Raw genomic sequence first — 57,671 nt, 5'->3', positions numbered from 1 at the left:
GTTCGCGCACAAGAGCATCTGCGGGATATCCTTTTTTCCGTGGGCATCACATCTCCGCTGCTGCCGAACAATGAGGTTTATATCGGCGCCGTCCATGAGAAGATGGATGAATCCGGTAAGCTGATTCATGAACCGACGATCCGTTTCCTCGATCTCGTGGTCAACAATTTCATCACATGGATGAATACCCGCAAGTAGATAACAGATCATGGAGCCCTTTGGCAGTTGCCTGCCGAAGGGCTTTTCCTGTATATTCACCTCATAACGCGACAAAATCAACAAAAATGTGAATTGCTTCGGATGGGGGAGATGCTGCGTGTACAAAATCCTGATCGTGGATGATGAACCGATCGTAAGGGAAGGCATTAGAGAGCGGATTCAATGGGCCAAACATGGATATGAATGCATCGGAGCCTGCGAGAACGGACGCGAAGCGCTGGAGGTAATGGCCCAAGAACGGCCGGACGTGGTGCTGACGGACATCTGCATGCCATACATGGACGGGCTGGAGCTGTCCCGTCAAATCGTGGAGAAGTATCCGAAGACGCGGATTATTATTTTGACCGGCTTTGATGATTTCGATTACGCGCAGCAGGCGGTGAAGCTGCAGGTAACAGACTTTATTTTGAAACCGATTACATCCGCAGAACTGCGCGAGCTGCTGGACAAAATCAAACTGGAAATGGACGAGGAGAGCGGCCGCAACGAGCATCTTCTAAGGATGAAGCAGGAGCTGAAGAACAGCATGGCGCTGCTCTCGGAGCGCTTTCTGGAACGCCTGGCTTCATCGCCGATGCGAAGAGCGGATATCGCGGCCAAGCTGGCGTACTTCAATATTCCGCTAAACGGGCCGTTATATATCGCCATGACAGCTGAGATGGACGAGCCGTCGCTGTATGGGGAGACGGCTGATGTGGAGCTGTATGCCTTTGCCCTTTACAACATTGTTCAAGAGATTGCAGGGAGCGCGCAAGAATCGGCGGTTTTTCGTTTCAAAGAACATAAGGTCATGGCAGTGCTGTCAGGATCAAATGCGGAAGAGCTGCATGCACAGGCATATAAGCTGGCCGAAGAACTTCGCAATTCCGTGAAGGAATATATGAAGTTCACGGTAACGGTCGGTATTGGGACCGTATGCAGCGATGTAGCCGAGATCCGGCATTCCTGCCGCGCTTCCGAAGCCGCCCTGGAGTACCGGCTGCTGATGGGGCCTGATCAGGTCGTGAACATTACGGACCTGGAGGTGCGCGGGGGGAAGCCTCTTCAAGACGGCTTCGAAGCTGAGGCGGCGCTTGTGTCGGCGATCCGTGCGGGGACCGCTTCCGAGGTCGACCATTGCATCCAGCGGCTGATCCAGGAAATTGGAAGCGCTTCAATGCCGATTGAATTATGCCATGTGCGGATTCTGCGCGTGATGCTGGCCGTGCTGCAGACCTTGATGGAGATAGGAAGCAACGATCATGATCTGTTCGGGATGGAGAAGAGGCTGCTGTCCGACTTGTATTCCTTCCGATCGCTGGAGCAGATCGAGGTGTGGCTGAAAGGCGTATGCGGGGAGGCGCTGCAAGGCGTGGCGCAGACCCGTAAGGATCTAACCCGCAGTCAAATGATGGAGGCTGTGGATTACATACATTCCCACTATAGCGATCCGGATCTGTCCGTAAAGACGGTCAGCAGCCGCATCTTCATGAGTACCAGCTATTTCAGCGCGCTCTTTAAGGCGCATACCGGCCGGACCTTCGTGGAATACGTGACCGATATCCGGATGGATAAGGCGAAGGAGCTGCTCAAGCATTCGGGAATGAAGACGTACGAGATTGCTGCGAGCACGGGGTACCAGGATCCGCAGTATTTTAGCGTCCTGTTCAAGAAGCATACGGGCGATACGCCGACGGAATATCGAAACCGGATCACGGCTGGGGGAGAGCGGCGATGAGACCGTCCACCCGCATCAAAAGCATTCAGTCCCGCATCGCCGGCTCCTTCGTCATGCTCGTTCTGTTCACGGCGCTGCTGCTGATTTTTATCTCCTACCCGTTGTCGGAATCGGCGGTCCGGGAGACAGCGGAAAATTACACCTCCGAGCTGATTAACCAAGTGAATGCGAATATTGAGACCTATATCACCGGCATGAAGGACATGTCTTTGGCGGCCATGAACAATCCGAATGTACGTGAATATCTCGTTTCCGGCGGCGGGCTTGAGCCGGAAGAGCTGGCCAAGCTGAAGAGGAAGATCTCCGGCTACTTCCACTCCATCCTCGTCTCCCGTAAGGATATCGCCTCCATCCATATCTTCGGATACAACGGGACCTTCATCTCGGACCGCATGGATACGGAGCTGAATCCGAACATCTCGCTGCAGGAACAGGACTGGTACCGGCAGGCGCAAGAGCATAAAGGACAGGCGGTCATCTCCTCCTCGCATGTGCAGCCTGTCGTTAAGGACGAGTACCGATGGGTCGTCTCGCTTAGCCGGGAGCTGAGCGGATCGGATCCGGACAAGGGGATCGGCATTCTTTTGATCGACTTGAACTTCAAAGTCATCAACGACATGCTCAGCAAGCTGGACCTTGGCAACCGGGGGTACGTATTTGTAATCGACAAGGAAGGCCGTATCGTCTACCATCCGCAGCAGCAGCTGCTCTACAGCAATTTGAAGACTGAACGGTTGGAGCAAGTGCTGCAAGATACCCGGGGCGGATTTGTAGTGAAGGAAGACGGAGGCAGTCGGATTTACAGCATCAAAGACACGGATTTCGGGTGGAAAATCGTCGGCGTGTTCTACGAGAATGAGCTTGTTGACAACAAAAGGCAGATGCAGCGCTCATTTGCCATTGCGGGGATGCTCTGCCTCGGCGTCGGGGTGCTGTTATCATTCCTTCTTTCCCGTAACTTGACGCGCCCGATCAAACGCCTGCAGGAAACGATGGCGGAGGTTGAGAAGGGGAATTTCGATATCCGGGTTCCGGTCGGCCATTCCAAGGAAATTTCCAGCTTGGCCCGCAGCTTTAATGTCATGGTGCTCAAGATCAAGGAGCTCATGAACCAGATCGTCGTCGAGCAGGAGGTCAAACGAAAAAGCGAGCTGAATGCGCTGCAAGCGCAGATTAACCCGCATTTTCTGTATAACACGCTGGATTCCATCATTTGGATGGCGGAGAGCAAAAAGCATGACGAGGTGATTCTAATGACATCGGCGCTAGCCAGACTGTTCCGGGCGTCGCTCAGCAAGGGCAGGGAAATGATCCCGATTGCTACGGAGATCGAGCATATTACGAGTTATTTAAACATCCAGCAGATGCGGTATCAGGATAAAATCCGGTTCACGCAGAGTGTTGATCCGAGCCTTTACCCGTACGTGACGCTGAAGGTGCTCCTTCAGCCCCTCGTGGAGAACGCGATTTACCACGGCATCAAGAACAAGCAGGGACCCGGCAGCATCGTCATCAGCGGCGAGCTGCAAGGCGACCGCATTATGCTGCGGGTGGCGGATGACGGGATCGGGATGGCCCCGGACAAGCTTTCCAAGCTGTTGACCGCTCCGGGGAAGGAGCGATCCAAGACGAGCGTAGGCATCGCGAATGTGCATCAGCGGATCCAGCTGTATTTTGGTCCCGAATACGGCTTGTCCTATGAAAGCGAGCCAGGTGCCGGAACGACCGTTACTGTCACCATTCCGGCCATCCGAGTCGAGGAGCTTGCAGGAAGGGGGGAGAAGCTGTCGTGAGATCAACGATTCGTTTGCGATATGTTCTGCTGGCCGCCGTCGCGGCTTTGGTCTTCGGAGTTGCCGTGTATCAGCTGATCGGCGGGGGACGTCAGGCCCCCCCTAAAATAACCGTAGCCGTTAAAGCGATGGACGAAATCGAATTTTGGCGCGTCTTGATAGACGGCGTTCATACGGCTTCGCGGGAGTTCAATGTGGAGGTATCCGTCATTGGTCCGCCGAAGGAGGTCGACGTCGACCGGCAGATCGAGCTGATCGAGGCGGCGATACCGGAGAAACCGGACGCTATCGTCATGGCTGCAGGCGACTATCATCGCCTTGTTCCGGTGGCAGAGAAAATTCACCAGGCGGGGATTCCCTTAGTCATGATCGACTCGGCCGTGCAGGGAAGCTACGCGGAAACCCTGATTGCAACCGATAATTTCGGTGCCGGGCAGAAAGCCGGCAAAGAACTTGCCGCTCTGCTTCCTGGGAATGCGCAAGTTGCGATTGTAAGCTTTGTACAAGGCGCCTCGACTCAAATTGAGAGGGAGCAGGGCGTTCGCAGCATCCTTGAAGGGAGAGCCGGGACGGAGATTGTCGGCACCTATTTCAGCGAAGGCATGGAAGAGCGCGCTTACGAGATCACGATGAAGCTGCTGCAGGAGCGTCCGGACCTGGATGGGATCGTTGGCTTGAACGAACCGTCCACCGTTGGCGCCGGAAGAGCCATTCGTAAGCTGGGTCTCACGGGACAAGTCAAGCTGGTCGGCTTCGACAGCTCAATCAAGGAGGTCAAGCTGCTCGAGGAGGGGGTCATTCAATCGATTATCGTGCAAAAGCCGTTTAACATCGGCTATTTGGGTGTAAAAACCGCCCTTTCCGTACTGGAAGGCGATAAGGTTCCAGACAAGGTGTATACCGACTCGGTCGTCATTCACAAAAGCAATATGTATACCGAAGAAAATCAGAAGCTGCTCTTCCCCTTTGTGGAGGAGTAGCTTTTTCCTTTATCGAGTGGGTTTTTCAATGAGAGAAAAATCATAGATTTTTCAACATCGCGAAGAGAATATTCCATTCCGGCGGGCTGCACTCCACAGGTAGAATGATCGTAAAAGGCTCCACTGCTAGAGAGGTGAATGACTGTGAGCGAAATACTTGTGCATATGGAAGGAATCACCAAGCAATTTCCCGGCGTGATGGCGCTGAACGGATGCCGCTTCGAGCTGAGGAAAGGCGAGGTTCATGCGCTTATGGGCGAAAACGGGGCCGGCAAGTCCACGATGATGAAGATATTGACGGGCGTATACCAGAAGGATGAGGGCAGCATCACGTACAAAGGCAGGACCGTCGAAATCAACCACCCGAAAACGGCTCAGGATGCGGGGATCAGCATGATTCACCAAGAATTGAACCTCGCACCCGATCTGACCGTCGCTCAAAATATTTACATCGGACGGGAGCCGCGGCGGAAGCTCGGGCTGTTCCTCGACGAAAAGGCGCTCAACCGCCAAGTGGAGGCGCTGTTCGAGCGCATGGGACTCGTTATGGACCCTTCCGCGCTGGTGGCGGATTTAACGGTTGCGAGGCAGCAGATGGTCGAAATCGCGAAGGCGTTGTCTTACAACGCCGATGTGCTGGTGATGGATGAGCCGACAGCAGCATTGAGCGAAGCGGAGATCGAGGATTTGTTCCGCATCATCCGGCAGCTTCGCGCCGAAGGAGTTGGAATCGTTTACATCTCGCACCGGATGGATGAAATCAAACGGATTACGGATCGCATCACCGTGATGCGCGACGGTCAATACATCGCCACCGTCCCGACCGCGGAAGTCTCCACGCAGGACATCATCTCCATGATGGTCGGGCGCCAGATTTACGATACGTCCAAGCCCGAGGGCGTCTCCCGTGATCGGGAGACCGTGCTTGAGGTCCAGGGAGTGAGCCGCGGAAGGGTCCTGAGCGACGTCAGCTTCACCTTGAAAAAAGGAGAAATTCTGGGCGTTGCCGGGCTGGTCGGCGCTGGGCGCACTGAATTGGCCCGGGTGATCTTCGGGGCAGACCGGCCGGATGCGGGGGAGATCCGCGTTCACGGACAGCCTGTGCGAATGAAGGGACCGCATGATGCGGTGCGCCACGGCATCGGTTATTTATCCGAGGACCGGAAGCGCTTCGGCTGTATCGTTGATCTGGACGTGAAGAGCAACGTTGCGATCGCTTCCTACCGGCGCTTTCTGAAGCCGGCGGGATGGATGGACACCGGCCGAATCCGGCAAGAAGCGGAGCGGATCGTAGATCGGCTAAGGGTGAAAACGCCGCATGTTGACCAGGAAGTCAAGTTTCTCTCCGGCGGGAATCAACAGAAGGTCGTCATCGGAAAGTGGCTGACCCGTGACTGCGATATTCTCATCTTCGACGAGCCGACGCGCGGCATTGACGTAGGCGCGAAGAGCGAGATCTACAAATTGCTGAACGAGCTGGCTGCTCAAGGCAAATCGATCATCATGATCTCGTCGGAGCTGCCGGAGATTCTTCGGATGAGCCACCGGATCATCGTGATGTGCGAAGGCAGAATAACCGGCGAGCTTGGGCATGAGGAAGCAACGCAGGAGAACATCATGCAATTGGCCACGGCAGCGATGTGAGCGATTTACGGAATCTAACCATACGAAAGGAAAGATACAAGCCATGAATCTACAGCTGAAATCAGGCGCACTGCAGCAGGTGCTCGCTCTTGCAAGCTTGGTTGTGCTTCTCGTCACTTTTTCGATTTCGTCAGGCAACTTTTTTCAATTCTCCAATCTGATCGGCATTCTGTTGTCCACGGCGGTCATCGGCGTTCTGGCCCTTGGCTCGACCTTCGTGATCATAACGGGAGGCATCGACCTGTCTGTTGGCACGGTCATGACCTTAAGTGCGGTCATGACCGGCGTATTCATTACGTTCTGGGGGCTGCCCGTCCCGGTCGGCATTCTCGGCGGCATCCTGACGGGCGCGCTGTGCGGGCTGCTGTCGGGAACGGCGGTTGCTAAGATGAAGATACCGCCGTTCATCGCCACCTTGGCCATGATGATGATCGCGAAAGGGCTGGCATTGATCATCTCGGGCGCGAAGCCAATTTATTTTACCGAAGCGGAAAGCTTTGCGAACATTTCCCAGGGAAGCGTGCTGGGCTCGCTGATTCCGGGCTTCGATATTCCGAATGCGGTGCTTATATTCTTCATTGCCGCGATTCTCGGCTTTCTGATTTTGTCAAAAACCATTATCGGCCGGTACAATGTCGCGCTCGGCAGCAACGAGGAAGCAACGCGGTTGTCGGGGGTCAACGTCGGTTACTGGAAAATTGTCATATACACCCTGACGGGTGCGTTCACTGGACTTGCCGGCGTTATGATGGCTTCCCGGCTGAATTCGGCGAACCCGGCCCTAGGCGCCGGATATGAGCTGGAGGCGATCGCGGCCGTCGTGCTTGGAGGCACCTCGCTCAGCGGAGGAAAGGGCACGATCATGGGTACGGTTATCGGCGCGCTGATCATGAGCGTGCTGACGAACGGATTGCGCATCTTGTCCGTACCGCAGGAGTGGCAGACGGTCGTCGTCGGATTCGTCATTATTTTGGCCGTGTATGCGGATATGCTCCGCAGAAGGAAAGCGTAGGAAGCTTCGTTCGGGAGGAAACTCATGCGGAGGGATCAGCGCCCTCATCCGACGGGCGGATTGCAGCGAATCACATGTTTGTAGACCTTCCTTCAGGAAGTTCTATAGATGGACATTTTCATTCAAAGAACAAGGGGAGATTGAAGATGGGAAAAAAGCTATCGGTATTTGCGCTCGTGCTCATGCTCGCAGCGAGTCTGCTGTCCGCCTGCGGCAATGCAGGCAATGGAGCATCCGGCGGTGACAGTCCAAGCGAAGGGGGCTCGGGCAGCGGAGGTTCAGCCGCAGAAGGAGAAATCTACATTCCGATCATTTCCAAAGGGTTCCAGCACCAGTTCTGGCAAGCCGTAAAGTCAGGGGCTGAGCAAGCCGGCCAAGAGCTTGGCGTGCGCATTACCTTCGAAGGGCCGGAGACGGAATCCCAAGTGGATAAGCAGATTGAGATGCTGCAGGCTGCGCTGGACAAAAAGCCAAGCGCGATCGGATTCGCCGCGCTGGACAGCCAGGCTTCGATCCCACTGCTGAAGAAAGCCCAGGAGAACAACATTCCGGTCATCGCATTTGACTCCGGGGTGGAAAGCGATATTCCGGTGACAACGGCGTCGACCGATAATATGGCAGCATCGGCACTGGCAGCCGATAAAATGGCGGAGCTGATCGGTGGCGAAGGCAAAATCGCCATGGTTGTTCATGATCAGACGAGTGTCACGGGCGTCAGCCGCCGCGACGGCTTCAAGAAGCAGATTGAGGAGAAGTATCCGAATATCCAGATCGTCGATATCCAGTACGGCGGCGGGGACCATCTGAAATCGACGGACCTGGCCAAGGCGATGATGCAGGCGCATCCGGATCTGAAAGGCATATTCGGTGCGAATGAAGGCTCGGCCGTCGGCGTCATTAACGCCGTGACCGAAATGAAGAAGGATGGCCAGATTGTCGTGATCGGCTTTGATTCGGGCAAAGCCCAGATCGATGCGATCAAGAATGGTACGATGGCTGGAGCCATTACGCAAAATCCGGTTGGCATCGGCTATGAAACCGTGAAAGCCGCCGTGGCTGCCATCAAAGGCGAGAAGCTGGAGCCGCAGATTGACACAGGCTTCTACTGGTACGACAAGAACAACATCGACAGCGAGGAGATCAAGGCGGTAATTTACGAATAGGCACCGTAAGCAAACCAGGGTGTCAATCATACAAAAGGGGAGCCCTAGAGGCTCCCCTTGTTCGTGCAGCATCCGCTTTACGCGAATGCCACCTCCGTATTCTGAATCAATTCGTTCAGCCTCCTTTCCGGTGAATTCCGTCCGGCCGGACATCTATATTAAACCATAGCCCTGGAGCAGGTTGTAGTGAATAAATAGGCTTAATTGTTTTTTACCAGCGACCCTAGTCTTGGGGCCCTTTACCAACTTCCGGAAGAGGGATACAATAAGGTACTAATGCTTGGGGAATACAAGCATGAATGAATGCATGAAGCATGGAGGAGTCGGGATGATTAAAATGGTTGAAGGGAGCTTGCTTGAAGCTGCTGAGGATATCCTTGGGCACCAAGTAAATTGTCAAGGGGTTATGGGGTCCGGAATCGCTAAGCTGCTGCGAAACAAGTATCCGAGCTTATTTCCTGCTTATAAAGAATTTTGCCAAAACCACGATCCACATGATGTATTAGGCAAGTGCCTGATCGTCAAAACCGATAACAAATCCGTTGCCAATCTGTTTGGTCAGCTCAATTATGGAAGACAAAAAGTGAGGTACACGGATTATGAAGCTTTGAAGGAGTCCCTAGCCGCACTTAAGACGGAAGCACAAAAAGACGGTCTTAGCGTAGCTTTACCGTTCAACATTGGCTGCGGCCTGGCAAATGGGGATTGGAGCGTTGTATATGGAATCATTGAGGATGTTTTTCATGATTACGAGGTAACTTTGTACAAGTTAGAATGAATGATTTGTTCGCTAGGGCCAGCCGGAACGTCAGAAGTTTTTTAAGAATGGACGAAAAAAAGGGCAGTCCGTTGCTGCCCTAGAGATCGAGTTTAATAATCCGACCAAGAATCAAGTATACCATTATAGAAGTGCAAGTAAGTGTCGCCATAAATCCATTGATCCATAGTTAAATAGCTGCCCGTGTACGAACTATGATCATCGGGGGCCCCCCAGGATAGCAGCACCTGTTCCTGATTCATGCCTATAGCTATCTTTTGCTGAACGATCCGATTCCAGGTAGCAGAGTCCCACTTAGGGAATACGCTCTTGGGATTAACGGTGTAGAAACCTTGTTGTATTACCGTGCTGGGGTCATCATAAAAGGGAAGCTTAAAAGTAACATTAGCGCCGTTTGATCTCTTTGCAGTTACAATGAGCTTATTTCCCTTCATCTTCACAGATTTAAAGTAGACCTTTTCAATATTTAAAAGAGGATTGGATGAAGGTAATAGGTTTTTATTTGCCCAGTAATACTTGCCGGAATAAAAGCCGTTAACATTTTCATAATAAAAATAGGTACAGAATGTATCAGGTGTAGAACCACTTACCAGCTCTTCAACGACTACTCCATTATTCAGCAATATTTTAAAACTCGTTGTTTGTTTGCTGATTACTGCCATCTCAATGACCCGCCCAACCTTTTCTCCTTCATAGATGTATACCTTTTTCCCCATATAGGTCTTAAGATAGTCATCGGATACCCTTTTGATCTGGGACATTAATTTCTCTGATTTGGCTTTACCTTCTTTGTTGCTCCACAGAAAAATAGTATGAGATTCGTAAAACTCCTTACCGGACAGACCTGATATCTTATAAAAGTAGTCTAATTTTATATAAGTGGTCCCGTCTAATAAAACGGAATTACTTTCATTAATTTTGTATGTACCCTTATTTGACTTTACTGTGATTGGTTTAGAGTAGTCGATTGAAATGTTTTTAAGTTTGGATAATAATTTCACAGGAACATACGTACCCGGATTTTTTATTTTATCGATGGAATAGGCTTTTTCACGCGTTATAAGAATTTCGCCGTCTAAGAAAATGGCCTTTTCTTCTGATAAATAAGCATTGCCAGGTACAACGTTTGACGTTGCGTTTGATTCAGGTGATAAGAATATGGAAAAGAATGAGGTAAACAAAAAAATGATAAGCACTTTTGCTTTTAGTAGTTTTTTCATACGGCCTCCAAGATTATAGTCATTATGGTCTATGAGTAAAGTACCATAAATGGTTAACGGTTAGTAGGAAATAAAAGTAAAGTGAGTACCGCTTGTCCATTCTTTCCCGGTCTTTAGCCAGAATCGAGCGTACATCAACCAATACGTATATACCAAAGGATGATAGATCAATGGAATGCGTCATATTCGTTGGGACGAAGAACTGCCGAGGAACTGATTCAACGCGATTCGCTCGGAGTTTCACACGCGCATACAGCTTATAGCCGTTCAAGCTTTCCCTCGCTCCAAACCCGCTCCCAGATGGCATCTACCGTCTGTTCAATGGTCAAATCCGACGTATCGAGCCATAAACCGATTTTTGGCGTTTCCTCACGCAGCCGCCGGTCCAGCTCTTCGGCTTCCCAAATGCCGTATCCTTTCTTATTCCGCTGCGCTTCCCTCTGAAGGAGGACTTCGGGGTTAGGCGTCAAAACGACGATATATACCGGGACGCCCTTTAAGTGGTTGCCCATAGTCTGCAAGTGAGGCCCGATGATGATATCCTGAAGCACGACCTGGAACCCGGCAGCGACATAGGCGGCCGCGGCGGAAGCGGAAAGACGATACCGCAGCTCAAGCTGGGCTAACGCTTCCTCTGAGGCGACAGGTAGCAGTTCTTCCCTTCCTTTGACAATCATCCTTCGAAAGGTATCTCCCCGTAAATGAACGGCACGATCAAATTTTTCCGCCAATAGCTGGGCGATGGTGGATTTGCCGGAAGCCATGGCCCCTGTCACTATGATGACGCCAGGATTTTGTATATCAGACATTCGTAAAACCTCCTTATTGATGCATTGGATTCGCATTCGATAAATCAATTCTAATTTTTGGTCATTTTGGTCCGCCAAAGAAAAGGTTGTTTGTGCCCTCGCGTGTCGACTTGATGCATTTCTGTCTTCAACGATAGCATAGAAACCGCATCGGAGGAGGGGAGAGCATCGTTCAAAACATTTTTTACCGACGATTATTAATAGATAAAAGGGAGCTAAATCTTCACAACTAAACTAGTCGTTATTACGATAAACAAGTGCTTGAAATATGAATATGGATTGAGATTGTGAAGCAGGGTATATGGCGTTTCATGTTCCGGCATAACTGCATATTAAACACGGGTACTGGGGGAATCACCCAGTACCCGTGTTTTGTTCAAGTGACTCTAGAGCATGCTTTACCGGGTGATGCTCCGCATCCTTCTGTCCCATTCCTCGATGATGCGGGACTTGTCGAGCCCGCTTCCGATTAGCGTGAGATACCCCCGCTGCAGCGGCAGGGAGCTGGATTTGTGCTCCAGCCTGCCCGCCGCCCACTGCACCAGCATAGAGCCTGAATCCAGGCGGACATAGCCTTTGGCCCGAAGGAGACCCGTTACGCCCTGGAAGAAGGCCTCTAGCTCCTGTTTTCCGGCGGTTAACGAGTCCGGCGACAAAAACGAGTCCGGAAAGGACAAGGTTAACGAATCCAGGCCGGCGTACGAGGTCGGCTCGTTGGGATCCCGATGAGTATGGATAGGGTGTCTGATGCTGCCGTCTTCATGTTGATGCCAGTGTCTTCCTTGGAGCCGATCCTGTGGAGCCGATGGCTCCGGCGCTAATCCAGCCGCATTTTCCGCCAAGCCGGGCGGAACTGCATGCGTACTGTTTGGAGCCGCAGTAGTTCCAGGCTCAGCGGTTTCCATATGGACAGGGGAGAAGCTTGTTCCGGCGGCGCTGCCGGACGCCATCCCGCCTTGGTTTCGAGGGGGGAGCGAGATGACTCCGAAAACTTCGGCTTCGTTAATGTGGGCATAGTCTGTCAGACGTAGCTTGGCGGTGCCGTTGATGTTCCGAACCGCCGCCGTCACTTTTCTCAGCATCTTGGCATCGCAATCGCCTGCCTTGTTCAGCAGAATGGTATCGGCGAAAGCGATCTGCCCCCGGAGCGTACGCACCAGACTGCGATCCGACGCGAAGAAGCTGTTGTATTCGAGCATTTTGCCGGCATCGACGACGGCCACCTTGCGCGCTATAGATATGCGTTCAGCCAATGATGGTTCGGCCAAATCTTCAAGAATTAGCTGCGGGTTCGCTACGCCGGTTGTTTCGATCAGGATGAGATCGGGACGCCGCTTGAGCTGCACATCCATCGCCAGTTCGAGCTCGCCGCGCTTCGTGCAGCAGATGCAGCCATCGAGCAGCTTCTCCACCGGAACGTCGGGCATGTCACCGGAAATAACCGCTCCGTCTACGTCCATTTCGCCCATTTCATTCATGATAACGGCCGTGTTCCACCGCTGAGTCTTTGCGTAGGCGAGCAGTCTGAGGAGCAGGGTTGTTTTGCCGCTGCCAAGAAAGCCGCTGATGATGATGACAGGTGTCTTGTTCATCTTCTTCACCTCCGGTTAGGGTTGAGCTGCCGGATACAGCTCATCAAACGCAGCTACAGAGTCAGGATTGGTAAAAATATACGGCGAAGCCGGCTCTTCAATCGCCTCGATCGATTCGGCTTGAATCAGCAGGCGCTCCTCGCCTTCGATTTTCACGGTCTGGACCGTGCCTTCAATCGATACCCAGGTATCATTCTCGAAACGGGATGCTTGCTCTCCGCTCACGAGAATGCCGAACGGAACGGCATCGGCCGTGCAGCACATCAGCAAGAACCGGCTGACGGCAAACATGTTCTTATCCATGCTGTCATCCCTGAACACAAAGCCTTGGACCGAGATGGGCTTGCCGGCAAAGACAGGCTTATACATCTCGATCGCGCCGACGGTCTCGGAAAATATTTCGGGCCTTACCGTGACGGAGGGCATGGCGTACAGCCGCTTGGCCAGCTCCGCAAACTCCACGCTATACTTATCCCTCGGTGCGAACGGATCGACCGGGCTGCTTTCATTTGTGGTTGGGTTCGGTGCGCGGGCGCTGCCAGCGGCATCGGAATCTCCGGGTACATTCTCAGAACCGGTCCGCACATCCGGATTCGGATAGGTGTACACCATGCCCTTCTTGGCTGCCATGCTGCTCGCGAGAGGCTGATCGGGCACCAGCAATCCGAAGAGCAGGGGTAAGGCGAACAATCCGTAGACCGTTAAATTTCGGACAACGCCTCGGGGATGAGGGTGCTCGCAATCGCATACGTCGCCGGAGTCGCCCATTACGGCATGATATACCATGCCGAAGGCAATGAACAAAAGCGGTACCGGACAGAGCAGCAGAAGCGTCTGCATCTGCGGAGCCAGGTAGTATTCAAGGAGATTCGATTCATTTAAGTGCATGACATAAATAGCAAGAGCAGCCAGCAGCAGCGCACGAACAACATAATGAAACCGCGCACCTGCCGATGAATGGTTCATGGAAAGAGCTCACCTCCTTCTTGTTCACGGATTATCCGCCAAGCAGTATGTTCGCGATCAGGGAACCGACAAACACGAGCGTGACGATGACGACACTTAGCGCAATGACGAATCTCGTCTTAAATGCGGCGGATAGCATGAGCAGCGTTTTGAAATCGAGCATCGGGCCAAGCACGAGAAAGGACACGAGAGGGCCCACGGTAAAGGTATGCGTAAAAGCCGAAGCGACGAATGCATCCGACGTTGAGCAGAGCGAAAGGACAAACGCCAGACCCATCATGAACAGATAGGAGGACATCGGACCGCTCGCAAGAGAGAGCAGCTCCTCCCGCGGAATAAATGCTTGAATGCAGGCCGTGACAAACGCACCGAGCACTAAATATTTGCCCATATCCACCATTTCGTCACCAGCATGAACAAAAAGGCTGCGCCAAGTTTTGCTGTGTGCGTGGGATGGCCGGCTTCCGGCGGCTTCGACCTCGGCGGTGAAATCATGGAAGGAGCGCTTTAGCGGGTTATTCTTCACGAAAGCAAATACGAGCAAGCCGATCGTAACGGCAATCATGAAGGCCAGTCCCATTCGTCCGATCGTGATCTCGGGATGCGAACGGAATGCCATCATCGTTGCGGCAAGCACCACCGGATTCAGAATCGGGCCGCTGAGAAGAAAGGTGATCCCGACATAAGCCGGCATGCCTTTTAACATGAGCCGGCGCACAACAGGGATCATGCCGCACTCGCAGACGGGAAGGATCATCCCGAGCAGGGATGCGAACAGGACGCCGGGAACTGGATGCTTCGGCGTTAGGCGGCGAACCCATTCTTCCTTGACAAAGATTTGCAGCAGCGAAGAAATCAGCACCCCGAGCAGCACGAACGGCAGGGCCTCAAGGAAAATGCCGATGAATACAGTTTTAAGCTGCTGCACTTCGGTGCTGCCAAGCAGGGCGAGCCCGCTCCGGGGCATCGTCATGAGAGCCGGGAACAGAAAGAGCAGCGGCAGGAAGAACGGCAGCCATTTGAAAAAAGCCGGAATTTTCATGAAGGCCTCCTGACGAAAAAAATCATCTACGAGGACATTCTATGCTTGGACGAAAGACAACTTTCCAATTTAATCAAAAGAATTACGAATAACTCTTTCCAACCGAAGCTATGGCGCATTCCCGCAAGCTCATGGTATAGTAGTAGTACGTAGACTATGCGTTACTGGCGTAGCTTGGGGTACCAAGAGGGAGCGCATAGTTTCATATGCCGTACGCCTGGGCAAGAGGTAAGGAGACGATCATGTCGCCTTGCCTCTTTATGTTTTTATTGACTAACAATGGCGAAGGAGCGGGTTGAACATGAGTACAGAAACGTTGATTTTGGATGGGAAAGCGGTATCGGATGATCTAAAGGTTAAGCTGGCCGTCAAGGTCGAGCAGCTTAAAGCCAAGGGAGTCACTCCTTGCTTGGCTACGATCCTCGTCGGGGATGATCCGGCTTCGGCAACCTATGTGCGAATGAAGGGGAATGCATGCCAGCGCCTGGGGATCGAATCCCGGAAAATCGAGCTGAAGGCGTCGACGACGACCGAGGAGCTCATCGCGGCCATTCGGCAGCTGAATGAGGACTCGGCAGTGCATGGCATTCTGCTCCAGCATCCGGTTCCGCATCATATTGATGAAAGAGCGGCATTCGATGCGATCGCGATCGAAAAGGATGTGGACGGCGTGACCACGCTCGGCTTCTCGCAAAATGCGTTCGGTTTCGCGGACTATCCGTCCTGCACCCCGGCAGCGATTATCGCGATCATGGATTATTACAAGCTTCCGATCGAAGGCAAGCATGCCGTGGTTATCGGCCGCAGCCCGATTCTCGGCAAGCCGGTCTCGATGATGCTGCTAAACCGCAACGCTACGGTGACGATCTGCCACTCCAAAACGAACAATCTAGGCGACATCGTCGCGCAAGGGGATATTGTCGTTGCTGCGGTCGGCAAGCCAAAGTTCATTCAAGGCGAGTGGATCAAGCCGGGGGCGGTAGTGCTTGACGCCGGCTACAACAAAGGCAATGTCGGAGATGTCGATTATGAGGCGTGTGCGGAGCGCGCGTCGGCCATCACGCCGGTTCCGGCAGGCGTCGGGCCGGTAACGATTGCCACGCTGCTGAAGCATACGGTTGAGGCAGCCGAAAGAACACTGAAGTCCTAACCGTGGATAATGTAATGCAAATGAACCGGGTCCTTTTAAAGGCTCGGTTTTCTTTTGAATAGGATGCCGAGAGAAGACTTCCCGTTCCGGCTATATGCGGAGAGCCCTTGTGCGGATTGTCTTTCACCAAGGTTGGGTCACCTAGGATAAGTTAAAAAGCATGATGGATTCGTGTTGTTGGAAGATCATGAGGTATAAATTGTTGCTTGCTCTGAAATGCTTTTCATCATTTACAATACACCCATCAGCTATGAAAAGAGGGGCGAGGGCTATTGAATAAAAAATTAATTTTCTTTGACATCGACGGAACGCTGCTCGATCACGACAAGCGGATCCCGGAGTCGACGCTGGAGTCCATTGAACAATTAAAAGACAACGGGCATGAAGTCGCGATTGCGACCGGTCGAGCTCCCTATCATTTCAAGGAAATCCGCGAGCAGCTCGGCATCGATTCCTATGTGTCCTTGAACGGGCAATATGTCGTTCACCAGGGCAAGCCGATCTACGGGAACCCGCTGCCTCCCGAGCAGCTGCAGCAGCTGACCGAGCTGGCAGTGCGGATGGACCATCCGATCATCTATGCAGGAAGCGATGCAATGAAAATGAACGTGACTCATCACGAGCACATCGATTCCAGCTGGGGCGAGCTGAAGCTGACGATCCCGGAATATGATCCGGAGTATTATCTTGGACGGGATATTTTCCAGGCCATTGTGTTTTGCACCGAGGAGGAAGAGGAGGCATATCGGTCCAGCTTTGGAGGAAGGCTTGATCTGGTCCGCTGGGGTCCGTACGGCACCGATGTGCTTCCGGCCGGCGGTTCCAAAGCCGAAGGCATCCGGCAGTTTATCCAAGCGCTGGGCATGGACGTAGCCGATACCATCGCCTTTGGCGATTATCTGAATGATCTGGAAATGCTGTCGTATGTCGGCCATGGCGTAGCCATGGGGAACGCGCCCGACGTCGTCAAGCGCGCAGCCCGACACGTTACCAAGGATGTAGGCGAGGACGGCATCCGGCACGGGCTTCAAATGCTGGGCCTGCTGGATCCAAAACCGCAGGTGATGGCATAAGCAAGCTTTTATAAGCGCGTGCCTCTCCCGACCGGCTCGCAGTATGATATTGCCTGCTGCATGCACGACGTGCTTAGACGGTGCTTGGCGTCGCATCATTTCTTATCGTTCCGATCAACACACGAAAGGCTCGTTCCTTAAATGATAAGGAGCGGGCCTTTTTGCGAGATATCATGCGATGCAACAGGAAAAGCCGTTTGACGGCTGAAATGTGAGCTTGATATGATAAGTTAACAACAGCTGCCTTTCGGGTGGGAGAGACCTGCCATCTGAGGGCCATTAACCTAGAGCAGGTGGGAACGATGTCAACCAATCAAAAACAAGATCTCATTACAAGCTGGCTGTCCTTGACGCAAACACAGGCGATGATCACAAATGAACTGGAACAGACGCTTCAGCAGCAGCACGACTTGTCGCTGAACGAGTTTTACGTGCTGTTATTTTTGTTCGAGGCTCCTGAAAAAAAGCTGCGGCTGCAGCAATTGCAAGCGATGGTCGGCCTCAGTCAAAGCGCGATCTCGAGGCTGGTCAGCCGCTTTGAAGCCAAGGGCTGCGGTGCAATGCAGCGGGCGATCTGCGAGAATGACCGCAGGGGGATATATACGTCGCTCACCTCCATTGGTGAAGACAAACTTCAACGGGCAAGAGCTACCGTGCTGAATGTGCTGGAGCAGCAATTCTCTTCTCCGAAATTCCGCCAAGGCGTCCAGAATATGATGGAGATTATGAAGTCCTGATTGTATCGAAATATTGACGAATGCTCCTTCGTCTGTTATTTTAAATGCATGCGCATGCATTTAATTTAGAGGATTACATGACATCAGGAGAGTGAAGGAAACCATATGGAAAATTTATTCAGCCCCTTTACGTTGAAAGCTTTGAAACTGAAAAACCGGATCGTGATGCCGCCGATGTGTCAATATTCCGTTACGAACAAGGACGGTATCGCAACGGATTGGCATTATCTGCATTATGTGAGCCGCGCGGTCGGCGGAACCGGGCTCGTCATTGTTGAGATGACGGACGTAGAGCCTGACGGACGAATCTCGGACTACGACCTTGGTTTATGGTCCGATGAACAAATTGCGCCGCTTGCGCGCATCGTTGACGGAATCCACCAGCATGGCGCGAAGGCTGCGATCCAAATTGCCCATGCCGGCCGGAAGGCGGAGGACGCGCAGACGCCTGTCGCGCCGTCGGCCATTCCTTTTGACAATAATTCCAAAACGCCGAGAGCCCTGACGACCGAAGAAGTACAAGAGATGGTGGAGAAGTTCCGGTTGGCCGTACGCCGTGCCGTGCAAGCCGGCTTTGATGCCATCGAGCTGCATGGAGCTCACGGATACTTAATTCACCAGTTCCATTCACCATTAACGAATACAAGAACCGATGCATATGGCCAGGATTTAACGAGATTCGGCGTCGAGGTGATTCAAGCGGCCAAGAGCGAAATGCCTGACGATATGCCGCTGATCATGCGTATCTCTGCAAGGGAATACGTGGATGGCGGCTACGGTATCGAGGAAAGCATTGCGTTCTCCAAGGCATATCATGCTGCAGGGGTGGATATGTTCCATATCAGCGCTGGCGGCGAAGGCCCAATCGCTGCAGAGGGAAGACCGGGTACCCATGCGGCATACCAGGTTCCGCTGGCTCGACAAATCAAAGAAGCGCTGGGCGTACCGGTGATTGCTGTCGGCCGGCTGGATGAGCCGGCTCTGGCGAATGCAGTCATCGGCAATGAAGAGGCGGATCTTGTTGCCGTTGGCAGAGGGATGCTGCGCAACCCGTATTGGGCGTTGGAAGCGGCAGCCGTTCTCAAGAAGGATACATCCATTCCAAGACAATACCTCAACGGATTTCCTAAACAGGCGCAATAATCATGAAGAATGCATGGAACGGTTTGCCTGCGTTAACTAGCGGGAAGTAACACGAGATCTCGAAATAATATCAAAATGAGCAATGCTCCATTCCGATTCCATTCATTTATTGGATATGAAAGGTTATCGATGGGTCACGACGACCCTTCGATAACCTTTTTTTGTTTGTCGTCTGGGTGGAATGGCGTGTAATCGAAAAAAATATTTTAAGAATTCATTATTGTCATCTTTACAATAGTGTGTGACGTACACTATAATTATTTCCAGGAGTTGATGACATGTCTGAAGATCAAGAGATATTGCATGGACTGGTACAGGAGCTTCGAAGAGGCACGATCATTATTGGCGTGCTCAGCCAGTTGTCAGAGCCGCAGTATGGTTACTCCCTCGTTGCCATATTGCAGGAGAAGGGAATCGGCGTCGAGGCGGGCACGCTATACCCGCTGTTGCGAAGATTGGAGAAGCAAGGCCTGCTTGAAAGTCAGTGGGATACGAACGAGGCAAGACCTAGAAAGTACTACATCATTAGTAAGATGGGCAAGGAAATCTACAGCCAGCTGTACAGGGAATGGAAGGATATGATGACGAGCCTCGAGGGACTCGTCGACGCCAAGGAGGAGAAGAGAGACCCATGACGGATTTGATAAACAGGTATGTATATGCCGTAACCCAAAAGCTGCCCGTTCCGCAAAGGGCTGATATCGAAATGGAATTGCGGGGACTTATAGAGGACATGTTGGAGGACCGCGGGGCTCCAGGTGACGCAGCCAGCCGTGAGGATGTAGAACAGGTGCTGCTGAAGCTCGGCCCGCCAAACGAAATGGCGGCTCGATATAGGGTCAAGGAAAGGTATTTGATCGGTCCGGGATTGATCGACGGATACTGGTCAGTGCTGAAGATTGTCATATATTCTCTGGTGATCTTCCTCAGCATTTCGTATATTATTGAATATTTTTCGAGCACAGACAGCTCGGGGGAGACGCTGCTTGAATATTTTGTGACGATATTGAGTGTTAGCATTCAAGGGTTCGCATGGGTAACGGGGATTTTTGCCTTTATCGAATACCTTGGAGCACGAACCGACAAGGCGAAGGATTGGGAGCCGTCGCACCTGGAGCCCGTCCCCGATTCTGCTACGCGCATTAAGCCCATTGAGCCAATGATCGGTTTTTTGGCATCGATCCTGTTCTTTGTCGTGTTCACGTTCTCAATCGATTGGATCGGGGTGATCCGTTTTTCGGGCGAGCAATCCTTTAACATACCGGTGTTTGATAAAGAAGCGTTCGCGATCTATTTACCTTTCATCTGGGCCGTGACGGCGATCGGCATTTTGAAGGACACAATGAAACTCATCTTGCGAAAATGGACCTCTCAGCTGGTGGCTGTACATCTCATTTTCAATGTCGTATTTACGATTGCTGCCATCGTCATACTTTCGGATCCGGCCATCATGAACCCGACGTTTATGAACCAGCTCGTGGATGCCAACCTGCTGACCACGGGCGAAGAATCGTATAATACCGTAAATCGGATTTGGAATCAGTCCAGGGAAGGGCTCATTTACATCATCATAATCATCAACCTATTGGATACCGTTTCTGTTGGGATGAAATGGTTCCGTCACAAAGACGGGCCAAGAGTACTAAGCAAGTAAACAGGACATCCGAATACAAGAGAATCATAAGGAGATACCAGCCTAAGGAGTAGGCCGGTATCTTCTTTTTTTTTGCGGGAACTGCCGATCCTCTCCGCCAAAATGATCGGGGTAAGCATAGAATGGAGCGTGGTGCACAGCATATTTTTGACGAAAATATGAATTAAATGTGTCAAAATTATGTACAATGGTGTTATAATAAGAGAAGAAGCACATGTAAACCCTTACAGACGGAACGGAGCTGATCAAAATGAAGTTTGCCATCCATTACTCCACAAGAATGAAGGACATTTTAATTTTTTCGCTGGTCATCAGCATTATTATGTTTCAAGTCGCAACCCTGACGGAGTACTCCTATCCTGTTTTATTCTATATGCAGATGGCAGTGAATGCGGTTATGCTGGTAGCCCTCGCGATTGAGGGATATGCGCGGTTGATCAAACGGGAAATCCGGATTCAAGAGAATTCTGATACCATTACCATTAACGGTGCTTTGGTGAAGGCTGAGCAGATCCGGGAGATCAAGGTTTCCGGATGTCACAAAGCAGCATTCCATCTGAGCCTGAAAGACAAGAATGTAACCCCGCTGTTCTGCAGCTTTAAATTCGAAGATAAGAACTGCGAAGGGATCCGCCAGTTGACAAAATGGGCGGAGCGCAATGGTATCGCTGTCCGCAAGATCGGCCCGCAAACCCGGTCCGATATGGTCCTGTCGTCAAACTTGTAATGCGCATGATCATCAATAACTAATGTGAAAGCATCTGAACCATCATTGATGGGCAGGTGCTTTTTTTTGTTGAGGACGGAAAATTCCTCTCAGTAAGCAAGTTTATTTTAGTAAAAGCTTGAAACTGACGTTACGTCATTTATTATAATGGCCTTGCTGAGGATCCTCCGGATGCTAAATGATGTGAAAAGGAGACGATTGTTTGAAAAAAGGCGACATGATTATATACGGATGCGTCATTATAGGAGGGGGGATCGGTCTGATGGTCGATAAGCCTCTACCGGCTGTATGCGTTGGCCTTGGAGTGGGCTATCTCATAAAGTATGCTTTGTATAAGGAATGATCAAAGAATTCAGGGCGTGGAGGAAATAATGCATGATCCATATTAACGAAGTGGCGAAGCAGACCCATATTACCGTCCGAACGCTGCGATATTATGATCAAATCGGCTTGCTCGAATGTTCTTCGAAAACAGAGGGAGGCCATCGTCTGTATTCGGATGAGGATCTTCAGAAGCTTCAGCAGATCCAATTTTATAAAAGCATGGGGTATCGACTGCAAGAAATTCAGGAGATGCTTACCGATCCGAATTGGGATTGGACAACCGGACTCGTGAATCAATTAACCTATATTCAGGAGGAGCAGGCGAGATTAAAGGAAATGGAGCTGTCCCTGCGCACGTTGTTAAACGGCATTGCGGTTGAGGCGGGGAATCAAGAGCAGGCGGTACAAAAACTGATCAAGCTATCCATGCAGGATAAGAAAAGACCCAAGCACTTTAGGGAAAAGATGTTCAGTGATACCGAGCTAAAGCTATGGACCAAATTGCCGAATATGAATGGCGAGCATCCCGAATCCATGGAATGGATTGCGCTTATTGGCCTTATTATCAAATACCATGCAAGTGAAGTACCTTCCTCGCCTAATGTGCAAAATGTGATCAGGCGCATGCTGGAAAAACAAGCCGAAGAATTTCCGCTGGAAGATGAGTTTATCGATAAACTATGGGAGCTGAGGAAATCCCCCTCCGCATCGGAGCAGCTGGGGATGTATCCAATCGAGCCTGAGGTACTCGAATACTTGGAGCGAGCGTATGAGATTTACATCTCAAACACGGCCGAAGGAGACTTCAGACAGGGAGGGGAAGCATGAGTACCGAGTTAATCTTAATAATCGGCGGACTATCCTTATTGGATACCCTTAGTCCGGCTACACTCGGCGTAACAGTCTACTTGCTGCTTACCGAGAAGCGAAGATTAGGGTCAAGATTAGTGGTTTATCTTCTGACGGTCGCCGGATTCTATTTTGCCGTTGGCATCGCGCTCAAGCTCGGACTGGGCGTTGTGTTTGAAATATTCTCAGGCTTTTTCCAAAGCCGCGCAGTTAGTTGGCTTCTGTTTATCATCGGCGTCATTTTGTTTGTATGGAGCTTTTATGTTCCCAAGAGGAAACAACCCAGATTAACGAATCCCCGGTCAAAAAGCATTGCCGCTATGGTGGCGCTTGGCGTTACGACATCGCTGATCGAGGTCGGCACGGCTTTTCCTTATTTCGCGGCGATCGGTTTAATGACGAATGCCGGGTTGGCGTTCTATCAATGGCTTCCTCTATTGATCGCATATAATGTGGTGATGGTGCTCCCGCCATTGATTCTGTACGCCTTGCATAAGCTTCTGGGCAGGTCAATGCAAAGACCGCTCAATTATATCCAGAAGCAGATCTCCAATAATTCGAGTTCCGCACTATCCTGGATCATGTGTATCTTTGGATTGCTGCTGATACTAAATAGCCTGGATTACTTGTAATGAACCGATACTCTCGTTTGGCCATGGAACGACAAGAGCGCATTAACCCGCAGGGTTTTTGCGCTCTTGATTTGAATTATGAATGGACTGGGTCCATACGACTGGCGTCTTTAGTGCTTCTTATTTGTTCGAAGGTGCTTCAGCTTTGTAGTCAATAACTTGCAGCACTTTGGGCTCTATCGCTTTTAACAGTTGTTCATATGAAAGATTGTTATTAGGAATTTCGCCATTACGTTCAGCTTCAATTTGTAAATCAACCTGAGTTTTCGCAATAACATCGATCACTTGCTGCTTTGAGACATTTTTAGCTGCCGCAATCTCCACTACAGATTTTCCTTTGGCTAATTCTTGTTTTAATTCGGACGGACTCATGTTTAGCAGAGAAAAGAGTTTTTCATCATTCAAATAGGCATCGGCAAAGTAATCAGGCAGACCATCTGTAGAGAAGAAACCTTCTACTTTACTATTCGAAGATGCAGTCTCACCTCCAATTACAGAAACGCTGATTGTATTATCCTGAACCATAACCTGATAGACCGGTCTCTCTGATCCCTTTTGGGCGTAATTCAACATCAACGTTTTTTGATCCGGGTTCTCCATTTGCTCCATAGTAAACTCATACGCTTCGATGCTGCCATATAATGTACTGATGAGATGATCAACCTTCGACTTGAGTTCAAGATCGGTTAAATCCGTAAGAGGCTTTTCCCTAGACTCCCAATTCTCTTGAATTATGTGTTCAATCTCACCGGTAGCACTGTTTGTATGAAGGGTAATTTTCTTGCCGCCCCCACCTTTTTCCTGGAGGATTATGCTGGTTTGGACACCTTGTACGGCGCTTGCCTCGATGATCTCGAACGATTTCGTTTCGGGAAATGCGCGATACAGCTTCTCGAGCGTAGCTTTGCCAACCTTATCTGTCTTGATTTGTTCAGCAGTCATCGGTGTTCTCGTCAGCATGTCAATCAGGGTAGGGGCAGCAAACGCTGCGGTGGGAATCAAAATCGCGGTGGCAACGATGCCGGCAATCATACGTTTTTTCATAGGTTTTTGGCTCCTTTTTCTCAGCAAATATTTTGAATAGGATTGTTCGATTCGTTTGGAAATTGCCGGGGGGCAATCCATTTTTTCTGCTTCATGATGCAGATGTTCACGGATTTTGTGTTCAATAGTCATAGATCTTTTCCATCCTCTCTGGGGGGAGATTCCCTATGTGTTTTCGAAGCGCCTGAAGGCCGGCATGATATCTGGACTTGACGGTACCGAGCGGAATATCGAGCAATGTCGCGATTTCCTCAAGCGTATAGTCGTGAAAAAAGCGGAGGATGATCACGGTTCGCTGTTTGTCGGTCAGCTTTTGAATGGCTTGTGATATCATCTGGTTCGTCCCATCCATCAACACGGCAGGCTGATCCCAATGAGACTCTTCCCGCGAGAAGGCACGAATGCGTTCAAAAATCCGGAATCTCCGCCAGCGTTTAACCCGGAATCTCTGCACCTGACGGATGACCAAGCCGTGCAGCCAGAAGCGGAATGGCCGGTTGGCATCGTAATTTGCAAGGGACGTCCACATTTGCATGTAGATTTCGTTCATGACATCTTCCCGGTCCTGCGGATGATCGACCAGAAACGAGACTGTACGGTACACGTCCTGATAGGTGGCATCATAGATCGAATGAAATGCCTGTTGATCACCATCTTTCATTTTTGTGAGTAACTGGTACATATCATCACTTTGCATTCAGAGGGCCCTCCTGAGTAAGCAGCTTACACCCTATATTGTCTCGCTTTGAAAAAAAGGTTCGGTCCGATATACAGATCATTACAAAACATTCGTCACGACCACGATCAGAGAAAAAACAAAAGCCGGATTCCTTAGAAGTAGGAAAATCCGGCCTTTAAAAAATTGAACAGTCTCCATTCCCATAAATCTTTTTAACATGTTTAGTAAATAAACACGTATTTCCAATCAACCCACGCAGACCCCACAACGGGGCATCTTTTCTGTTCACCGAAGCGTTATTAGCTGCTGCAGCCGCCTCCACCGCAGCTGCTGCAAGAGGAGCCGCCGCTGCAGGAAGATCCGCTGCTGCAGGATGCATCGCTGCCGCTGCCGCCTCCGTCACCTGAGTCATCATGTCCCCCTGAACCGCAGGCGGAGGCGTAGGTGCAGCTGCTGCCGGTTGCTCCGGCAGTCTTCTCCGTATACTTCTCTTCAGGTTCCATCCGATGCATGAAATCATCGGAATAATGCCAGGCAAAGAAGACTGCCGAGGCAAGGAGCACCTCATTATTTCCGTAATCCACCTTACGGCTTGCCGGCGGGGAGCCGTTCTCGGCTTCCGACAGCCGCTCCTTGAGTCCGCCGACAACCTGGTCGATGGCCTCGGCGGCTTCGGGCAGTCGCTCATACGTCCACGAATTGAAACGCTCATTTTCGATGAAAGAATGGGTGTGACGAAACTCCTCCAGCTCTTCGCGCGACAGGGGAACACGGAAGAAGGGTCCCCACAAGACAGCGCTATATTCATTCCACCCGAATAATTGCACGTATATAACATCGAACCATGCCCGCTCGTTCTTCATGGATACCTGCTCGCTGCCGGTATTGGGCGCATGATGCAGCATCCGTCCGAGGAAACGGTCCGAAAATTGTTGATACTCGTATGTATACATCAGCATCTCATGCCATACTTCGTCGACCGCTTTGCTGAACATCGGTACGCGGTCCATGACGGCACACATGATAAAAAATCGCTTGAGCTCAACCCACCGCCATTCATATTCCCGCTCCGTTAATTCGGGATATTCGGTCATCACCCGCTGCTTAACGGCATCCGTCAAGGCGGAGGGCAGGGAAGCTTCCAGACGCTTGGAAAGTGCGTAAGCGGGACTCCCGGGCTCGGCCACTTGAGGCGGTTCGGGTGCATTCCGGAAAGGATTTCTCCGGCGTACTGGGCTTATTGCCCGCTCTTTCCGCGACGATCGCCTCACAAGGTAAGATATGATGAAAACATCCGCAATGATAAACAAAATGAGAATGATCCAGCCCGTCGTATTCATCGCATATTCCTCCTGTTTCTGTTTGTTGGTCGGGAGGCAGAAAGGTTCTCTCCTTCCTTAATTATGGCAAATGAAGCACGATATTGGCAATTCAAAGTTTGCCGGCAGAGCAGCTTAAGCGTAAGAGCCGAGGTGAAATACAGCATAAAAAAGGAGGCGCTGCCTCAGGACATCGCGAAAATTTCCCGAGACAGCTCCTCCTCCCGGATGGAAATGCTGCTTTAACGCTCCCACAAATTATCCCGTCAAAGCACTGAGGCAAAGCCGATGCTTCGTACAAGGATCTATGTCGCGTCCGCCTTCGTCTCGGCGGTAATCATCCATTGTACGCCATACTTATCCCGAACCTCGCCTAAATAGATGCCGAACGGCTGGAGCTCAAACGGATAGTTCACCTTTCCCCCCTCGGCAAGCTTCTGAAAAGCTTCTTCGGCCTCGGTTATATTATCATAATCGATAGACAGATAGATATCGTTACCGGGGGACGAGGGCTCGATGGCATCCGCCATGAAAATGTAATTATCACCGGCAAGATTCAGACACATATGCATAACCTTGTCTTTCAGTTCGGATTGCGTGCCCATTGCCTCCTCATGCGTCATGATGGATATGATCTTCCCGCTGAGCGACTTTAAATAGAAATCCGCCTGTTCCCTAGCATTTACGGAAATAAGATATGGCTTCAGCGTACCCATTTGCTCTCCTCAATCCTTTCAACTTGATATCGCATCGATCAATGTTAATCTATCATACCTGACGGCATCGCATTTCTTCTCAATTGCTATTCGTGCCTACGGATCATGCCTGCAGGGCTTGTGATCCGAGCGTCGACGCTGAGCATCGTGCAGCAGCCAGATTCAAATGCAGATTTGACATGGTTGCTTATAGGCCCTATAACTGAAATGGAAAACAATTTTAAAGTGCATTGAATCTGGCGCGAGCGATATATTGGCACATTGAAGATTCATAAGATGCACTAATTACGTAATTAATAGGAGCATACATATGTTTACAGGATGGAAGCTATCCGTGCTCGGGATCGTTATCGTAGGCATCGCCGGGATTGCCGCTTCTTCAGCGGGACTCATTGAACCCATGCGGGCAGGCGCGTTATTTGCAGTGTTTGTGTTATTTATCGGGTGCCTTGAGCTCATGGAATGGATCAAGAGGCGAGGGAGGAGCAAGAACAACCGAAAACCTTCTTCCAAATGAGGAGCCCAGCCCAATAGGAGGGAGACCATGAATTGGATCGCAGTACAGCCTTATTACAAAATCAATCGCGTCGTGGACGGCATCGAACAAAGAACCGAAGAGCAAAGGCGGAAGATGTACCTGTACGAAGACAGAATCGTTACAAAGTATCGGGTTTTTCCGCTGGGTCAGGTGTTTGATCTCTCGTATCGTACGATTGGCGGGGAGGGGGGATTCTTGTATTTGCATACCCAGCAGGGCGTATATTCCTATACGGTGAAAGAGGATCCCCGGACATTCATCGAGGCTTTCAAACAACTTTAATCGTCCCGCACCCAACAATTCCTAGTCTCAGGTCTAGTTATGAACCTCGTCTTGAGCACGTTTTCCGAATGCCGAGCATTCAGTAAGCTGGTTATATACTTTTGGACGGATTAGGGGGCCGGCGCGTGGACACGCTGCTTAATTTTATTGAACAAATCGGGCATTACGCTTTATTTCTCGTCTTATGCCTTGGGGTTATCGGTCTGCCTGTGCCCAACGAGGTCGTTGCCATGACGGGCGGGGCGCTGGCCGCATCCGAAATATTAGCGCCGTTCCCTTCGTTTGTGATGTTATATCTCGGGGTATGCTCCGGAGCTACCGTAGGCTTTATGCTTAGCCGCTTTACGGCTAGCCGTCTGTTGGACCGTTTTGGGGACAAAAAGAGTATCCGGCAATTCCTTGACGTCTCCGAACGGCTGACCCGCCAATACGGCAATTATGCGATCTGCATCAGCGCGTTTCTGCCGATTCTTCGTAACGTGACTCCCTATGCGGTTGGCATGAAAGGGATGCCTTACCGGAAATTTGCGCTTTTTTCCTATTCGGCATCATTGTTATGGACCGTGGGCTATTTTTCCTTGGGCATGTACGTCGGCGATCAAGTGGTTGACCATATCGGTGCGCTCATTAACCGATACGGATATTATCTGGCAGGGGCAGTGGCCGTACTCGCAGTGGCCCTCCTCCTGATCTTGTCGAGACGAAGAAGCAAACGCTTAAAGTGCGACAAGGAGGTTCAGATCCACGGTTAAGTCATGGTGATGCTACGGTTCATAGGGTTCATTACGGTATGTCGTCTGAAGAGGGTTCGGGCATGCCCCGGAGGATCTTAATATACTCACGCGGCGAGAAGCCGGATGATGTATTCCGGATATCTTCGGATTGATAGATTTCCAAGGTTCCTCCCGGCTGCTGCATCATCTGGGAGCTTCCCGGCCGGTATCGGGTGCGCGAGGCGGAATCGGCCAAATATGCCGCGGCGAGCAGCACGATGAAAACCAAGACGCATAGAATGGCTTTTTTTACCATGATACATCTCACTCCTTTCCCTACAGTGTTGTCCCCATTCCATGATTTTCATTCCCGAAGAAATCTTTGACAAAGCAGCGATCTGCATATATACTTTTCATCAGTGTGACGCGAGACAATACGATATGTTTTACCCGGAGGAGCCTGCCAACAGCGGGCTCTTTTTGTGTTTTTCTGGTCTTTGAACCGGATATTTGGGGAAATACTAAATGCAGGAAAAATTCAGACTATAGGAGGAGTAGATTTTGTCATTGCTGCACATCGCCGTTCTGGCACCTTTTATCGTCGCCCTTGGGGTTATGCTGCTGCGTAAGCCCTTGAGTCGAATCCATGCCGGCTGGGCGGTCCTGCCGGTGCCCGTCATCTTATTCGCGTACTTTCTGGGGCGAATACCGACCATTCAGGGAGGTGAACCGCAGCATGTACGGGCAGCGTGGATTCCATCGCTCGGTATCGACATAACGTTGTACCTGGATGGTCTCAGCTTAATATTTGCACTATTAATATCGGGGATCGGTTCCCTTGTGGTCTTGTATTCTATCTTTTATATGGATCGCACCAAAGAGGCCGTCCAGCGCTTCTATGTTTATCTGCTCTTGTTCATGGGAGCTATGCTCGGCGTCGTATTGTCTGACAATCTGCTTGTCTTGTACGGGTTCTGGGAATTGACGAGCATCTCGTCGTTTCTTCTGATCGCCTTCTGGCATCACCGGGATCGTTCAAGATATGGAGCGCTGAAATCCATGCTCATCACGGTGTTCGGCGGGCTGGCCATGCTGGCAGGCTTCATCGTGCTCTACGTGATGACCGGAACTTTCAACATTCGGGAGATCGTCGCTTCCATTGGAACCATAACGGGAGAACCGCTGTTCCTTCCGGCCATGATCTTGATCCTGCTGGGTGCATTCACGAAATCCGCCCAGTTCCCGTTCCATATCTGGCTTCCGGATGCCATGGAGGCGCCGACCCCGGTCAGCGCCTATCTTCATTCGGCAACGATGGTCAAGGCGGGCATTTATTTGGTTGCCCGCTTCAGCCCGGTATTTGCAGGCCATTCATGGTGGTTCTGGATCATCACGATCACCGGCTTGACCACTTTGATGTACGCGTCACTGAGAGCCATCAAGCAGACGGATCTGAAGGCTCTGCTTGCCTTCTCGACCGTCAGCCAGCTTGGACTGATCATGAGCTTGCTCGGACTGGGCTCGGCTGCCGCCTACTTCGGCGCAGGGCCGGATTCCGTCATCTATGCCAAAGCGACAACGGCCGCGATCTTTCACTTGATGAACCATGCCATCTTTAAAGGTGCGCTGTTCATGGTGGTCGGCATTGTGGACCATGAGACGGGAACGCGCGACCTGCGCAAGCTTGGCGGCCTGCTGAATCTCATGCCGATTACGTTCACCGTCGCGTTGATTGGCGCATTTTCTATGGCGGGATTGCCGCCGTTTAACGGGTTTCTTAGTAAGGAGATGTTCTTTACAGCTGTCCTTCAAGCGTCACAGATGAACTTCTGGGATGCCGAAACCTGGGGAATTCTTATTCCGGTGGTCGCTTGGACAGCGAGCGTATTCACGTTCTTGTACAGCATGATATTGGTGTTCAAAACCTTCACCGGGAAGTATCAGCCTGAAAAGCTTGAGAAGAAGCCGCACGAAGCCCCGATCGGCATGCTCATTCCGCCGGTTGTACTGGCTTCGCTAGCGATTATCTTCGGGCTGTTCCCGAATCTGCTGTCCTACTCGTTGATCGAGCCGGCGATGACGGCAATCCATCCCGCATTGCTCGAACCCGGCGACACCTTCCACGTCAAGATCGAAATGTGGCATGGCTGGACGACGGAAATTTTCATGACGATCGGCATCATCGTCATCGGTTCCTTGCTCTATAAGCTGCATGGTTCCGTCGGCGTGCTGAACCAAGCCTTGACCAAGAATTTTACCTTGAATCGTCTATACGACCGGGGGCTGCGCGCGCTGGAGGGAGGAGGAAAATCGATAACGTCGACGTATATGACCGGATCGGTTCGTCATTATGTGATTTATATTTTCGCTTTCTTCATCCTGGCTCTGGGGGGAGGACTGCTGCTGATCGGAGATATCCATTTCGGAGGCAACGGCTCGTACGCGCCGATCTCTTTCTATGAAGCCGTGGCCATCATCGCGCTGGTTATCCCTGTGCTGGTGCTGCCTTTCGTTCGAACGCGACTGATGGCCATCATCCTGACGGGGGCGGCCGGTTATATGGTTACGTTGTTCTTCGTGCTGTTTCGGGCACCGGACCTGGCGCTTACGCAGATGATTGTCGAGACGGTATCGGTCATGCTGTTCCTGCTCTGTTTCTATCATTTGCCGAAGCTGAAGCGGGAGAAGGTTCCGATGGGATTGAAATGGAGGAATCTGCTGATATCAGCCGGCGTCGGGGTCGTCGTCACACTGATTGCGCTGGCGGCGAGCACTGGACGCTCGTTCGATTCTATCGCCGATTTCTTCATTAAGGAAAGCTATCCATCCGCAGGCGGCAAGAACATCGTTAACGTCATTCTTGTGGACTTCCGCGGCTTCGATACGCTGCTCGAAATCATGGTGCTCGGCATCGCTTCGCTAGGCATCTATGCGTTAATCAGGGTGGATTTAGGTGAGCAATTACTTGGACAGCGTGATCCCTACCAAGAGGTATACCTGCCTAGCAGAAACGACGTCATCCTGCGCACGGTGTCGAAGGTCGTTATTTTCATCGTGGTCGCCTTCTCCTGGTATCTCTTCAGTGCCGGGCACAACGAGCCGGGAGGCGGATTTATCGGCGGATTAATGACAGCGGCGGCGCTTGTCCTGCTGTCCATGGCGTTCGGCATGGACGTGACGCGCAACGTCATTCCGGTTCAATTCCGGAAGGTGACGGCCGTGGGACTTCTCATTGCGCTACTAACAGGCATCGGCTCGCTGGTGCTCGGTGTGCCGTTCCTGAGCCATACCTTTGGACATCGGGAACTGCCTCTATTGGGAGATACCGAGCTTGCGACTGCCGTTCTGTTTGATCTCGGGGTCTATCTTGCGGTTGTAGGCGTCACCATGACCATCATCAATTCAATCGGGAGGGATCAATAACCGTGGAATTATACATGTCGCTGGCCATTGGCATTCTCTTTGCGGTCGGTGTGTATCAGATCTTGTCCAAAAGCCTCCTGCGCATCATACTCGGCACGAACCTGCTGACCCATGGAGTCCATCTGCTTCTGTTGACGATGTCGCGTTTGAAGACCGGCGCAGCTCCCTTGCTGGGAGAAAAGGCTTCCTCTTATGTGGATCCCGTGCCGCAGGCGCTCATTCTGACATCCATCGTAATCAGCTTCGGGGTCACTTCATTCTTCTTCGTTCTAGCCTACAAGGCGTATCAGCGCCTGGGCACGGACAATATGGAAGAGCTAAGGGGGAAGGACGATGAATAATGTAATTGTCCTTCCGCTGCTGATCCCGCTGGTTACCGCCGTTCTTCTTATCTTCTGTGCGAAGAATATTAGGCTTCAGCGCTGGATGAGTGCAATCAGCGTCGCACTGAATGCTCTTGTTGCTCTGTTCATCGTATATCAAGTGGACAGTGAAGGCATCCAGACGCTTCATATGGGTGGATGGCTTCCGCCGCACGGCATTGTGTTCGTGGCAGATATGCTCGCGGCTTTGCTGGTGCTTATGACGCTTCTCGTAGCGGCAGCATGTCTGTTCTACGCCTTTCGCAGTATCGGGGAGGAAAGGGAAAAGCATTATTTTTATACGTTTTTTCAATTTATGCTTGCCGGTGTTATCGGTTCGTTTCTGACGGGGGATCTGTTCAACTTGTTCGTCTGCTTCGAGGTGATGCTGATCTCCTCCTACGCGCTGATCGTCCTCGGGGGCACCAAGCGACAGCTCCGGGAAACGCTCAAATACATGCTGATCAACATTATTTCATCCACATTATTCGTTGCCGCTGTTGCGTATTTGTACGGCACGGTCGGCACGTTGAACATGGCCCATCTCTCCCTGCGCGTAGCCGAGGTGCAGCAGGAGGGCATTCTGTCGGTGATCGGCATTCTGTTCCTGATCGTGTTCGCATTAAAAGCCGGATTGTTTCTGTTCTTCTGGCTGCCGGGCTCGTATAACGCCCCTCCCGCCGCGGTGACGGCGCTGTTCGGTGCCCTTCTGACGAAGGTCGGTCTATATGCCATCATTCGGACCTTCACCTTGATCTTCTATCACGAAACCGGCGGCATTCATACGATCATCGGATGGATGGCGGCTGCGACGATGATTCTTGGAGGACTCGGGGCTGTAGCGTACAAAGACATCGGCCGCGTCTTGAACTATAACATCGTGATCAGCGTCGGATTTATCGCATTTGGTATCGCCTCGGCCAGCGAAGCATCGCTGAACGGCGCGGTATTCTACCTGCTGCATGACATGGCTGCCAAGGCGCTGCTGTTCATTCTGGGAGGCATGATCATTACGAGCGCCGGCACGGCCAAGCTGGGTGAGATGGGCGGTTTAATGAAGCGATATCCTTGGATCGGCTGGATGTTCTTCATCGTCTTGCTTGCACTCGTCGGCATTCCGCCGCTCAGCGGATTTTTGGGGAAAGTATTGATTCTCCAGGGCGGGTTGCAGGAAGGACACTATTGGCTCAGCGGCATTGGGCTTCTATCCAGTCTGCTCGTGCTGTATTCACTCATCAAGGTGTTCATGGGCGCGTTCTGGGGCGATTCACCGGCCCGCCGGGAGCAGCAGCCGGTCAAAATTCCTCGCACGGCATACGGTGCGGCGATCGGCTTAACGCTGATCGTCATTCTGATGGGTGTCGGCTCCGAGTGGGTATACTCGTATACCTCGCAGGCAGGAGCGGTGCTGACGGATCCGTCCCTGTACATTAACGCCGTATTAAAGGAGTAGTGGTTATGGGACAACAAATCCTTTTGAATATCGTCATTGCGATGATTTGGATGTTTTTGAAAGACGAGCCGACCCCGCAGCAATTCATTGTCGGCTATATCATAGGCATGCTGATGATTTTCTTGCTGCGGAGATTCTGGCCGGATGGCTTTTATATGCGGAGGCTGTGGTCGATTTTGCTGCTGCTGCTCCTGTTCTTCAAAGAGCTGTTCAAGTCGAGCGTCACCGTGATTGGCCAGATTTTGCAGCCGAAGCTAAATGTGCGGCCCGGCATCTTCGCGTATAGGACCGAGCTGAAGACGGATTGGGAAATTACCGTGCTCTCATGCCTCATATGCTTGACGCCGGGAACCCTTACACTGGAAGTATCCCCGGACGGCCAGACCCTGTATATACACGCGATGGATATCGAAGATACCGACGAGCTGTCGGAACAGATCCGGGGAACATTCGAGCGCGCGATTAAGGAGGTGACCCGGACATGATTAACGGGATACTGATTGCTTCGCTCATCATATTGTCGCTGGCGATTCTCGCCTGTCTGTACCGGCTGATCAAGGGACCGTCCATGAATGACCGGATCATGTCGCTGGACACCATCGGCATTCTGCTGCTCTCGATCATCGCTGTGCTCTGCATGCTGTTCAGGACCTCGGTATATGTTGACATTATCCTGCTGATCGGGATATTAACGTTTATCGGAACGACAGCGCTGGCCAGATACATTGAGAGGGGTGATGTCATTGACCGCTGAAATGATGAGCCGGATCGGTGAGTTTCTGATTGCTATTATCGTGCTTCTCGGTGCGCTTCTAGGCGCTTTAAGCGCCTTTGGCCTCGTCCGGCTGCCGGACGTGTATATGCGTTCCCATGCCGCTACCAAGAGCGCTACGCTCGGTGTTCTGATGATTTTGGCCGGAGCCTTCCTGTATTTCGCTTTCTATCTGGACCATATCAGCGTTAAGCTTCTTCTTGGGATCGTGTTCGTATTCATTACCGGCCCTGTGGCGGGCCATCTGAACGGACGGGCAGCCTATCGTTCAGGCGTGTCCCTGTGGGAGGGGAGCGTCCATGATGATCTGAAGCCTGTGCTCCGGCGCGAGCGGGAGCAGCTGCAAGCCGGGAAAGCCGAATCCGGTGAGAAGATCAAGGATGTGTAGCCTCTGCAAGATCTTGCCCGTCGAAGGAAAAGACGGAACGCTAAAATTGGAACGCCAGAAACGGAATGTTTTAAACGATATAAATAAGCATGTTCTGCAAGCTGCCGACCCTGGCGGCTTCTTTCTTGATTCCATATCCGATTATCTATAGAAGCTTCGTGATATGGTAGAATAAACCAAAGGTGTGCGGAGTTTAATCCAGCGTGCTGCAATCGGATTAGGAGGCCGCCTGCAGGCGCGATTGATAGCAGGGTTACATTCGCTCGCGAAGGAGGGAGTTGGAAAGATGAGCGTCATTCACGAAAAGATCGATTGGAGGCAGTTATCGGAATTTCTTGCCCGGATGAATCGACTCAAACAGCATCACGTCGGCTATTGCGGCGAACAAGAAGAGGAAATTTACGGTACGTTGATGGAGGACTTTGCTGAGGAAGCCAACCGCGTACGGAGATTTACGGTTATTGCGCGCGAAAGCCGGATGATTGGAGCGCTCGGTTTCCAAGTGGATGAAGAGGGCCGGTCTGCAGAGATATGGGGACCCTTCATCGATGCTGGAGAGGCCGAATGGGCTCCACTCGCGAATCAGTTATGGAGCGAGGGATTATCCAAGCTGGATGCAGCCGTGGATACGATGTACGGTTTTTATAATATGGAGAATACTTATTGTGCGCAGTTTATGGCGGAATTGGGCGCTGAACGTTCAGGGATTCACACCATCCTGAAATCAAGAGGTAATTCGCGCGAGATTTGGATTTCGGATTCGACCTTAGCCGAATCAACCGGGGTGCAGGACATCACGCCGGAATATGAGGCTGCTTTCCTTGAACTGCATGAGATGACCTTTCCAAACACCTATTATGGAGCGAAGCAGATCTTGGAACGGTTGGACGGTGACCGAAGGCTGTTCACAGCGGTGGATCATGGGGAGCTTGCAGGATACGTCTATGTGGAAGCGGAACCTGAGTTTAGGGAAGGCAGTATTGAATACATCGCCGTTTCGGGTGATTTCCAGCGAAGAGGGTATGGTAAAAAGCTGCTGGCGAAGGCGCTCCGTTATTTGTTCGAGAACGTAGGCGCGGAGGAGATTTCGCTGTGCGTAAGCCGGGACAATATCGGTGCCATCCGGTTATACGAAAGCATGGGCTTCGAAACGGAGCATCAGCTTGCGGCATTTGTCCTTAGGGTGGCAGGAACACCCCTGGTTCAGGAACAGGGCCGGTTTGGTCCACCGTCCGAGAGGAGTTGAAGAAATCATGCCGATAGGGTCAATGGCTCAAGGAAGCAGCATCCTTGAGCGAAAAATTCGTTATGATGCCACCGTTGTTGATCACCACTGCAAGCTCTTGAAAGCTGAGGGCAGCACCGTCATCCTAGCGCATCAAAACGAGCGATCGTTCTCGATGAAAGCCGGCGTGAGGGAGCTTACGATATCCAAAGGGGTGCTCACCTTTGCCTACTATTGGATAGATCAGCCCTATAACCTGTATTATTGGAAGGATTCGAACGGGAACGAGCTTGGCGCGTATTTCAACATCGTCAGAAATACGCATGTATCCGAAGAGGCGGTATCCTTTGAGGATTTGATTATCGATCTGCTGGTGCTTCCTGGCGGGGATTATTATATTTTGGATGAAGACGAGCTGCCTGAACCGCTGCATCAATTTGAGGACGGGTTCGTACAGAAAGCCCTGCAAATGCTGCTCGACCGTAAAGAGCACATCCTTCGGGAAGCAGCCGTGGAAACCGAGCGGCTGTGGCAGGAAATGAAGGGGCTAAGCTAGAAGCATGCAGGTGGATGGCAGCCTCGTTGTAGGAATAGGGGAGTACAGGAAACGATCCGTATCTCGTTGGTTGTACTTTGATATGTTTAAAAGCCCGTCATCCCATGCAGGGACATGACGGGCTTTTAAACATCCCTGACGGGAGTTTCTGCCTTGATAGGTCATTTGAGCATCGATCTCATGGTTAGAATCTCGGACCGGACTTAAGTCTGCTCGTCCGAGTGGTGATACCGGTTCTCCATCTTCTTGCCTGCCAGCCACAGCAGCCACAGCACAATAGCTGCGACCAGAATCCGCCAAGGCTGCTGGACGAATCCCTGCCAGTCGTGCCCGATAAAGGCGACCATGAAGATCATGACGGACTTCCCGGCCATGACGGCGATGGTAAAGGTGCTTGCCGATACGGTGCTGATCCCTGAGGCAATATTAATCAGCGAGGACGGGGTGAACGGGAAGCAGTACAGAATGAAGATCGGGGTAAAGCCCTTTTCCTCAATCCAATGAAAGAAGCGCTGTGTTCCCGGCATCCGCTTCTGAATAAGCAGTCCCAGCTTACCGCCAAGCTTGCGCGCAATCCAAAACACCGTGATGGATCCGAGGCAAACCCCGATCCACGATAACAAGAACCCCCACCATAATCCATACGCCGCGGCGTTCCCCATAACCAGCACGATCAAAGGAAGAAACGGAAGGAACGCCTCGAAGAAGGGCAGCAGGATTCCGGGCAGCGGTCCCAGCTCGGAGTATTCCTTAAGCCAACGCTGCACCTGCTCCATGTCCAAATCTTTTAAATAGGTCCATATGTGTTGAAGCCAATCCATGTTGAGTACAATCCTCTCCCTGCATCCAAACTAAGACAAACTAACATACGGTTCGTAGGGAGCTGACGGATATACGTTGATAAGCGCACAAACGGCAATGTCTTACGAAGCATCCGGCCAAGCGGCATCCCTGAAGTATGTAATTGTCAGCATTGTAATAAAGGCAGTTTCCTTATGTAACCAGTGAGCACTGGCGGTTGTTCCATATTATATCATACGGATTCGGATATATTAAAATTTGACATGTTCGTCTGTCCTGACAGTGGACCGATATCCTTAAGGAACTCAAACGTAAAGCTCCCACCCGCTGGTCGGATGGGAGCTTTGCTGTAGTTTTATCTCGTCCGTTCATTGCCTCCGTGCGAGGCTTCCACAGGCAGGGCGGCTATTTGATCAGGGTCCGGATCCGGATCAATGGCACTCCAATCGATGCCTTTTCGAATCGACCAGATCAGCAGGAAGATCACCCCGATAATGACCGAGCCGATGGTGATGAGGTAGCTGCCGAGTGGAGACAGGTATTCTACCTCTACGATGGCGGAGCTGGAGGGGACGATTACATAACGGACCATTTCCAGCCAAGCAAGATGGAAGCCGATGCTCATCCATAGATGGTTTGTTACGATGCGGGACAGCTGAAGCGCTACACTGAAGACTATCAAGCTGATGATATATTCTGTGGTGATGAGATCCCAAGTGCCGATACCGATGGCAACCATCCAAGCGGTTATCGCAATCGGGGCCATAACGAACAATACAATTTGAAAGAGCAGCGCGAGCCAGCGGGGAAACCGGGTGTTCAGATTGCGGTACAAATATCCCCTGAAGGTTATCTCCTCGGGGAAGGCTTCATAGAAAAAGGCGATCATCGAATTGATCAGAATCACGAGGAGTGTAGGTACAGGGAGATGAACATCGACGACCCGCAGCCAGCCAAGCGTGCTGCCGAGCAGCAGGGAGGCGGCCATGATCAACACGATAAAGCCGATCCCGAGCAAGAAATAAGGGAATCCGGACGGCGGGGAAGCGAGTCCGATCCCGCGCCATGGCCGCCGGTCGGCATAACGTCTGAGCAGGTAGATCAGCGGAACCGATACGGATGTCGTAACCACGGCAAGCAGAATCTGCTGCCCGAGCGTCGACAAGCCGTAGGAGCCGCCCACGGTAGCCGCCACAACGGCCAGCCCTAGTCCGGCAACGAACGCGAGCCAGCCAAACAGGATGCGCCAGAACAAATGGAGCCGTCCGTCATCGCGACGCGAGGACCGAGGATTGCCGAGTTGCTGATCGTTGTTTTCCGCTGCTAATGACATGGCGGATTCTCCTTTCATCTATGAATTGCCGGTTTGTAAAACTTCCAAACCGATCTTTATATGTATAGTGATGACTCTAGTATTGTGTTCCTTTCAAGAGAACCTATTTTTCTCAGAGGGGCTGCCGGTATGCTGTAAAACGAAGCGGACGAGTTCACTATTGGATAGATAAAAATAGAGCATTTACGTGATAGATTTTCGATGGCCACGAATATTTTCGGCCACCCTAAGCTCTTAGTAAATGCTTGATCAGCTTGGGTTTCTAGCAGCATCAGCATTGACATGACCTTGAAACTTTTAATAAAATGTTATTTCGACAGGCTTTACGTGTGAAAAAAGAGACAAAAGGAGTTGGATATGGTCAAAAATCATAAGAAGCTGACGATGGTCGAGATCGTCAAGAGGTTTATCTTCATTACGATCGGTGCCATCCTGATGGCGGTGGCGCTTGAGATATTCCTGGTGCCGAATGAAATTATCGACGGGGGCATTACGGGTATTTCCATCGTATTATCCGAAATCACGCCAATTAAGCTAGGTTTGTATCTCTTCGTGATTAACCTGCCGTTCCTGTTTATCGGGTATAAGCAGATCGGCAAGACATTCGCTTTTTCGACCTTGTACGGAATCGTGATGCTGTCGGTGGCGACTACATTTCTGCATCATTTCGAACCGTTCACTAACGAGAAAATTTTGGCCGTGCTCTTCGGCGGCTTGATCCTGGGTCTTGGGGTCGGGCTCGTGATCCGTTACGGCGGAGCCCTGGACGGAACCGAAATCGTGGCAATTCTTCTATCGAAGAAGCTTCGTCTCCCTGTCGGGCAGATCATCATGATTATTAATGTATTCATCTTTATCACGGCGGGCTTTGTGTTTGGAGCGGACTCGGCCATGTATTCGATCTTCTCGTACTACATCGCTGCCAAGGTCATGGATATCGTCGTAGAAGGACTGGATGAATCCAAGTCTGTCACGATAATCTCGAACGAGTATGAGGAAATCTCCAGTGCCATTATGCAGCGGCTGGGCCGCAGCACGACCATGATTTATGCGAAGGGCGGGTATTCCCAAGAGGACACGCAGATGATTTATTGCGTGATCACCCGATTGGAAATCGCCAAGCTGAAGACCGTGGTTCAGGAGATCGACAAGAATGCCTTCATATCGATCCAGAATGTGGCCGACGTGCTCGGCGGAAGCATGGCGAAGAACAATATTCACTAAAAAACAGGGTGTTTCACGGACTCATGCCATCGGTCCTTGAAACACCCTGTTTTTGGCGGCAGCCGCACTAACCCTTCACTTCGAAAAACTCGCAGTTGTCTCTCCCGTGGTAACCGAGTGAGCTCACGCCGGACTGCGTGATGATTGTGTCTTCGGTAAACCGGATCACGATGCCTCCCGATTCGACGAGGTGGTTATCCTTGAAGATGCGAATAGGGATCTGCTTCTCCAATACTTCTTTGAAATCCGCATCGGTCACCAACGGCCTGACAATCGGCATAACCATTCTACTCCTTTCGGTTAGAACTCAGTAGCTGACGGGTGATTAAATGCTAAATGCAATGGATCCATTACGGCTGAGGCAGCGGCGGATTTGCATGGCATTTCCGGCAGACGGGAAAATACGTGTCATTTCCCCCGATCAATATCTGTTCGCCGGTATAGACCGGCTTACCGTCTATTACCCTAAGATTCATCGTTGCCTTGCGCTCGCAGAACCAGCAGATCGTCTTCATTTCCTCGATTTTATCCGCATAGATCAGCATCCAGCGGCTGCCTTCAAACAGCTCGTTCCGGAAATCGTTCTTGAGCCCAAAGCCCATAACCGGCACGTTCAGCTCATCTACGATTTTGACAAGCTGCAGAATGCTCCCTTTACTCAGGAACTGGCATTCATCCACCAGAACACAATAAGGCTTTGGTTCGTGATTCTTCACGATGCTGTAAATATCGGTGTCCTCGAATATAGGAATCGCCTCCCGGCGCAGGCCGATCCGCGAGGATACGTATCCGATCGCATCCCGGTCGTCTATGGCTGATGTAAAGAGGAGGACAGGCTTGTTCTGCTCCTCGTAGTTATGGGCGACCTTCAAAATCTCGATGGATTTGCCGCTGTTCATTGATCCGTATTTGAAAAATAATTGAGCCATGCCTTCGTTCCTTTCCCCGTTTACGCTTGATGTCGTTCATCCCTAAAGTATGACGCGCAGTGTCTATTGTCGCATTATAGAGGCGCGTTGTCCATGACCTTCTCACGAACAAAGCCAAGTCTCCACGCGGGAGTGCTTGGCTGTTTCTGTTTTGCAATATAGAAGGTTTTATGGCTTACGTTGGTTCCTTTTCTGTAAAAAATGTAATGAAAACAAACAGCAGAAAAGCAAGCAGCAGCACCGAACCGCCAACAATAAATAAAATCATGACCAAAGTTTCGTTCAACTCAAACGGATTCAGATTGTACATCCACATCCCGAAGGTTAGTCCGAAGGAGCCCCATATGGCCATCCAGCCATGGACCGCTACCAGCTTTTTATATTTTACCTTAAAAGCTCTGTAAAAAATGCCCCAAGCAAATACCGACAGCCAGCCAACCAGTAATATGTGGGCATGGATCGGACGCAGGGAATAATCGATTTCGCCTGACATTTTGGATCCGACGTAAGTTCCGAGGATGCCGAATAGCGCCGCATATCTTATTAATCGCAAACTCCATTTTTGTTCCATCAATTTAATCCTTTCCTTCCTTCGGAAACGTAACGGTAAAGGTTGTTCCTTTCCCGAGCTCGCTGTCGAGCGTTATGGTTCCGTTTAATAAAGTGACGATTTCCTTTACAATGGACAGGCCAAGCCCTGTCCCATCTTTCTTGCGGGTCGCGTCTACCCTGTAGAAGCGATCGAAGACTTGCTCAGCCGAAGCTTCCGATAGGCCGATCCCGGTGTCCTCGAATGCGAGGATGATTTTGTCTTTTTTGTTGCTGCATGATATATAGATGTGGCCGTTCGGCCGATTATACTTAATGGCATTTGTAATCAGGTTATCCCAGACGATCCCGAGCAGCTCGCGGTCGGAGAATAGCTTGGCTTCATCCATTTTGTAAGAGATGGTCAGGTTCCGATCCTGCAGGGTCCAGAGATGCTTTTTGACGGACTCCTTGATCTGTAAATCCAGGCGGACCAGGCTTTTTCTAACCGGATAACCGGATTGGTCGAGAGATGTAATCAGCAGCAGCTGCTTGGTCAAATTGGACAATCTCTTGGCCTCGTCGTTGACGATGCCGGCATACTGAATCCGCTCCTTCGCTGGCAGATCCGGGTTGATGAGGAGGTCTGCATAGCCCTGGATATTCATCAATGGTGACTGGAAGTCGTGGGATACATTGCTGATGAAGGACTTACGCGCGACGTCGTTGTGTCGCAGCTGCTGCTGCATCTGCAGGAAGTTTTGGGCCAGCTGGCCCAGCTCATCCTTGCGTCGGATTTCCAGCGAATACGTAAAATCATCATTGGTAATCGCTTTGGTTGCCTCAGAAAGCTCGGAAATGGGATAGATGAGCCGCTTGGTCATTTTGATTACGCCCAGCAGGCTCACCACGGCAACTGCCAGAATAAATCCCGCGAGCATCATATGAATATCGGAAAATAGGGTTTTGCTGTCAGGTTTAACAAACAGTGCATATGACTCTTGACCGATTTGCAGGGGGATCCCGACGGTATTTCTTATATCATTGGAGAAATGGCCCATCATCCAGAATTGATCCCATATGTCGTCTTTGCCCATATACGGAGTGCCGTTTAATACCTGGTCCAACGTGCGTGCCGGCAGCGGGCCGTGCTCAAAGGGCTCACCGAAGAAATACTCATCCCCGGAACCGTTGGCCAAATACATCTGATATCCTAATCGTCCGACTGACTCCAGGAAGGGCTGCAGGGAATGGCTTGATACATGCATTTCCTCTAGGACATGGACGATTTGCTTGGCGACCTCCACGTTTTGCTGGGTGATTTCGTCTTTGGTAAACGCCAGATAGACGACGTTGACCAGAACAAATCCGATCAGGATGCTGATCCCCAGAATGAGCAGTGTAGCTGATATAAACTCCCGGTATAAAGTTCTCATTCGGCAGCCTCTAGCTTGTAACCAATACCCCGGACGGTTTGGATTTCGATTGAAGCGTTGTAACGTTTGAGGCGGTCGCGAATCCGGTTCATATGCGTATTTAACGTTAGCTCGCTGCCATCGTAATCCTCGCCCCATGCCTGCTCCAGAAGAACGGAACGGGGAGTGACCTTGTTGGCTCTGGCAGCCAGCAACGTCAGCAGCTCAAACTCTTTTAGAGGAAAGAGAATGGTTTCATCATTGATGATCACTTCAAAATCGTTTCGGTTAATTTTCACATTGCCGACCTTTACGACACTTTCCATCGCGCGGCCATAGCGGCGAAGGACTACGGCAACCCTAAACAGTAATTCCTTCGGCTCGAAGGGCTTCACGAGATAATCCTCGGAGCCTGATTTGAATCCCTGCTCCTTGTCGGATATTTGCCCCTTTGCTGTCAACAGAATGACGGGGATGTCCAGCTCTTTCGTTAATATTCTAGTCAGGGAGAAGCCGTCCATTCCGGGCATCATGACATCCACTATGGCTAGACTCACCTCTGTCTCCTCCAGAAGCTCAAGCGCATGCTGTCCGTTATTGGCCTGTAAAACCTCATAGCCTTCCCGCGATAAATGGATTGTCACAAGCTGCAGAATATCGTAGTCATCGTCCACAACTAAAATCTTCATGAAAGTCCCCTCCTACCTTGCATTAAGCCTGGGCTGTGTGCTTTTTCTGCTCCGGATCCTTTTCAAATAATAAAATTAAGGAAGGAAGCAGGACGCCTCTCACCAGGAATGTATCGATCAATATGCCAATGGCAACCATAAAGCCGAACACAAAGAGGTCGGCAATCGGCATGGTGGTCAGCGCTGCAAAGGTTGCAGCCAAAATAACGCCTGCCGACGAGATGATCCCACCCGTATTGAGGATAGCCACTTCAAGCGCGTCCTTTACTTTTAATGCTGCTCTCTCCTCAAGAAAGCGGGAGATTAGAATAATATTATAATCAATTCCAAGAGCCACCAGGAATATAAACGCATAGACAGGAACCCGCGTGCCGATGGACTCATAACCGAATAGAACATCTACCAGGAATAATCCAAGACCTAGAGCCGATACATAAGAAATCAGGATCGTGGCCATCATGTACACCGGCATTTTTAACGAACGAGTCAAGAAGATAAGAAGAATGAGAATCAGAACCGTTTCCAAGACAACTACTTTGACGATGTCATTGTTGTTTGTCGTCCGTTCATCGACTAGTTTGGCTGTCACGCCGCTATAGTAAACATCGCCCTGAAGAGACAACTCGTGAAGGATGGCGTCAGACTCCTTTTGGAGCTCTTCCACAAAGTCGATCGCCTCGGTTGAATATGGATTCAGCGTCAAGGCTGCACTGAATTTTGCCGCTTTGGAATCTTCAGTAATGCCAGTCAGGCGGACGGACTCGATCTCTTCGTAACTTTCCAGCTTCATCAGAAACTGATCGGTCTGCTCCTCGGTTAGCGCATTCTCGGATTCCAGAAGAATCGTGGAAGGCGCAAGCTCGCCTTTGTTATATTTGGACTCTACGATTTCATAACCAACGCGGGAAGGCAGATCCTCCGGAAATTTCTTGACGGTGTCGAATTCGTATTTCAGGTTAAAGACGTTCAAGGCGGAAACGACCATGAAGAAGGCCACGATTTCGCCGGTCAATAGCGGCTGATTCACCACAACTTTAGCGACTGTTCCCCAGAAACCGTGTTTGATTTGTTGTTTCTGGCCGAAATTGGGAACCTTAGGCCAGAATGCTCTCCGTCCAAACAGGGTGAACAGGGCAGGGACAAGGGTGACGGAAGCCAGCATAATGATGAGCATGGCCACGCCGAAGACCGGAGCGAAGTTTTGATAATCACGGAAATCCGTAAAGAACAAAATAAGCATAGCAGCAAGCACGGTGCCGCCAGCAAAAAACACCGGCTCACCGGTAGCGCGCATAGCGTGCTGCATCGCCGCATATTTGCTTTCGTGTTTATTCAATTCCTCGCGGTATCGCGAGAACACGAACAATGAATAATCGATCACGGCGGCAAACAGCAGGATGCTCATGATTGAGGTGGTCGAATTGTTGATTTCAAGTCCGGCTGCGCCCATCAAGGCAACGGATTGATTGACCACCTGATATACGATGACCGTGGCAAGCAGCGGTATGAGGGCAAGCAGCGGCGAACGGTAAATAACGATCAATAATACGAGAATGATGATAACGGTGGCAAGAAGCAGAACGAAGTCCGCCTGCTCGAAAAGTTTGACCGTGTCGCCAGCGATCCCCGCCGGGCCAGTAATATAGAAGTCAGTGTTCAGCCCCTTAGCAATATCATTGCCAAGCCTGAAGGCTTCATCATTGATTTCCGCGTACTCATGGTTGCCAAGACCCGGTTCCAGGCTCATGGGAACCATGATGGTAGAGTTATCCGCCGAAATGAACCCTTTTAGGGCATGAGGCGGCAAAGTGCCGATATTTACAATGGATTTAACCCCCTGAATATCGGCTGAGATGATTCCATTCGTGATGCGCTTGACTTCATCCAGATTAATATCTCCTAATGCATTATGAAAAACCAGAATCCCTGGCGTTCCCTGGTCGCTCGGAAACGTCTTCTCCAATTTGTTCTCGGCAATGATGGATTGCGCTTCATCCGGGAGTGATTGGAAGCTGGTCGCTTTGTAATCACCAAGCCTCGGACCGGCGCTTAACCCGATCATAACGATCAGCCAGATCAGGATCGATATCCACATGCCTCTTTTGGTTGAGACCCAATCGGTTATGGGTCTTAATACCCTTCTCAAAGGTTATTCCCCCTCCTTGTTTTGTCGCACTTACTCTAGCACAGCTCAATAAATTTAATATAAACTCGTCCCTCACCATGGGCTTGGGGCAAATCCGCGGAATGGCTATAAGCAAGAGGGACAGATGGATGCCGGCAACCGAAGTGGACAATATCTTCGGAAGATGCTGAGCTAAGGAGCCGGTAGATCTGACTGACAAGAACCTATGGTAATATAGTCAAAAGCAAAGATCACCGGAGCCTGAAACAAATTTGCGGTAAAGAGGATGCATTTTAAAAGTTTTTTTGCGAAATTGTCAGAAATGCCTCAATCCCCGAGTCATATAAGTAGTCAACGAAATGAAAGAGGGTATAGACATTGGAAGCGACAGCAGACAAACGGACAGATTGGGATGAAATGGAAGACAGTGAGTTGGTCATTCGCGCCCAGGCAGGGGAACGGGAGGCTTTCGGCGAGCTGGTACGCAGACACCGAGCAAAGGTATACGGCTATGCCAGAGCCATTACCCAGGAGTCCTATCTGGCAGAGGACATCGTTCAGGATGCGCTGATGCGCGCTTTCCTGCACCTCAGCAAGCTGGTCGATGCGGGGCGGTTCCTCCCCTGGATGCAGCGGATCGTACGGAACCAGGCGTACACCAGGCTCAAGGCGAGACCCACGCTTCAGGAGCAAACGTTCACGGAGCTGGAAGGGGGAGGTCGCTTGAGCGGCCAGGAGGACGGCGAATGGAACGATCTGGACCGCATTCTGTTCAGGCTGAACCGGACCGCGAATGAAGCGGCTGCTTCTGCCAATGCTCCCGAGGAGAAGCTGCTTCAGAAGGAAACGCTGCATACGTTAACCGACATCATTCGTTGCCTGAAGCCGCGAGAGCGGATGATCTTCGAGTCCCATTTCTTCGACCAGCTGTCGCCGCAGGAAATCGCCAAGCTGTTTCAGCTCTCTTCGGCCAATGTATACCAGATTATTTCCAGATCTCGCAAAAAGGTGATCCAGGAAAAAATCCGCGTTACCGTTGACTCCTATATGAAAACAAGAAGGGATATGGGAATTATGAGCAAACGGATTTTGGACTACGACAAGGAGTTTCACGAAACAGGCACATGGACGACAGCGGCGGATGTGATTTACAAAATGCTGCAATATACGGACCGCAAGCTCTCGCTGCCGATGGTGATGGGACTGACCGGTCATGCCTTCCGCATCAATATCGTACCGAAGAGCGTCCATATTGCGGGACCGACCGGCTATAATTTCAGCGAAGTGCTTCCTAGGGGGCTGCACAATATCGGTTTTCACGCGAAGGTAATCGACGGGATGTCTCCGAATATCGGCGAAAACAGTAATCTGCTTGACCCTTCATTGACCGGGAAGGATGCGATGGGCAAACGCAGCATTCATCGTGAGCTCCCGCGAGCGCTGGATTTGATTCACCGCTCACTGGATCAGGGGATCCCGGTCCTGGCATGGGATCTGTTCTTCCCGGAATTCGGCACCGTGTATGGCTATGATGATGAGACCCGGCTGTTATATGCCGAGGAATGCGGAAAAGTGGAGACGCTGCCATTCGATCATCTGGGCAGAAGCGTGCTCGAGGAGATTTTTGTTCTTGCCATTGACGGCAAAGTGGATCTGACGCTAAATCAGCAGCTCCGGCTGGCGTTGGAATCGGCGATTGAGCATTACGAAGGCCGGGAGAGTGCAATTCCGGCTAACTGCGTCAAAGGATTGGCGGCCTATGATGCGTGGCTCGAAGCGCTGGAGGGCGGCGCGATTGAGCCGAACGGCCATGCTTATAATATTGCAGTGCTGAGGGACGCGCGTTATTATGGGGCGGAGTTCTTTAAAGAGCTGAAGCAGGCTTGGCCGCTTGAGGAGAAGTCGGAAGAGCTGACTCGGCATTTTGATGAAGCGTCGGCCTTGTACCAAGGGATGCATGAGAAGCTCGATGAGCTGCATCGGCTGTTCCCGTTCCCGCAAGGGGGCCAGCCGAACGATTCTCTCACCGCTAGAGAGGCAAGAGGCTTGGTTGAAGGGATTAAGCCGCTTGAATCCCAAGCACTTGAGTGCATGAAGGAGATTCTGGCGCTGATCGGAGACTAAGAACGTAGGCATCCTAGCGGACAAACCGGTTGTTTACATTCCACGAATTCTATTTTAGAATGGAAGCATAATTAGATAGAATCTTATGAGATGAACCCCATTTTTTATTGTTTTCTGGATCCAAAACAATGAGAAATGGGGTTTTTGACGTGTGGAGGAGGAACGAAACATTGTATCAATTGCTGAAGAACTCGTTGTATGTGTTTTTAGGGGCGTGCTGCTTCGGGATTTTATCTACGGTCGTAAAGCTGGCATACCGGGACGGATTCCAGTTTGAACAAGTGATGCTGAGCCAATTCGGAACAGGGTGGCTTATTTTGCTGGTCCTCATGCTGCTGTTCGCGAGACGAAGGGTGACCTGGAAGCAGGCGGTGCGTCTTGCCGGCGTCGGCTTATGCACCTGTCTGACCGGCGTTACATATTATCTCTCGCTGCAAAGCATTCCGGCCTCCATCGCCGTTGTGCTGCTGTTTCAATTTACCTGGATCGGGGTGATCATCGAATCGATTGTATACCGCAGGCTCCCGGACAAAGCGACCGTCATTTCGATCGCCATTCTGTTTCTCGGGACGCTGATGGCTGGAGGCATTCTCGGTACGGGCGAGCTTCAGCTTAACCTGAAAGGAACGCTGCTTGCTCTTGCGGCTGCCGTCATGATGGCATTATTCGTCTTCTTCAGCGGGAGGGTTGAGACCGGCATGCCGGCGATCACCCGCAGCTTCTATACATCGACCGGCGGTCTTGTCCTGCTGACGGTTCTGTTAGCGCCCAACGTATTTACGGGGAATGTCCAAATGGATAGCGGTAACGGCTTATGGATCTACGGCTTGATCCTGGGAACGTTCGGGGTCGTGCTTCCGGTGCTCATGTTTGCGCTTGGTGCACCGAAAATCAGCACCGGCCTGGCTACGATTCTAGGAGCGGGGGAGCTTCCGGTGGCCGTCATCGCATCGGTGATGGTGTTGAACGAACAGGTAACTGCCGTTCAGTGGATGGGCGTATCTTTCATCCTGCTTGGCATCGCCTATCCGCAATGGGCGGCGCAGCGAAGCCCGGGCATTCAATTGGCCAAGGATTAAGCGATTCTTTGGCCGGGGCTGATGTCCCGGCTTGGTGCACTTACATATCGGCAGGGGAGCGCATAGACGCGTGAGAATCCGGCAGTCAACCGATCGGTTCTTTTTTACGTCAACGTGATGAAGTTGCAGTGGTACCCGAAGATCAACTAAAATTTAGAGAGGGCGAAAACGAATCCCTGTTTCTAAATATTAACCACTCGAGAATGGAAGGGGCGGCAAGCCGTGAGCGCCTAGCGTTTATGTCCATTCGGCCGAAAGGAAGTTATTCATGAATGTAATGCAAATGGAACAATTGAAGCTGATCCGTACGGAAATCACCAGGTTTATGCTGAAATATAAATTCGCGCTGGACGAAATCGAAACCAAAATCGAGATTCTGAAGGAAGAGTTTCAGGCTCTGCATGACTACAGCCCGATCGAGCATACGAAATCCCGCCTGAAATCGCCGGAAAGCATGATGAAGAAGCTGCTCCGCAAGGGAGGAGAAATCTCCTTGGCCTCGATTGAGGAGAACATCAAGGATATTGCGGGACTGCGGATCACGTGCTCCTTCATTTCCGATATTTATAAAATCAGCGAGATGCTGCAGAAGCAAAGCGATCTGACCGTCTTGAACGTCAAGGATTACATCAAGCATCCGAAGCCGAACGGATATCAGAGCTTGCATCTGCTCGTAGAGGTGCCGGTGTTTTTCTCCGATCGGGTGGAGAAGGTATGCGTGGAAGTGCAAATCCGGACCATCGCGATGGATTTCTGGGCAAGCCTGGAGCATAAAATCTTCTATAAATATAATAAGTCGGTCCCACAGCGGCTGCTTGAGGAGCTGAAAGCCGCGGCGGATACAGCTAATGCGCTGGACCATCAGATGGAGCGGCTGAACCGTGAGGTTCAAGCCATCAAGGATATGCACGACGAAGACTCCTTGCTGGAGGAGCTAAAGAGCATTCAGATCAACAACCACAAGTATCAGCTGCCGGCCGGGCTGCTGGAGATTTTCTCGGAGGGTGAAGAAGCTTGAGTCTAGGTGAATCTTCACCGTGTATAATCGAATACATGCAAAGATAAGCCGCGAAGTTCGCGGCTTTTTAATAGACAGATTCTGAAAGGATGTAACCATGAAGAAAGTCATCGTCATTGGATCGGGAATCGTCGGAGCCTCGACAGCCTACGCGTTAGCCAAGCAAGGAGCAGAGGTGCTTGTCATTGACCGTAAAGATGTAGGACAAGCCACCGACGCAGCTGCAGGCATTATCTGCCCCTGGCTGTCGCAAAGGCGCAATCAGGCATGGTACCGGCTGGCCAAGGCCGGCGCGCGCTTCTACCCCGGTTTGATCAAAGAGCTTACCGGGGAGGGGGAGACCGAGACGGGCTATGCCCAAGTTGGTGCGATTAGCATCCATCATAACCAGGAGAAAATCACCGCGATGGAGGAGCGTGCACAACGCCGTAAAGCGGATGCACCGGAGATTGGTGAAATTACCCGGCTAAACGAAAAGCAAACCCATGATGCATTTCCACTGCTGGCAGAAGGCTATCAATCGGTACATATCAGCGGCGCCGCACGGGTAGATGGCCGTGCACTCCGAGATGCGCTGCTCCGATCGGCGCAGCGAAACGGCGCGGTTTTGATTAACGGGGATGCGAGGCTGCAATATCAATCGGGACGCGTCACCGGGGCTGTTGTCGAAGGGCAAAGCTTCCTTGCCGACAAAGTCGTGGTATGTGCAGGCGCATGGGCGGATCAGCTGCTGAAGCCTTTAGGCATTCGTTTTAAGGTACATTATCAAAAAGCGCAAATCATGCATCTGCAGCTTCAGAATCAGCAAGATACAAGCCATTGGCCAGTAGTCATGCCGCCTTCTGACCAATATTTGCTCGCTTTCGATCAGCAGAAGATCGTCATCGGAGCGACTCACGAGAATGATGTAGAGGGATACGATACCAGGGTGACCGCCGCCGGAATGCAGGAAATTCTGAATAAAGGGCTGGAGCTGGCGCCTGGCTTGGCCGACAGCACCTTCCAAGAGGTAAGAATCGGTTTTCGCCCATTCACGCCGGACTTTCTTCCGGTGATCGGAGCTGTTCCCGGCTGGGAGGCTCTATTAACCGCCAACGGGCTTGGAGCATCCGGATTGACGATGGGGCCTTTTATCGGGAGCCAATTGGCAAAGCTGGCGCTGGGGCTGCCGATCGATATCGATATTCAGGATTATGATGTGCGTAAGGCGATGGATGAGACCGAAGATGGATAGCGATGAAACGATGATGATTCCATAAATACTGGCGTGTCTGTCAGCTCTGATAGGGGCTGTCCCGAAGTAGAAATGGATTGGATTTCTACTGTGGACAGTCCCTTTTTCATGCGTTCATACACCGGCACCTTCAACTTGGCTGAGGATTAAGCAAATAGGTTTAACGAAAAAGAAAAATTTAAATTGACAGCATTTAATATATACAAGTAAAATACATGTATATTTAGCGATGGCTATATCAAGCTTGATCAAGACAGCATGAAGCCTGATCAACGAGACCGATCAATAAAGCGATGAACATGGTGAAGAATCAAGAGAGGGGCGTTATTGATTTGTACCGGGTAGAGATGATTAGAGTTCCGCTCCTCGAGACCGGCGAGACCCATACGCTGGCGTTCAGGTTCATCGATCCTTCCGGCAGCGTCATGCAAGGCTGCACCCCGGCGGGCATCGTTACCTGTGAGCCGTCACAGGTTCTTCAGGCGGACGGGTTGACGCTGAGCGCGATGGAGCCAGGCGATGCAGAGGTTAAGGTGGACTTTGGTGATAAACGATTCCCTGCCGTCTGCTGGCGTGTTACGGTTATACCGCCTTCCGAGCCCATACATAGAATAACAATCCGGAGCCCGCGAATTTTATTCCTTCCGGAAGAGGCTGAAGCATTCCGTCGGCAGATTAGAGGTAAGGAGGAAACAGCAGGGGATGGTGCTAAGCCCGATTCGGCGTCAGCCATCCAATACCCGAAGCTGTGGCACAGCTACTTAGAGCGGGCAGCCGGTTATTTGAACGAGACGGGTTTTACGGTCCATTATCCTTCGATCTCCCAAGAGTGGCATGTATCGCTGCCGCTGGAGGAACCGGAGCCGACAGCAGATCCGGAGGGCTACACCGACTTTCCTTACTGGACGATGTACGCTCGGGCAATCGAGGAACGGCTTGTCGTGTTATCAACCGTTTATATCATCACGGGCATGATCGAATATGCCGAGAAGGCAAGACGTTATTTGCTAGCATTGGCTTCTTACGGAAAATGGTATGAGTTCGATCATCGGGGCGCCGAGGGCAATCTCAGCAATGCTCACTTTCTGATCGGCGTATCCGCTGCTTATGACGCCATCCGCGGCATGCTTACGGAAGAGGAAAGGCTCCATATAAGGGGATCCATCCTAAGTAAAGGATTGCAGCCGTTAGCCATGGATATCGGAAACCGGGATCGGCATAACATCGTGGCCGCCAAGCATGTTGCCATGATGTTCGGAGCGGCAGCGATCGCGGATGAAGTTCCGTATGCAGCCAAATATTTGCAGGCTTCACTTGATTATTTGACGGGTTACTTGGATTTCAAGCTGAATTCGGGGGAAACGGAAGGCTTTTTATATGATCAAGTAGCTGCAAGGCACGTATGGATGGCGGCAGACCTGTATCGTAGAATGACGGGGAATGCCGATCTGGTCAATCACCCTTATTTTGCGGAAGAGCTGCCGGAGCGTTTGCTGCATTTTTTATCCCCAGTTGTGAATACGTTTCCAAACTTCTCGGATTCGTTCTACAAGCTGGATATCGCATATGTCATGGCTATGACGGCCTCGCATCATGCCCATCCTGCAGCGGGCTGGTATATGCGAAGGTATGAGGCGGAGCATCCGGCTGCACTTTTATATCTTAAAGAGGAAACGCTTTCAATCAATCCGGAAGCTTATTACCAAGGAGCCGTCTCCGCCGTGTTCCAGCCGGTCGGCTGGGCTGCGCTGCGATCGGGTTGGGGGAGAGGCGATCACCTCTTATGCTTTACCTCAAGCCCGTCGGCCAAGGATCACAATCATAGGGATCAGAACCAGATCATGCTGAATGTCGGCGGCGAATGGCTTCTGACGGGCCCGGGCTATCAGGACTATGTGCCGGGCCCGAGAGCGGATTATACAACAGGCACGATCGGGCATAATTCGCTGCTTGTCAATGGACAGGGGCAGCAATCGCTCGGCGGCGGGTACATTTGCGACAGCTCGCTGTTCCCTTGCTTCGAAGTCGTAAGCGGGGACGCTTCGGCAAGTTATGGGGAAAGCCTAAGATCGTATCGCCGGACGCTGTATCATATCGACGCGTCTTATTATGTCATCGTCGACGATGCTGAGCTGAACCGGGAAGGGGATGAGGCGGAGCTGTTATTCCACACAACTTCATCCATTTACGGGCCTGATCATGCCCTGATCAGTCCGGGAGAATCAGTAGAGAAGTCCAGCCTGATGATTCGTGGGGATGAAGCTTCGGTTCGGCTGCTGTTTCTGGCTCCGGATCATCATCAGGTTTCCGTCCGGGACTATCCGGGGGCGGAAAGCTACGGACCTTTTATCAGCGTTAAAGCATCATCAGGGAGCCGCATTCGTTTCGTTACGTTGCTGATCCCGCAGTCCGGCGATGCAAGGAACATCACCGTAGACCATGTGACAACAAGCGGTATTAGCGGAATCGGCTTTACCGTACTCGAAGAAGGGGAGCGAAGGGATTACATGATGTTTTGCGATACAACAGAAACGATGGATTACGAAGGCTATTCATTCAGTGGTTCTGCCGTACGATTGAGTTCGAGCATGGTGGGGCAGGATCCTCTAGATTCCGGCAATTCCGGCAGACTTGATCTGTCCTGTGCGACACGCTTTGCAGGCCCGGGAATCCGCTACCGTTCCGAAGAACCTTTAAGCCTATATTTGGATACCGGAAGTTTGAGAGGGGCTGTTTATAACGGGAATTCGCGAGATGCGTCCTGCGAATTGTGCCTGGATTCGTCCGGTATCCGGCTAGAGCTGATCGTTCCTCCCGGTAAGCATGATCTGGATTTGAAACAGGGATGGATCATTCCCGCCGAGGAAAGGGGTGAAACCAATGGAAACGCTCGTACACAGCACGGAACCAGGAAAAAAACCGACCGCGACTAAGGCAAGCCGAGGCAAGCGGATTCGTGCGCGAATGTGGAAGGACCGCTATCTCTACCTGCTTCTGCTCCCGGGATTGTTGTATTTTATCGTCTATCGGTATGTTCCGATGCTGGGCATCACCATTGCATTTAAAGATTACAGCCCCTTCATGGGCATCGTCGACAGTCCTTGGACCGGCCTCGATAACTTCCGCCGCATATTCGAAAGCTCGGAAGTCGTTCAGGTGATCTGGAATACGCTGATCATTTCATTTCTGCAAATTATATTCGCTTTCCCTGCGCCGATCATCCTGGCAATCATGCTGAACGAGGTGGCGAACCCGCTGTTGAAACGGGTGATGCAGTCGGTGGTATACATGCCTCATTTCCTCTCGTGGGTCGTTGTGGTTGGGATCGTGACGATCTTTTTCCGAAATGAGGGCCTGGTTAACGACCTGCTGCGGGAAGCATTCGGTGCCCAGCAGACGATCGGCTTTCTGACCGAGCCGCAGTATTTCCGTCCGTTTCTGATTTTAGAGGTGATCTGGAAGGAAGCGGGATGGGGAACCATCATCTTTCTGGCCGCACTGAGCGGCGTCAATCCGGCGCTGTATGAAGCTGCCGTAATGGACGGCGCAAGCCGGTTCCGCCAAATCTGGCATATTACGCTGCCGGCGATCCGAAGCACGATCATCATCATGCTGATTATCCGGCTCGGGGACGTCCTAGAAGTAGGGTTCGAGCAGGTCTTCCTCCAGCTGAACGCATTCAATATGCATATCGGAAATACGCTGGATACCTATGTGTACTTTAAGGGGATTCAACAATCCGACTACAGCTTCTCAACCGCCGTCGGCGTGTTTAAAGGGCTGGTCGGGCTGATCCTGGTCATGGGCGCGAACAAATTATCCAAGCGCTTTGGCGAGCAGGGCGTCTATTGATCCGTTGTGAAAGCCCACAGAAAGGAGAAACATCCTTGAATCAAAAATCCATCGCCGAACGCTTGTTCAACTCGGTGAATATCGGTTTGCTGCTTCTGATCTCAGCGCTTATGCTGTTTCCGTTCTTATATTTATTCTCGGTTTCCTTCTCATCCTATGAGGATTTCCTAGGAAGCCGGCTGCTGTTATGGCCGTCGAACTGGACGACCGATGCGTATGAGTACATCTGGAGTTCCCGCACGTTTCGTCAGGCGCTATGGACCACCTCGCTTGTAACCGTGTTTGGCACGCTGGTTAATTTGTTCTTTACCAGCACGATGGCCTATGCCTTGTCAAGACCGATCATCGGCCAGCGGAGCGTCATGTTTATGGTGGTGTTCTCGCTCTTGTTCTCGGCTGGGATGATCCCTACTTATTTGGTTGTGCAGGCAACGGGACTGCTGGATTCGATCTGGTCCTTAATTCTGCCTGTCGCGATCGCTCCGTTCAATCTGATCGTCATCCGGCAATTTTTCCTTAACATACCGGGCGAAATGATTGAGGCCGGGATTGTAGACGGTGCCAATGATCTGCAGATTTTCTATAAAATCATCCTTCCGCTGTCCAAGCCGGCGCTGGCCGCCTTCAGCTTGTTCTACGCGGTGACCCATTGGAACAACTACTTTGCTCCGATTCTGTACATCAATGATTCCTCAAAGTGGACCATTCAGGTCGTGCTTCGGCAGATCGTGGTGGTGGGAGAGACGACCGGCACGCTTGGGGGTGACAACATGTTTGCCGCCCAGCCTCCGCCTCCGGAGACGATCCAGATGGCGGCGATTCTGATGGCTACGCTGCCGATTCTGATCGTGTATCCATTCCTGCAGAAGCATTTTGCCAAGGGTGTCATGCTTGGTGCTGTTAAAGGGTGAGAACTCAGGGCTGCTGCAAGAAGCTGGGCTGTCGCTGAGATCATCATAACTGGGGCGCTAGCTCCAAAATCATAACCAAAATGGGGGAACGTAAATGTCGAAAAAGCGCATGATTACCATGATGATGGCTGCACTTCTCTCGGTCAGCCTGGCCGCCTGCGGTCAGAGCAGTCCGGGCCCGAAGAGTGCAGAACAGCCGCAGGAAGGAGGAAAGGCACCAACCGAGGGCGAAGCGAAACAGATCTATACCGTTACGGCAATCGATTACCGCTATGGGGATCCGCCGCCGTCATCCAGCCCGGGGCTGACGATGATCAACGAAAGATTCAATGTCAAGTATGAGCCGACGTTTGTGCCGAATACCGCGTTTGACGAGAAGATCAACGCCACCTTCGCCTCAGGCAAAATACCGGATATGATCGGATTGATGACGGCGGATGTGAAGAACCGCTACAACAAATTTGCCAAGCAGGGCGCATTTCTTGACATCGAACCGTATATCCAGGAATATCCGACGCTGAAGCTGGTTCCGGATTTTATATGGGATGCGGTGAGGGTCGACGGGAAAATCTACGCGATCCCGCAATATGCCCCGAAATACCAGGTCGTTACGGTCATCCGCAAGGATTGGCTCGATAAGCTGGGCCTTGAGGTTCCAACCAACTACGAGCAATTGAAGGAGGTCGCGATCGCATTCACGAATAACGATCCGGACGGCAACGGCAAGAAGGATACGTACGGTTTGGCCATCGGTCAGGATATTAACCCGAACTTCAACCAAGGACCGTATTGGGACCCGGACGCCTGGTATCATCAGGATGAAGCGGGCAATTATATTCCGGGAATGATCGGCAACGGCCGGAAGGAATTTATCACGATGCTGTCCGAGCTGTATAAAGCGGGTGCGATGACCAAAGATTACGCCATTCTGAACTGGGCGGATACGAATAAAGAGTTCTATTCCGGCAAGGCGGGCATCTTCATCGGAACGCCGCGCGGCATGTCCCAGGAGTATATGGACGGACTGCTGGCCATCCATCCGGACGCACAGTTTGTAAGCCTTGGACCGTTCAAAGATGCATACGGTAATCAAGGACTTACCTCGGGTGCAGGATTTAACGGCATTACTCTGCTAAGCGCCAAGCTGGCGTCCGAGCCGGAGAAGCAGAAGCGGATTCTTGCGATGATTGATTTCGGCCGCACCTTCTACCCAGAAGACAGCCGGAACGAGAGCAATGCAGACTTCGACTGGTGGTCCGGAAAAATCGGCGTCGGCTACGAGATGAAAGACGGCGTGCCGGTAAACAAGGAAAACTTCGCATCCGACGGACTCGCGCCATCCACTTATTTTGTGGACAATACGGCATGGGCGCCGCAGGACTTCGACAACGACTACTCGATCACCTATCAGACGAAGCAATTGTCCGATCTGGTTGAGTCCATCGAAGCGATGTATAAGGAAATCAAGCTGTATGCGAACCCGATCACCGGCCTGGAATCCGCTACGGACAATGCCAAAGGCGCGGAACTTAAAAAATACGTCATGGATGAGCAGGTGAAGATGATTGCGGGCACGCGTCCGGTATCCGAATGGGATCAGCTTGTTCAGGAATATCTGAGCAAAGGCGGAGCCGATATCATCGCCGAGTATAATGCAGGAATTACGGAGAAAGACCCGAAGGCGCTTTTTAAATAAAGCCCAGGAGAAACGTTAA

55 protein-coding genes and 1 riboswitch (1 of these 56 running past the window's edge) are annotated in these 57,671 nt (G+C 51.3%); of the genes, 37 read left to right on the top strand and 18 right to left on the bottom strand.

What is annotated here, in order from left to right; all coding sequences use genetic code 11:
* From NST08_RS17405 to NST08_RS17370, 8 genes are all read left to right on the top strand, one after another.
* A protein-coding gene (locus NST08_RS17405) for an NADPH-dependent FMN reductase (protein WP_007128441.1) crosses the window boundary here: on the top strand, positions 1 to 198 show its end. Its footprint begins 345 nt before the window's first position; 198 of the gene's 543 nt are visible here — the last part of the coding sequence; its start codon lies off the left edge, out of view; the stop codon is at positions 196 to 198.
* Between the two features lie 118 nt (positions 199 to 316).
* Complete coding sequence (locus tag NST08_RS17400; protein WP_213616618.1) at positions 317 to 1,936, top strand: response regulator transcription factor; 1,620 nt, start codon at positions 317 to 319, stop codon at positions 1,934 to 1,936.
* The gene (locus tag NST08_RS17395) at positions 1,933 to 3,729 is read left to right on the top strand and encodes a cache domain-containing sensor histidine kinase (RefSeq protein ID WP_007128439.1); all 1,797 of its coding nucleotides are present in this window, start codon (positions 1,933 to 1,935) and stop codon (positions 3,727 to 3,729) included. The genes NST08_RS17400 and NST08_RS17395 overlap by 4 nt, the downstream gene beginning before the upstream one ends.
* Positions 3,726 to 4,709, top strand: coding sequence for a substrate-binding domain-containing protein (locus NST08_RS17390; protein ID WP_213616616.1), 984 nt, complete (start codon positions 3,726 to 3,728; stop codon positions 4,707 to 4,709). The genes NST08_RS17395 and NST08_RS17390 overlap by 4 nt, the downstream gene beginning before the upstream one ends.
* 144 nt (positions 4,710 to 4,853) lie before the next feature.
* Positions 4,854 to 6,353 carry a sugar ABC transporter ATP-binding protein gene (locus NST08_RS17385; RefSeq protein ID WP_213616614.1) on the top strand — a complete coding sequence of 500 codons (1,500 nt, stop codon included), beginning with the start codon at positions 4,854 to 4,856 and terminating at the stop codon, positions 6,351 to 6,353.
* Positions 6,354 to 6,396: 43 nt separating this feature from the next.
* Positions 6,397 to 7,365, top strand: coding sequence for an ABC transporter permease (locus tag NST08_RS17380; RefSeq protein ID WP_007128436.1), 969 nt, complete (start codon positions 6,397 to 6,399; stop codon positions 7,363 to 7,365).
* 146 nt (positions 7,366 to 7,511) lie between these two features.
* A complete protein-coding gene (locus NST08_RS17375; RefSeq protein ID WP_213616612.1) occupies positions 7,512 to 8,528 on the top strand; it encodes an ABC transporter substrate-binding protein in 1,017 nt (338 codons plus the stop codon).
* A 328-nt stretch (positions 8,529 to 8,856) separates the two neighbouring features.
* The gene (locus tag NST08_RS17370; RefSeq protein WP_340900305.1) at positions 8,857 to 9,306 is read left to right on the top strand and encodes a macro domain-containing protein; all 450 of its coding nucleotides are present in this window, start codon (positions 8,857 to 8,859) and stop codon (positions 9,304 to 9,306) included.
* Between the two features lie 92 nt (positions 9,307 to 9,398).
* Here the strand turns inward: NST08_RS17370 and NST08_RS17365 are convergent, their stop codons facing one another.
* From NST08_RS17365 to NST08_RS17345, 5 genes are all read right to left on the bottom strand, one after another.
* Positions 9,399 to 10,526 carry a hypothetical protein gene (locus NST08_RS17365; RefSeq protein WP_007128433.1) on the bottom strand — a complete coding sequence of 376 codons (1,128 nt, stop codon included), beginning with the start codon at positions 10,524 to 10,526 and terminating at the stop codon, positions 9,399 to 9,401.
* Positions 10,527 to 10,783: 257 nt separating this feature from the next.
* Positions 10,784 to 11,335 (bottom strand): AAA family ATPase, encoded by a 552-nt coding sequence (locus NST08_RS17360; protein ID WP_341342064.1) that lies wholly within the window; start codon positions 11,333 to 11,335, stop codon positions 10,784 to 10,786.
* 398 nt (positions 11,336 to 11,733) lie between these two features.
* A complete protein-coding gene (locus NST08_RS17355; RefSeq protein WP_007128431.1) occupies positions 11,734 to 12,927 on the bottom strand; it encodes a CobW family GTP-binding protein in 1,194 nt (397 codons plus the stop codon).
* A 15-nt stretch (positions 12,928 to 12,942) separates the two neighbouring features.
* A complete protein-coding gene (locus NST08_RS17350; RefSeq protein WP_341342063.1) occupies positions 12,943 to 13,893 on the bottom strand; it encodes a TIGR03943 family putative permease subunit in 951 nt (316 codons plus the stop codon).
* A gap of 31 nt (positions 13,894 to 13,924) precedes the next feature.
* On the bottom strand, positions 13,925 to 14,935 hold the full coding sequence (locus tag NST08_RS17345) for a permease (protein ID WP_007128429.1): 1,011 nt from the start codon (positions 14,933 to 14,935) through the stop codon (positions 13,925 to 13,927).
* A gap of 150 nt (positions 14,936 to 15,085) precedes the next feature.
* Positions 15,086 to 15,165: riboswitch (ZMP/ZTP riboswitch) on the top strand.
* A 71-nt stretch (positions 15,166 to 15,236) separates the two neighbouring features.
* Here NST08_RS17345 and NST08_RS17340 point away from each other — a divergent pair.
* The 9 genes from NST08_RS17340 to NST08_RS17300 all read left to right on the top strand — a co-directional run bounded on the left by NST08_RS17340 (position 15,237) and on the right by NST08_RS17300 (position 23,224).
* Positions 15,237 to 16,085, top strand: coding sequence for a bifunctional 5,10-methylenetetrahydrofolate dehydrogenase/5,10-methenyltetrahydrofolate cyclohydrolase (locus NST08_RS17340; protein WP_007128428.1), 849 nt, complete (start codon positions 15,237 to 15,239; stop codon positions 16,083 to 16,085).
* Positions 16,086 to 16,357: 272 nt separating this feature from the next.
* Positions 16,358 to 17,158 (top strand): Cof-type HAD-IIB family hydrolase, encoded by an 801-nt coding sequence (locus NST08_RS17335; protein WP_341342062.1) that lies wholly within the window; start codon positions 16,358 to 16,360, stop codon positions 17,156 to 17,158.
* 302 nt (positions 17,159 to 17,460) lie between these two features.
* The gene (locus NST08_RS17330; protein ID WP_251537595.1) at positions 17,461 to 17,895 is read left to right on the top strand and encodes a MarR family winged helix-turn-helix transcriptional regulator; all 435 of its coding nucleotides are present in this window, start codon (positions 17,461 to 17,463) and stop codon (positions 17,893 to 17,895) included.
* Between the two features lie 105 nt (positions 17,896 to 18,000).
* A complete protein-coding gene (locus tag NST08_RS17325) occupies positions 18,001 to 19,038 on the top strand; it encodes an NADH:flavin oxidoreductase/NADH oxidase (RefSeq protein WP_251537593.1) in 1,038 nt (345 codons plus the stop codon).
* 278 nt (positions 19,039 to 19,316) lie between these two features.
* Complete coding sequence (locus tag NST08_RS17320) at positions 19,317 to 19,673, top strand: PadR family transcriptional regulator (protein WP_007128424.1); 357 nt, start codon at positions 19,317 to 19,319, stop codon at positions 19,671 to 19,673.
* Positions 19,670 to 20,692 carry a hypothetical protein gene (locus tag NST08_RS17315; RefSeq protein WP_341342061.1) on the top strand — a complete coding sequence of 341 codons (1,023 nt, stop codon included), beginning with the start codon at positions 19,670 to 19,672 and terminating at the stop codon, positions 20,690 to 20,692. The genes NST08_RS17320 and NST08_RS17315 overlap by 4 nt, the downstream gene beginning before the upstream one ends.
* Positions 20,693 to 20,942: 250 nt before the next feature.
* On the top strand, positions 20,943 to 21,419 hold the full coding sequence (locus NST08_RS17310; RefSeq protein ID WP_007128422.1) for a hypothetical protein: 477 nt from the start codon (positions 20,943 to 20,945) through the stop codon (positions 21,417 to 21,419).
* Between the two features lie 375 nt (positions 21,420 to 21,794).
* Positions 21,795 to 22,571: a MerR family transcriptional regulator gene (locus tag NST08_RS17305; protein ID WP_028407188.1), complete on the top strand. Its 777-nt coding sequence runs from the start codon at positions 21,795 to 21,797 to the stop codon at positions 22,569 to 22,571.
* Positions 22,568 to 23,224 carry a GAP family protein gene (locus NST08_RS17300; RefSeq protein WP_028407187.1) on the top strand — a complete coding sequence of 219 codons (657 nt, stop codon included), beginning with the start codon at positions 22,568 to 22,570 and terminating at the stop codon, positions 23,222 to 23,224. Before NST08_RS17305 ends, NST08_RS17300 begins: the two co-directional genes overlap by 4 nt.
* 120 nt (positions 23,225 to 23,344) lie before the next feature.
* On the opposite strand, the gene NST08_RS17295 is transcribed toward NST08_RS17300, so the two are convergent.
* From NST08_RS17295 to NST08_RS17280, 4 genes are all read right to left on the bottom strand, one after another.
* Positions 23,345 to 24,400 (bottom strand): hypothetical protein, encoded by a 1,056-nt coding sequence (locus tag NST08_RS17295; RefSeq protein WP_341342060.1) that lies wholly within the window; start codon positions 24,398 to 24,400, stop codon positions 23,345 to 23,347.
* Positions 24,390 to 24,965, bottom strand: coding sequence for a sigma-70 family RNA polymerase sigma factor (locus tag NST08_RS17290; RefSeq protein ID WP_007128417.1), 576 nt, complete (start codon positions 24,963 to 24,965; stop codon positions 24,390 to 24,392). The genes NST08_RS17295 and NST08_RS17290 overlap by 11 nt, the downstream gene beginning before the upstream one ends.
* Positions 24,966 to 25,246: 281 nt before the next feature.
* Positions 25,247 to 26,287 (bottom strand): hypothetical protein, encoded by a 1,041-nt coding sequence (locus tag NST08_RS17285; RefSeq protein ID WP_213616606.1) that lies wholly within the window; start codon positions 26,285 to 26,287, stop codon positions 25,247 to 25,249.
* A gap of 284 nt (positions 26,288 to 26,571) precedes the next feature.
* Positions 26,572 to 26,982 (bottom strand): VOC family protein, encoded by a 411-nt coding sequence (locus NST08_RS17280; RefSeq protein WP_007128415.1) that lies wholly within the window; start codon positions 26,980 to 26,982, stop codon positions 26,572 to 26,574.
* 310 nt (positions 26,983 to 27,292) lie between these two features.
* Between NST08_RS17280 and NST08_RS17275 the strand changes: the two genes are divergently transcribed.
* The 3 genes from NST08_RS17275 (at position 27,293) to NST08_RS17265 (ending at position 28,554) form a co-directional block, all read left to right on the top strand.
* Positions 27,293 to 27,499, top strand: coding sequence for a hypothetical protein (locus tag NST08_RS17275; RefSeq protein WP_007128414.1), 207 nt, complete (start codon positions 27,293 to 27,295; stop codon positions 27,497 to 27,499).
* 27 nt (positions 27,500 to 27,526) lie between these two features.
* Positions 27,527 to 27,802, top strand: coding sequence for a hypothetical protein (locus NST08_RS17270; RefSeq protein ID WP_007128413.1), 276 nt, complete (start codon positions 27,527 to 27,529; stop codon positions 27,800 to 27,802).
* 125 nt (positions 27,803 to 27,927) lie between these two features.
* Entirely contained in the window at positions 27,928 to 28,554 is a 627-nt protein-coding gene (locus tag NST08_RS17265) for a DedA family protein (protein ID WP_341033133.1), read from the top strand.
* A gap of 31 nt (positions 28,555 to 28,585) precedes the next feature.
* On the opposite strand, the gene NST08_RS17260 is transcribed toward NST08_RS17265, so the two are convergent.
* Positions 28,586 to 28,831: a hypothetical protein gene (locus tag NST08_RS17260; protein WP_341342059.1), complete on the bottom strand. Its 246-nt coding sequence runs from the start codon at positions 28,829 to 28,831 to the stop codon at positions 28,586 to 28,588.
* A 245-nt stretch (positions 28,832 to 29,076) separates the two neighbouring features.
* Here NST08_RS17260 and NST08_RS17255 point away from each other — a divergent pair, with 245 nt between their 5' ends.
* From NST08_RS17255 to NST08_RS17220, 8 genes are all read left to right on the top strand, one after another.
* The gene (locus tag NST08_RS17255; protein ID WP_341342058.1) at positions 29,077 to 31,938 is read left to right on the top strand and encodes a Na+/H+ antiporter subunit A; all 2,862 of its coding nucleotides are present in this window, start codon (positions 29,077 to 29,079) and stop codon (positions 31,936 to 31,938) included.
* 2 nt (positions 31,939 to 31,940) lie between these two features.
* Positions 31,941 to 32,279 carry a Na(+)/H(+) antiporter subunit C gene (locus tag NST08_RS17250; RefSeq protein ID WP_341033135.1) on the top strand — a complete coding sequence of 113 codons (339 nt, stop codon included), beginning with the start codon at positions 31,941 to 31,943 and terminating at the stop codon, positions 32,277 to 32,279.
* Positions 32,272 to 33,753 carry a Na+/H+ antiporter subunit D gene (locus tag NST08_RS17245; protein ID WP_341342057.1) on the top strand — a complete coding sequence of 494 codons (1,482 nt, stop codon included), beginning with the start codon at positions 32,272 to 32,274 and terminating at the stop codon, positions 33,751 to 33,753. Before NST08_RS17250 ends, NST08_RS17245 begins: the two co-directional genes overlap by 8 nt.
* Positions 33,754 to 33,758: 5 nt before the next feature.
* A complete protein-coding gene (locus tag NST08_RS17240; RefSeq protein WP_007128407.1) occupies positions 33,759 to 34,238 on the top strand; it encodes a Na+/H+ antiporter subunit E in 480 nt (159 codons plus the stop codon).
* Positions 34,235 to 34,507, top strand: a complete 273-nt coding sequence (locus NST08_RS17235) for a Na(+)/H(+) antiporter subunit F1 (RefSeq protein WP_007128406.1) — start codon at positions 34,235 to 34,237, stop codon at positions 34,505 to 34,507. Before NST08_RS17240 ends, NST08_RS17235 begins: the two co-directional genes overlap by 4 nt.
* 4 nt (positions 34,508 to 34,511) lie before the next feature.
* On the top strand, positions 34,512 to 34,913 hold the full coding sequence (gene mnhG / locus NST08_RS17230) for a monovalent cation/H(+) antiporter subunit G (protein WP_040738260.1): 402 nt from the start codon (positions 34,512 to 34,514) through the stop codon (positions 34,911 to 34,913).
* Between the two features lie 286 nt (positions 34,914 to 35,199).
* A complete protein-coding gene (locus NST08_RS17225) occupies positions 35,200 to 36,159 on the top strand; it encodes a GNAT family N-acetyltransferase (protein ID WP_341342056.1) in 960 nt (319 codons plus the stop codon).
* A 7-nt stretch (positions 36,160 to 36,166) separates the two neighbouring features.
* Positions 36,167 to 36,694: a DUF402 domain-containing protein gene (locus NST08_RS17220; protein WP_213616595.1), complete on the top strand. Its 528-nt coding sequence runs from the start codon at positions 36,167 to 36,169 to the stop codon at positions 36,692 to 36,694.
* 203 nt (positions 36,695 to 36,897) lie between these two features.
* On the opposite strand, the gene NST08_RS17215 is transcribed toward NST08_RS17220, so the two are convergent.
* A complete protein-coding gene (locus NST08_RS17215) occupies positions 36,898 to 37,515 on the bottom strand; it encodes a TVP38/TMEM64 family protein (protein ID WP_007128402.1) in 618 nt (205 codons plus the stop codon).
* Between the two features lie 335 nt (positions 37,516 to 37,850).
* Positions 37,851 to 38,828, bottom strand: a complete 978-nt coding sequence (locus tag NST08_RS17210) for a CPBP family intramembrane glutamic endopeptidase (protein ID WP_341342055.1) — start codon at positions 38,826 to 38,828, stop codon at positions 37,851 to 37,853.
* Positions 38,829 to 39,185: 357 nt separating this feature from the next.
* Between NST08_RS17210 and NST08_RS17205 the strand changes: the two genes are divergently transcribed.
* Positions 39,186 to 40,052, top strand: coding sequence for a YitT family protein (locus tag NST08_RS17205; RefSeq protein WP_341342054.1), 867 nt, complete (start codon positions 39,186 to 39,188; stop codon positions 40,050 to 40,052).
* A 67-nt stretch (positions 40,053 to 40,119) separates the two neighbouring features.
* Here the strand turns inward: NST08_RS17205 and NST08_RS17200 are convergent, their stop codons facing one another.
* From NST08_RS17200 to NST08_RS17175, 6 genes are all read right to left on the bottom strand, one after another.
* Complete coding sequence (locus NST08_RS17200) at positions 40,120 to 40,332, bottom strand: hypothetical protein (protein ID WP_028407171.1); 213 nt, start codon at positions 40,330 to 40,332, stop codon at positions 40,120 to 40,122.
* A 70-nt stretch (positions 40,333 to 40,402) separates the two neighbouring features.
* Complete coding sequence (locus tag NST08_RS17195) at positions 40,403 to 40,981, bottom strand: thymidine kinase (RefSeq protein WP_007128398.1); 579 nt, start codon at positions 40,979 to 40,981, stop codon at positions 40,403 to 40,405.
* A 175-nt stretch (positions 40,982 to 41,156) separates the two neighbouring features.
* Entirely contained in the window at positions 41,157 to 41,552 is a 396-nt protein-coding gene (locus NST08_RS17190) for a hypothetical protein (RefSeq protein WP_213616589.1), read from the bottom strand.
* Positions 41,553 to 41,556: 4 nt separating this feature from the next.
* The gene (locus tag NST08_RS17185; RefSeq protein WP_341342053.1) at positions 41,557 to 42,945 is read right to left on the bottom strand and encodes a HAMP domain-containing sensor histidine kinase; all 1,389 of its coding nucleotides are present in this window, start codon (positions 42,943 to 42,945) and stop codon (positions 41,557 to 41,559) included.
* Positions 42,942 to 43,613, bottom strand: a complete 672-nt coding sequence (locus NST08_RS17180; RefSeq protein ID WP_341033145.1) for a response regulator transcription factor — start codon at positions 43,611 to 43,613, stop codon at positions 42,942 to 42,944. The genes NST08_RS17185 and NST08_RS17180 overlap by 4 nt, the downstream gene beginning before the upstream one ends.
* A 22-nt stretch (positions 43,614 to 43,635) precedes the next feature.
* Entirely contained in the window at positions 43,636 to 45,759 is a 2,124-nt protein-coding gene (locus NST08_RS17175; protein WP_341342052.1) for an MMPL family transporter, read from the bottom strand.
* A 357-nt stretch (positions 45,760 to 46,116) separates the two neighbouring features.
* Between NST08_RS17175 and NST08_RS17170 the strand changes: the two genes are divergently transcribed.
* From NST08_RS17170 to NST08_RS17135, 8 genes are all read left to right on the top strand, one after another.
* Entirely contained in the window at positions 46,117 to 47,862 is a 1,746-nt protein-coding gene (locus NST08_RS17170; RefSeq protein WP_341342051.1) for an RNA polymerase sigma factor, read from the top strand.
* Positions 47,863 to 48,032: 170 nt separating this feature from the next.
* The gene (locus NST08_RS17165; RefSeq protein ID WP_007128392.1) at positions 48,033 to 48,941 is read left to right on the top strand and encodes an EamA family transporter; all 909 of its coding nucleotides are present in this window, start codon (positions 48,033 to 48,035) and stop codon (positions 48,939 to 48,941) included.
* Positions 48,942 to 49,209: 268 nt separating this feature from the next.
* Positions 49,210 to 49,959 carry a GTP pyrophosphokinase gene (locus tag NST08_RS17160; RefSeq protein WP_007128391.1) on the top strand — a complete coding sequence of 250 codons (750 nt, stop codon included), beginning with the start codon at positions 49,210 to 49,212 and terminating at the stop codon, positions 49,957 to 49,959.
* A 97-nt stretch (positions 49,960 to 50,056) separates the two neighbouring features.
* The gene (locus tag NST08_RS17155; RefSeq protein ID WP_341342050.1) at positions 50,057 to 51,193 is read left to right on the top strand and encodes an NAD(P)/FAD-dependent oxidoreductase; all 1,137 of its coding nucleotides are present in this window, start codon (positions 50,057 to 50,059) and stop codon (positions 51,191 to 51,193) included.
* A 299-nt stretch (positions 51,194 to 51,492) separates the two neighbouring features.
* On the top strand, positions 51,493 to 54,126 hold the full coding sequence (locus NST08_RS17150) for a heparinase II/III domain-containing protein (RefSeq protein ID WP_341342049.1): 2,634 nt from the start codon (positions 51,493 to 51,495) through the stop codon (positions 54,124 to 54,126).
* On the top strand, positions 54,074 to 55,045 hold the full coding sequence (locus NST08_RS17145; protein WP_445933634.1) for an ABC transporter permease: 972 nt from the start codon (positions 54,074 to 54,076) through the stop codon (positions 55,043 to 55,045). The genes NST08_RS17150 and NST08_RS17145 overlap by 53 nt, the downstream gene beginning before the upstream one ends.
* Positions 55,046 to 55,080: 35 nt before the next feature.
* Entirely contained in the window at positions 55,081 to 55,956 is an 876-nt protein-coding gene (locus tag NST08_RS17140; protein ID WP_028407163.1) for an ABC transporter permease subunit, read from the top strand.
* 94 nt (positions 55,957 to 56,050) lie between these two features.
* Positions 56,051 to 57,652 carry an extracellular solute-binding protein gene (locus tag NST08_RS17135; protein ID WP_341342048.1) on the top strand — a complete coding sequence of 534 codons (1,602 nt, stop codon included), beginning with the start codon at positions 56,051 to 56,053 and terminating at the stop codon, positions 57,650 to 57,652.
* Positions 57,653 to 57,671: the final 19 nt, after the last annotated feature.

It is taken from the genome of Paenibacillus sp. FSL K6-1566, assembly GCF_038050475.1.
Taxonomy (GTDB): domain Bacteria; phylum Bacillota; class Bacilli; order Paenibacillales; family Paenibacillaceae; genus Paenibacillus_AQ; species Paenibacillus_AQ lactis.
The sequence above is the reverse complement of the archived record's forward strand: the minus strand, read 5'-3'. Positions and strand labels throughout refer to the sequence as shown.

Bases quoted from the DNA above. Each gene is read 5' to 3' on its own strand.
- NST08_RS17395 (WP_007128439.1), top strand. From the start codon at position 1,933: ATGAGACCGTCCACCCGCATCAAAAGCATTCAGTCCCGCATCGCCGGC.
- NST08_RS17380 (WP_007128436.1), top strand. From the start codon at position 6,397: ATGAATCTACAGCTGAAATCAGGCGCACTGCAGCAGGTGCTCGCTCTT.
- NST08_RS17375 (WP_213616612.1), top strand. From the start codon at position 7,512: ATGGGAAAAAAGCTATCGGTATTTGCGCTCGTGCTCATGCTCGCAGCG.
- NST08_RS17370 (WP_340900305.1), top strand. From the start codon at position 8,857: ATGATTAAAATGGTTGAAGGGAGCTTGCTTGAAGCTGCTGAGGATATC.
- NST08_RS17365 (WP_007128433.1), bottom strand. From the start codon at position 10,526: ATGAAAAAACTACTAAAAGCAAAAGTGCTTATCATTTTTTTGTTTACC.
- NST08_RS17360 (WP_341342064.1), bottom strand. From the start codon at position 11,335: ATGTCTGATATACAAAATCCTGGCGTCATCATAGTGACAGGGGCCATG.
- NST08_RS17355 (WP_007128431.1), bottom strand. From the start codon at position 12,927: ATGAACAAGACACCTGTCATCATCATCAGCGGCTTTCTTGGCAGCGGC.
- NST08_RS17350 (WP_341342063.1), bottom strand. From the start codon at position 13,893: ATGAACCATTCATCGGCAGGTGCGCGGTTTCATTATGTTGTTCGTGCG.
- NST08_RS17345 (WP_007128429.1), bottom strand. From the start codon at position 14,935: ATGAAAATTCCGGCTTTTTTCAAATGGCTGCCGTTCTTCCTGCCGCTG.
- NST08_RS17340 (WP_007128428.1), top strand. From the start codon at position 15,237: ATGAGTACAGAAACGTTGATTTTGGATGGGAAAGCGGTATCGGATGAT.
- NST08_RS17330 (WP_251537595.1), top strand. From the start codon at position 17,461: ATGTCAACCAATCAAAAACAAGATCTCATTACAAGCTGGCTGTCCTTG.
- NST08_RS17325 (WP_251537593.1), top strand. From the start codon at position 18,001: ATGGAAAATTTATTCAGCCCCTTTACGTTGAAAGCTTTGAAACTGAAA.
- NST08_RS17320 (WP_007128424.1), top strand. From the start codon at position 19,317: ATGTCTGAAGATCAAGAGATATTGCATGGACTGGTACAGGAGCTTCGA.
- NST08_RS17315 (WP_341342061.1), top strand. From the start codon at position 19,670: ATGACGGATTTGATAAACAGGTATGTATATGCCGTAACCCAAAAGCTG.
- NST08_RS17310 (WP_007128422.1), top strand. From the start codon at position 20,943: ATGAAGTTTGCCATCCATTACTCCACAAGAATGAAGGACATTTTAATT.
- NST08_RS17305 (WP_028407188.1), top strand. From the start codon at position 21,795: ATGATCCATATTAACGAAGTGGCGAAGCAGACCCATATTACCGTCCGA.
- NST08_RS17300 (WP_028407187.1), top strand. From the start codon at position 22,568: ATGAGTACCGAGTTAATCTTAATAATCGGCGGACTATCCTTATTGGAT.
- NST08_RS17295 (WP_341342060.1), bottom strand. From the start codon at position 24,400: ATGACTATTGAACACAAAATCCGTGAACATCTGCATCATGAAGCAGAA.
- NST08_RS17290 (WP_007128417.1), bottom strand. From the start codon at position 24,965: ATGCAAAGTGATGATATGTACCAGTTACTCACAAAAATGAAAGATGGT.
- NST08_RS17285 (WP_213616606.1), bottom strand. From the start codon at position 26,287: ATGAATACGACGGGCTGGATCATTCTCATTTTGTTTATCATTGCGGAT.
- NST08_RS17280 (WP_007128415.1), bottom strand. From the start codon at position 26,982: ATGGGTACGCTGAAGCCATATCTTATTTCCGTAAATGCTAGGGAACAG.
- NST08_RS17275 (WP_007128414.1), top strand. From the start codon at position 27,293: ATGTTTACAGGATGGAAGCTATCCGTGCTCGGGATCGTTATCGTAGGC.
- NST08_RS17270 (WP_007128413.1), top strand. From the start codon at position 27,527: ATGAATTGGATCGCAGTACAGCCTTATTACAAAATCAATCGCGTCGTG.
- NST08_RS17260 (WP_341342059.1), bottom strand. From the start codon at position 28,831: ATGGTAAAAAAAGCCATTCTATGCGTCTTGGTTTTCATCGTGCTGCTC.
- NST08_RS17245 (WP_341342057.1), top strand. From the start codon at position 32,272: ATGAATAATGTAATTGTCCTTCCGCTGCTGATCCCGCTGGTTACCGCC.
- NST08_RS17240 (WP_007128407.1), top strand. From the start codon at position 33,759: ATGGGACAACAAATCCTTTTGAATATCGTCATTGCGATGATTTGGATG.
- NST08_RS17235 (WP_007128406.1), top strand. From the start codon at position 34,235: ATGATTAACGGGATACTGATTGCTTCGCTCATCATATTGTCGCTGGCG.
- mnhG (WP_040738260.1), top strand. From the start codon at position 34,512: ATGAGCCGGATCGGTGAGTTTCTGATTGCTATTATCGTGCTTCTCGGT.
- NST08_RS17225 (WP_341342056.1), top strand. From the start codon at position 35,200: ATGAGCGTCATTCACGAAAAGATCGATTGGAGGCAGTTATCGGAATTT.
- NST08_RS17220 (WP_213616595.1), top strand. From the start codon at position 36,167: ATGCCGATAGGGTCAATGGCTCAAGGAAGCAGCATCCTTGAGCGAAAA.
- NST08_RS17215 (WP_007128402.1), bottom strand. From the start codon at position 37,515: ATGGATTGGCTTCAACACATATGGACCTATTTAAAAGATTTGGACATG.
- NST08_RS17210 (WP_341342055.1), bottom strand. From the start codon at position 38,828: ATGTCATTAGCAGCGGAAAACAACGATCAGCAACTCGGCAATCCTCGG.
- NST08_RS17205 (WP_341342054.1), top strand. From the start codon at position 39,186: ATGGTCAAAAATCATAAGAAGCTGACGATGGTCGAGATCGTCAAGAGG.
- NST08_RS17200 (WP_028407171.1), bottom strand. From the start codon at position 40,332: ATGCCGATTGTCAGGCCGTTGGTGACCGATGCGGATTTCAAAGAAGTA.
- NST08_RS17195 (WP_007128398.1), bottom strand. From the start codon at position 40,981: ATGGCTCAATTATTTTTCAAATACGGATCAATGAACAGCGGCAAATCC.
- NST08_RS17190 (WP_213616589.1), bottom strand. From the start codon at position 41,552: ATGGAACAAAAATGGAGTTTGCGATTAATAAGATATGCGGCGCTATTC.
- NST08_RS17185 (WP_341342053.1), bottom strand. From the start codon at position 42,945: ATGAGAACTTTATACCGGGAGTTTATATCAGCTACACTGCTCATTCTG.
- NST08_RS17180 (WP_341033145.1), bottom strand. From the start codon at position 43,613: ATGAAGATTTTAGTTGTGGACGATGACTACGATATTCTGCAGCTTGTG.
- NST08_RS17160 (WP_007128391.1), top strand. From the start codon at position 49,210: ATGAATGTAATGCAAATGGAACAATTGAAGCTGATCCGTACGGAAATC.
- NST08_RS17155 (WP_341342050.1), top strand. From the start codon at position 50,057: ATGAAGAAAGTCATCGTCATTGGATCGGGAATCGTCGGAGCCTCGACA.
- NST08_RS17150 (WP_341342049.1), top strand. From the start codon at position 51,493: ATGGTGAAGAATCAAGAGAGGGGCGTTATTGATTTGTACCGGGTAGAG.
- NST08_RS17145 (WP_445933634.1), top strand. From the start codon at position 54,074: ATGGAAACGCTCGTACACAGCACGGAACCAGGAAAAAAACCGACCGCG.
- NST08_RS17135 (WP_341342048.1), top strand. From the start codon at position 56,051: ATGTCGAAAAAGCGCATGATTACCATGATGATGGCTGCACTTCTCTCG.